This window comes from Methylobacterium sp. XJLW (assembly GCF_003254375.1).
Lineage (GTDB): Bacteria > Pseudomonadota > Alphaproteobacteria > Rhizobiales > Beijerinckiaceae > Methylobacterium > Methylobacterium fujisawaense.
Genome location: NZ_CP017427.1, coordinates 57,672 through 113,742 on the forward strand (window position 1 = coordinate 57,672; position 56,071 = coordinate 113,742).

The following is a 56,071-nucleotide window of genomic DNA, read 5'->3' on the forward strand; positions in this document are numbered from 1 at the left end:
CGCCGCCATCGCTCGGGTTGATCGTGCCGTAGCGGCCGATCAATCCTTCGGACACCGCACGCTCGGGGATCTGGTTGGTGGCCGTCCAGCGTGCTGCGTAGGCCATGCCGGTGATCGATAGGCCGTCCAGTGCCGTGCCCTGGCTATATCGGGCGACGGTGCTGATCTTGCGCAGGGCGTCCGGGACGACCCATGGTCCGTCATAGACCTGGGCGTCCGCGGCGACCAGAAGGTTGCCCTCGGCCAGGGGAGCCGATGCGATGCTGAGGGCCCGCTTGTAGCCGAAGCTCCCGATGGAGGTCAGCGCAAGGTTCTTCTGGACGGTATCGAGATAGTCGATCCGTACCGAGCCGGCCGCAGCGAAGTCACCGTCACGGACGAAGTATGGCCCCTTGTGAAACTCTACCGCGCCGACGAGTTCGGGGATCAGGAAGTTGATGTCCGCGTAGCCCTGTGCATGCGCGTTCGTCCGCATGTTGACTGGCATGCCGTCCACCGTGATGGCGATGTCGCTGCCATGGTCGAGGTTGAACCCGCGCAGGAAGAACTGGTTGGCTTTCCCCTCCCCGGAATGCTGGGTGACGATGAGACCGGGGACCTCCTCCAGCACCTCGCCGGGCCGGGTGACCGGCCGGCTATTGAGCTGAGCACCGGTGATGATGCCGGCGCTGGCCGAGTCGACGGTGAGGAGCGAGCCACCGATCCCGGTGACGCCACCGACGTAGCCGGCGCTCGCGGAAGGCCCGCCCTGCGGTGTCGCGGCCCTCTTTTCAGGGGTGACCGAGATTTCCTCCAGCAAGATATCGGAGCTCGAGGCCGCCCGCGAAGGGGGATCCTGGGCAGCGACGACGGTCGACAGCGCAGTCAGGCTGCAGCCGGATAGTGCGATCAGGGCGCGAAACGAAGAACGGGACACGGGGCCTCGAGGGCAGCGGTGGCACGTCACCGCGAACGAAGTCGCCGCGCTTGGCCATGGCCAAGCGCTCCGACACTCGTCAGGTACCCCCGCCCGACGCGTTTCGCGTGTGACCACGGCTGACGGCAGGTCTCCTGGCTTGCGGGTCATCGCCCCTGCACCGTCTTCCCGGATGACATGCATCCAGTGACGCGGTGGTGCTGGGCTCGCCGCTTACAGTTGCGGGGGCAGCCACGGCCTCGGGTTCCCCCTCACCGTGTTCCCTTTTGATCCCCGAGGGGAACCGTCGCGCAGAACCTTGCATCCGGCTTCCGCCGACCGTCAAGTCGCGATGCCGGGTTTACGTTTGGACTTTGGGTCTTATTCCCCCACATCCCTCCATGATTCTTCATGTGTGCCAGAGAGGTGACACGAGCCCGCCGTCACTTCGAGGCCCGGATCGCCGCCGCCGGTCAAAGAGGGGAGGATCGATGCAATTGAAATACGCTCGTGATCTGCGATCGTGGCGTGGAGAGGAAATATCGTCTTCAACGGTCATGGTCGTTCGCGGCCCTCGCCCGGGTGTGGACCTTCACGCGAAGAGTGTTGCCATCCTCGCCAACACGTCGTCCATGATCGCTGCGGGTAAGCTCTCGACTCTCCGGCCGTTGCGTGCATTCAGGTCGAGAACACGCGGTTGATCGCAGCGCACGACCCCTGTGGTCCTGGTCCCGGTCAGCGACACGGCAAAGCCGATCCGGCGGGCGAAGTCGCCGCCATTCGTGATCGGAGCAACGATCGGCAGGTTGGTCGCACGGTTGAACTCGTCGGGCGAGACGATGACGACCGGCCGGTGCCCGCGCTGTTCCCGACCTTGGGTCGGTTCAAGGTCGACCATGTAGACATCACCGCGCTTCATAGCGGCTCATCGCCGATGGCCGGGGCATCCACCCATTCGCGCTCCTCGGGTGGCTGTGGCTGAGAGTAGTCGGAGGCGGCCAGCAACTCAGCCATCGTGTAGCGAGGCCGGGCCTGCGGCTCGACCACCAGCCGGCCATTGTCGACGGTGAGGCCAACCTTGGCGCCAGCCGTCAGGTGCAGAACGTCGAGCAGCGCCGGCGGCACGGCCAACATGATCGATCCGCCGACCTTGCGGAGGTTGGTGGTATGCATGAAAGAGCCTCGGTTATTATATGAAGATATAACTTGGGCGCTGCCATGTTCAAGCCCGAAGGAGATCGACCACCGGAGTCAAGGGCTGGCGATCGGTCGCAAGGTGCGTCGGCTTTGGATGCCCCCGCTACACCACGACCCTGGTGCCGAGGCGACCGTCGGCTGATCCGGCCCGGCCTGGTCCCACGGAGCCCTTGCAGAGTCAGAGGGGGGCTTCGCCTTCGTGAGGGTTTCGAGGTCGGGAAGAGAGCCCGGCCGCCCGCACACAGGGACGATGCCACCATGACCAGCCCGAAGGCCACGCCGAAGAGCACCCCGAAGACCGCTGCCAGCACCGCCGCCAAGATCGTGCTGACTGAGGCGATTGCGATCCCGTTCGACAAGCTCAGCTTGAGCCAGGCGAACGTACGCCGGATTGCTCAGGGGATGAGCATCGAGGACCTGGCCGAGGATATCGCCCGGCGCGGCCTGCTCCAGTCCTTGAGCGTGCGCCCGATCCTCGACGGGGCGGGCCAGGAGACCGGGCGCTACGAGGTGCCCGCCGGCGGCCGGCGTTTCCGCGCCCTGGAACATCTCGTGAAGACCCGGCGCATTGCAAAGGGTGTCAAGGTGCCCTGCATCGTCCGCCCGGCCGACAGCGCGATTAGCGCGACCGAGGACTCGATCGCCGAGAACGCCATGCGCGAGGCCCTGCATCCGCTCGACCAGTTCCGGGCGTTCAAGGCGCTGGCGGATGCCGGCATGCCCCCGGCCGACATCGCCGCCCGGTTCTTCGTCACGGAGACGATCGTGCGCCAGCGCCTGCGGCTCGCCGGCATCAGCCCGGTGCTGCTCGACGCCTACGCGGCCGGGGAGCTGACCCTGGAATGCCTGATGGCCTTCTCGGTCACCGAGGATGCCGAGCGTCAGGTCAAGGTCTGGGAGGCCCTGTGCCGGCGGGGCGGGGTGAGCAACTGGTCGATCCGGCAGGCCCTGACCGAGCGCACGGTGAGCGTGGGTGACGCCCGCGCCGTCTTCGTCGGCGAGGAGGCCTACATCGCCGCCGGCGGCACCGTCCTGCGCGACCTGTTCGCCGAGCGCGGCGACGGCTGGTTCCAGGATGCGGCCCTGCTCGACCGACTGGCCGAGGCGAAGCTGGCGGAGTTCAGCCAGAGCGTGGCCGCGGAGGGCTGGAAGTGGATCGAGGTCCAGCTCAGCCTCGGTCACGGCCACACATACGGCCTGCGCACCCTGCGGACCCGCTCCGAGCTGAGCGAGGCCGAGGAGGTGGCCTTCGAGGCCGCTGTCGAGGAGTTCGACTCGCTCAATGACCAGTACGGCTACGGCGAGGAGATCCCCGCCGACATCGCCGAGCGGCTGGCCACCCTGGAGAGCGAGATCGCCGAGTACGAGGCGCGCGCCGCGATCCACGACCCGGCCGACATCGCGATTGCCGGGGCCTTCGTCAGCCTCGACTACGACGGCCGGCCGATGGTGCGGCGCGGCTACGTCCGGCCGGAGGACGAGCCCGTCGCAGCCCCGGAGGGTGAGGCTGCGACGGAGACCGGGGGCGCGAGCTCCGAGGCCGACGCCGTCGGTGTGGGTTCCCCGGAGGCGGATGGACGGACCGTCCGACCGGAGCCGAGCGTAATGCGTACGATCATCACCATCGGCGGCGGCTCGGCGGCGTCCGGCCCCACGGCCGAGCCCGAGGAGACCGACCGGCCGCTCTCCGAGCAGCATCGGACCGAGCTGACCAGCTACCGCACCATCGCCCTGCGCGAGGCTCTGGCCGACGATCCCGAGGCCGCCTTCATCGCGGTCCTGCACGCCATGGTGATCCGGGTGATCGTCAACGGCTACCGCACCGGCTCCTGCCTCGAGGTGTCGACCACGTCGAGCCGGGTCGACCACACCGTGCAGGGTCTCGACGCCTTCCGGCCGGCGACGTCCCTCGACGCGCGGCGCGAGGCGTGGGCGAAGCGGCTGCCGGAGGAGCACGGGGCGATCTGGGACTTCTTGGTCGATCTGGCTCCGGAGGCGCGCACCGAGCTGTTCGCGCTCTGCGCGGGCCTGAGCGTCAACGCGATGCAAGCACCCTACGACCGGCGCCCCGAGGCGTTGCCGCATGCCGACCGGCTGGCCCAGCTCGTCGGGCTCGACATGACCCGCGACTGGACGCCGACGGCGGCCAACTACTTCTCGCGGGTCACGAAGGGCAGGATCCTGGCGGCTTTGCGCGAGGCCAAGGGCGAGGACACCGCGCGCCTGCTTGAGGGCCTCAAGAAGGGCGACATGGCGCGTGAGGCCGAGCGGCTGATGGCCGGCAGCGGCTGGCTGCCCGAGCTGCTGCGCACGCCCGGCCTCGACGCCGAGGGTGCGGGCGTGGCGCCCGACGCGGCCATCGGGACCGAGGAACCGGCCGGCGACGGCGCGGCGGCGGATGCGGTGGATGAACCGGCCGAGGACCTCCCGGCCTTCCTCGCCGACGGCGGTGATGCGGCGGACGCGGACGGGTCCGAGCCGAACGCCTACGCCATCGCCGCCGAGTAGCGTTCCGCGCCGCCCGCGCCCTGACGTCGGCTCACCCCCGAGCCTCGCGGCTCGGGGATTTTCGTCGGGGCCTCGGGAGCGGCGTGGACAGCTCGCGGTCGCGAAGGCTCCGGCAAAAGCTTTCCCGTCTCCCGGTCGTAATGGCCGAGGCGCGTCTGTTTCGCGAGCCTGGCGCGCTTGCGCGTGTAGAACGGTGCCACCATCGGATAATCGTCCGGCAAGCCCCACTTGGCGCGATACGCCTCGGGGGTGAGCTTCAAACTGGTCAGGTGCCGCTTAAGCATGCGATAGGACTTGCCGTCCTCGAACGAAATCAGTTGCCTCTCGCGGATCGAGGCCTGGATTTCCTCCTGCGTCGGCAGCTCTTGTTCAGCCGCGTTATGCTGTCTCCCTCGCAGACGCGCCAAGGCTAGGCTGACTTTCTCGATCAGCGGGCCAACCTCGTCCGGGCTGAGCCTGTTCTTGGACAGATACGATGTCGCGATCCGAACGGTCATAGCCACGTTCGAGCGGTCGCGGTTCTTGTGCTGCCGTTCCAACCGACAGATCCTTCCCCGTGAATCGCCGGCCATCTGAAGCGTGGCCGTTGCAATAGTCAATAGTCCATTGTGAAGACATCAATTTGAAAGTGTACGGCGCTGGATCGTAACTCAACTGTGATGGCAATACATCAGGTCGTGCCATGAGAGGAAGAGGAGGCCAGGCGGAGTTGAGCCGACGGTGGGACAGAGAAAGTCCTGCGGGTCGGCCGATCGCCCGCCAGGAGGCCGTCCGTGAACGTCTCGATCCGCACCCAGCAGCTCCGCCATAGCACCGCCCTCACCTCGTCACCCGCGCCGGAGGCGCTGATCCGGGTCGGCACCTGCCTCGCCGACCAGCTCGCGCAGGGCCGTGCGGTCGACACCGCCGCCCTGCGCGCGGCGATGGAGGCGGCCTGTGGCGGCAGCGACGCCGACGGGCTCTGGCTGTGGAAGGATGCCTACGAGGCCGGCGAGATCGCCCAGGTGCTGTTCCTGCGCCGGTTCTGGCCGGCGATCCGAGCCAGGGCCGCGACCCCGGCGGCGCGGCTCGCCCTCATCGCCCGCATCACCGCGATGCTCCCGACCCAGACGCGCCGCTCCGAGGAGAGCGAGGTGTTCCAGCAATTCTCGACGCCGCTCGCCCTCGGCTTCGCCGCCGCCCTCGCGGCCGGGCTGCGCCCGGGCGAGCGGGTGCTGGAGCCCTCGGCCGGCACCGGCCTGCTCGCGGTCCACGCCGAGCTTGCCGGGGCGCGCCTGCATCTCAACGAGCTGGCCGCGACCCGCGCCGGCCTGCTCGCCCTGCTCTTCCCGGCCGTCGGTGTGACGCAGCTCGACGCGGCGCAGATCCACGACCGGCTCGACGCGGGCGTGATCCCGGACGTGGTGCTGATGAACCCGCCGTTCTCGGTCGCGGCGGGGGTCGAGGGCCGCTACCGCGACGCCACCGCCACGCATCTGCGCTCGGCCCTCGCCCGGCTCGCCCCCGGCGGGCGGCTGGTCGCCATCACGGGTGAGGGGTTCCGGCCGGATCGCCCGTCGAGCGCGGGCGCGTTCACCGGGCTGGCCGAGCGCGGCGGCCGGCTGGTGTTTTCCGCTGGCCTGTCCGGGCGCGCTTACGCCAAGCACGGCACCACCGTCGACGTGCGCCTGTCGGTGTTCGATCGGATGCCCGACGGCGAGAGCGGCGCCCAGGCGGCTCCGCTCGGGCTCTGTGCCGATCCCGCCGCCCTGCTCCAGGCCGTGCTGTCCAGCCTGCCGCCTCGCCTCCACGCGATCCCGGCGCCCGCGCCGGTCCCGCGCAGCGCCATCCCCGGCTTGACCCGCCGGCCCGCCGTCGCGCGCCCGCCGTCGCCGCGGCCGGCTCCCGCTCCCGCGGACGAGACCGTCGTGCCGATCGCCTACACGACGATCGAGGACCTGCCCGCAACGCTGGTGCCCGAGGCCGCCCTGTACGAGGCCTACACCCTGGAGACCCTGCGGATCGAGGGCGCGCAGCCCCATCCGACCCCGCTTGTCCAGTCGACCGCCATGGCCTCGGTGCGCCTGCCCCGGCCGAGCCACGCCCCGCGCCTGCCGGCGCCGGTCGTCACTGAGGGCCTGCTCTCGGACTGCCAGATCGAGACCGTGATCTATGCCGGCGCCGCCCATGCCCGCCACCTGCCGGGACACTGGACCGTCGACGAGACCGGCACGATCGTCTCGGCCGCCGCGGCGGACGCGGAAGGCGCGGTGCGCTTCCGGCAGGGCTTCTTCCTCGGCGACGGCACCGGCGCGGGCAAGGGCCGCCAGGTCGCCGGCATCATCCTCGACAACTGGATGCAGGGGCGGCGCCGGGCGCTCTGGATCTCGAAGAACGACGCCCTGTTGGAGGACGCCCGCCGCGATTGGCGCCATCTCGGCCAGGAGCCGCTCCAGATCGTGCCGCTCAGCCGGTTCGCGCCGGGCAAGCCGGTCACCCTGTCCGAGGGCATCCTGTTCACTACCTTCGCGACGCTGCGCGGCGGCAGCCGCAGCGGGGCGGGCTCACGCCTCGATCAGGTCTGCGACTGGCTCGGGCCGGACTTCGACGGCGTGATCGCCCTCGACGAGGCCCATGCGCTCGCCAACGCCGCCGCCGGCTCGGGCGATCGCGGCGTGGTCGAGGCCTCGCAGCAGGGGAAGGCCGGTCTCGGCCTCCAGTACCGCCTGCCCGAGGCCCGCGTGCTCTACGTCTCGGCCACCGGGGCGGTCACGGTCGAGAAGCTGGCCTACGCCCACCGGCTCGGCCTGTGGGGCGGCGGCAGCTTCCCGTTCCCGGCCCGGACGGATTTCGTCTCCGCGATGCAGCAGGGCGGCCTCGCCGCCATGGAGGTGCTGGCCCGCGACCTGAAGGCGCTCGGCCTCTACACCGCCCGCTCGCTCTCCTACGCCGGCGTCGAAGTCGAGATGCTCGACCACTTGCTCACCTCGGAACAGACGGCGATCTACGACGCCTATGCCGATGCGTTCCAGGTGATCCACACGCATCTCGACGCCGCACTCCAGGCCTCGGGTGTCACCGGCGCGTCAGGGACGCTGAACCGGGCGGCGAAGTCGGCGGCGCGCTCGGCCTTCGAGTCGAGCAAGCAGCGCTTCTTCAACCACCTGCTCACGGCGATGAAGTGCCCGTCTCTGATCGCCGACATCGCGGCGCAGATCGAGGCCGGGCACGCCGCGGTGATCCAGATCGTCTCGACCGGCGAGGCGCTGATGGAGCGGCGTCTGGCCGGAATCCCCTCCTCGGAATGGGGCGACCTTCAAGTCGACGTGACCCCGCGCGAGTACGTCATCGACTACCTCGCCCACGCCTTCCCGACCCAGCTCTACGAGCCCTACACCGACGCCGACGGCAACCTGCAATCCCGGCCGGTGACCGACGACGAGGGGCGGCCGGTCCAGTGCCGCGAGGCGGTCGAGGCCCGCGACGCGCTGATTGAGCGCCTGTGCGGGCTCGAGCCCGTGCAGTCGGCGCTCGACCAGATCCTGCACCATTTCGGTGCGGGCGCGGTCGCCGAGGTGACCGGCCGCTCGCGCCGGATCGTGCGCCAGACGGGGCGTGACGGCGTCGATCGCCTCGTGCTCCAGAACCGCCCGGCCGGCGCCAATCTGAGCGAGACCCAGGCGTTCCAGGGGGACGAGAAGCGGATCCTCGTCTTCTCCGAGGCCGGCGGCACCGGGCGCAGCTACCATGCAGACCGGGGTGCGAAGAACCGGCGCCTGCGCGTCCACTATCTGCTCGAGGCCGGATGGAAGGCCGACGCCGCGGTCCAGGGGTTGGGCCGCACCAACCGCACCAATCAGGCGCAACCGCCGCTGTTCCGGCCGGTCACGACCGACGTGAAGGGCGAGAAGCGGTTCCTCTCCACCATCGCCCGGCGCCTCGACACCCTCGGGGCGATCACCCGCGGCCAGCGCCAGACCGGCGGTCAGGGCCTGTTCCGGCCCGAGGACAATCTGGAGGGCCACTACGCCGCCACGGCCCTGCGCCAGCTCTACTGGGCGATCGTGCGCGGTGAGATCGAGGGCTGCCCGCGCGAGACCTTCGAGGCGATGACCGGGCTGTCCCTGGTCAATGACGCCGGTTGCCTGCTCGACGAGTTGCCGCCGATCGGCCGCTTCCTCAACCGCGTGCTGGCGCTGCGCATCGCCCTGCAGAACCGCCTGTTCGCGGCGTTCGAGGAGCGGCTGGCCCTGGTGATCGAGGGCGCGATCTCGGCCGGGGTCTACGATGTCGGCGTCGAGGTGCTGACCGCCGAGTCGTTCACGGTCACGGATCGCGAGGTGGCCTACACCCATCCCGAGAGCGGCGCGCGCACCCATCTGCTCACCCTTGCCGAGCGGCGCCGACTGCATCCGCTCGACCTCGACGACGCCCTAGCCCTGGTCGTCGACGGCTACCGGCCCATGGTCAACGCGAAGTCCGGGCGGCCGGCGCTGATGGGGAAGGCCGCGAGCGAGACCCGCGAGGACGGGTCCGTGGTGGCGCGGGTGCGGCTGGTGCGCCCGCTCCAGCGCCAGATCCTCGACCGCGACGCCTTCGACCGCTCGCGGTTCGAGGAGGTGACGCCGGAGGCGTTCCGGGCCGCGTGGAAGACCGAGCTTGCGGCCCTGCCCAAGTTCGAGGAGCACACCCTCACCGTGGTCACCGGCCTCCTGCTGCCGATCTGGGACCGGCTGCCCGGCATCGACATGCGGGTGTTCCGCCTCGTCACCGATGCGGGCGAGCGCATCGTCGGCCGGGTGGTCGAGCCCGAGGATCTGCACGTCACCCGCGAGCGGCTCAATCTCGGCGCCGGCGCCGCCATGGCCCCGGCCGAGGCCTTCGCCGCCGTGCTCGGCGGGCGCGCCAGCCTGCAGCTCGCCGGGGGGCTTCAGGTCAAGCGAGCCAGGGTGATGGGGGAGGACCGGGTGGAGCTGATCGGGGCGAGCGAGGGAGCCAGAGCCGGGCTCAAGGCGCTCGGGCTGTTCGCCGAGGTGATCGCCTATCGCACCCGCCTGTTCCTCCCGGCCGGTGAGCGCGGGGCGGCCATCCTGGCCGCGGTGTTCGAGCGCCATGCGCTGCTCCGTTGCGTCGCCGCTTCCGCTCACGCTTAATGCTCGAACCGGACGGAGGCCAACCATGCCGACCCATCCCGCCGCCGCGGACATTGCCCGCCAGCTCGCCGACCACGCCGAGGCGGTTTGCCGTCGCTATCTCTCGAACGGCTACCGCTCCGGCCGGTTCTGGTGCGTCGGCGACGTGTTCAACACGCAGGGCGCGTCGATGTACGTGCGCCTGACCGGCCCGGCCACCGGCAAGGGCCGCCGCGGCAAGTGGGCAGACGGCGCCACAGGCGAGCACGGCGACCTGCTCGACCTGATCCGGCTCCAGAGCGGCGGCACCGTGAAGGAGGCCCTGGCGGAGGCGCGGGCCTTCCTCAGCTTGCCTCAGCCGCCCGAGGCGGAGCGGTCGCGCCCGCTCCCGGAGGCGCGCGACACGACCGAGTCGGCCCGGCGGATGCTGCGCTATGGCCGGCCCGTGGTCGGCACCCCGGCGGCGGCCTACCTGCGTTCACGCGGGCTTGAGCACGCCGTTGGCTTGCCGGCGCTGCGGTTCCACCCGCGCTGCCTGTACCGGGCCTCGCGCAAGCATCCGGGGCCTGACACCTGGCACCCGGCCCTGCTCGCCTGCGTCACCGATCTGTCGGGCGCCGTCACGGCCGTCGGCCGGACCTGGCTCGCCGCCGACGGGCGCGGCAAAGCCGATTTGCCGAAGCCGCGGCGGGTGCTCGGCCACCTGCTCGGCTACGGCGTGCGCTTCCCCGGCACGGTCACGGATCTCCTGGTGGCCGGGGAGGGCGTCGAGACGGTGCTGTCGCTCCACCGCCTGATGCCCACGATGCCGCATGTGGCCGCGCTCTCGGCCGGGCACCTCGGCGCCCTGATCCTCCCTCCGGGCCTGCGCCACCTCTACATCGCCCGCGACGCCGACGCCGCCGGCGAGCGGGGGGCCGCAATCCTGCGCCGGCGCGCCGAGGCCGCCGGCATCCTGGTGACGGATCTCGATCCCCGCGAGGACGACTTCAACACCGACCTGCGCCATCTCGGTCCGCGCGATCTCGCCCTGCATCTGGCGCCGCAGCTCGACGAGAACGACACGGTGGCCCACCTCCGGTTCGAGGAGGCGGCAGCAGCCTGATCCGGTCAGTCCGATCGAGGCGTCCGGGTGAGGCCCTGGCGGCTGTCCTGGGCCGGAGGGAGAGCCGGCGTCCACGGCCTTCTCGAGAGGGCGACGGGTGCCGGGCCGGGGGCCTTGGGTGCAACGGTCCCGGCCGACGATTTTCCGCCGCCGCCTGACGGCGGCTTTGCATCGCGAGGCAAAATCGACGGCCGCGAGCCGTCCTCCGCTGCGCTTCGGCCCGCGCCTCCGCATCGCAGAAGGTGCGATGCGGAGGGGGCGCGGGTGCCCCAGGCTCCCGGGCCCGGCCTTGGGTCGCCACGAAGGCCGCGATGGACGCAGGTCTCGGACCCCAAGGAGCCCGCGATGCTCGACCACGCGATCCACGATCTCGATGCCGACCTGCCGACGGCCGACGCGACCCTGCTGGAGGAACTGGCGGTCACCGGCTACCGCCCGTTCGAGGAGCACGACGATCCCCGGCCGCTCCCGGCCAAGCGCGCGATGGACCAGGGCCTGCAGGTGGCGATGAGCGCCCTCGAGCAGGCCTTCGCCGACACCCGCCTGGAGGACGACCTCGAGGACGTGCTGTGGGGCTTCGTCAACGTGTTCCACCGCCGCGTCGAGCAGATCGAGCGCAAGCTCGACGAGAACGAGCAGGCGCAGCGTGCCAGCCAGCGCGATCAGGACGGCAGCGAGGTGCTGTCGGTCGAGCTGGAGCGCCTCACCGCCCTCGGGCTGACGCTCTCGGAGCGGCGCAACGCCTTCGAGTACGCCCGCGACACCGCGGCCCAGATGTTCACCCGCACCACCCGGTCGCTGTGGCGCCCGCATTCCGGGTCGCGGGTCAACCGCGCCACCATGACGGCGGCGATGATCGACTCGCGCGACTACATCAGCGCGCGGCGGCGGGCGGAAACCGAGATCCACCTGCCGCAGGGCACCCGCATCGCCTTCACCGGCGGCAAGGAGTACCAGGACGTCACGGTGATCTGGGACACCCTCGACAAGGTCCGGGCCAAGCATCCCGACATGGTGCTGTTGCACGGCGGCGGGGAGGGCGCCGAGCTGATCGCGGCGAAGTGGGCCGACAACCGCAAGGTCCCCCAGGTGGTGTTCAGGCCGGACTGGAAGCGCTACAACCGGGCCGCCCCTTTCCGGCGCAACGACACGATCCTGGAGCAGATGCCGATCGGCATCGTCCACTTCCCCGGCGGCGGCATCTCCGACAACCTCGCCGACAAGGCGCTGTCGAAGGGCATCCCAATCCGGCGCGGCGTGAAGGCCGGCGCATAGGCGCCGGGGCCCCGACGATGCCGGGCGAAGGTCTGCCTCTACGGCTTGCAGCCCAGTATGTCGCTGGATGGAGTCGGCTGCTGCTGCGATCGACCACGCGGCAGCCGGGTCTGTCAGACAGGGCGCTGGCTCGACATGGGAGGGCGGATTGGCGATCTATCATCTGTACGCGCAGATCATTCAATCCTCCGGAGGTCACAGCGCAGTGGCTGCGGCGGCGTCCCCGCCGTGCGGTTGCTCTGGTCAAGCTCCGACGACAGTCGCTGATCAAACGGCTCTTTCCCACACGGTGCGGATGGTCGTCGGGGGCAAGCGGAGCATCAGTAGGTGGGCGCGCCCTTAAGGGCTCGGGGCCGTATTCTCGTCGTCCAGTCGCAGCGACCAGACCAGGGTACCCTGGTCGTCGATGAGCCACACCAAGTTGATGTCGACGTCGAGCACGAAGTCTCCCTCGGCTAGGGCCACACCCATGGCATCGCAGGCGCTGGCAGCCTTGATGATCCGCTCCAGCGTGACGTGATTCGTCACGAGGCCGTTCGGCTCGCGCCAGCCGCGATGCAGACGGAACCCCTTCATCGGTGATCCTCCGTGTTCCTCATCCGTCCTCTCCGTTGCGCACGGTGCTTACTCGCCCTCCTTGCGGCGATCCTTCTTGCGCGATTTATTGGGTGGTGGGGCATCTTCCTCTTCGCCAGCCCGCTCGGTCAGCGCGAAGGCGTGCAGATGCTGGGCCTGCTCCGGATCGTTATCAACATCATGGGTCAGCGCGTAGAAGGCAGCGCGCACGATCTCTTTCTTCGTGGCGTCCGGGTGTTGTTTACGAACCTCCGCAATCAGTTCCTTCCGCTTCGTGTTGGGCTTCGCCAGCTTGCGTAGCGTGGCGGCGAGGGCCTGAATATCGGACATGAAACTCTACCTCGGCGTTTCCCGAGGCTCATAGGCGCTCGATCTCGCCCTGTCACAAGAGGGGCAGGCCAACGGCTCCGTCCCCCTCAACGGTCCTTCGTATGGTCAAGCTGACCGGCTTTTGATCCATAGGTCGACGCCCTAGCCCCCGAATCCCTTCGGGCCCGGATGCCAAGCCTCGCCGCGCAACGTCGCGGCGTGGCGGCTGTAGGCCCGTTCGACGGCGGCCTGGACGCTCGAGTCGGCCACAAGTTCCGACACGCTCCCGGCGATCCGGTCGTAGTCGGAGCGAGGGATCCGCACTTCGGTGTGCTTGTCGCGGTAGGTCACCAGGCGCACCCCGTCCTCGTGCTCCTCCTCGGTGAGAACGAAGCCGTAGCGGTCGCAGGCGACCCGCTCCTCGTCCCGGAGCTGGAACCCCTCGATCAGGTCACCGACCTGGTCGACACCGACCGCCTCGATCACCGAAAAACCGAGATCGATCGAGAGCCGGAGATCGACCGGCTCGGCAATGGCCAGTGACACGTGAGCGCCCGGAGCAACAACGGCCTTGAGCGGGGTCCAGATCTGGTCCGGAACCGAGGCGGGAGAAGCTTGCGATGAAATCATCCTACGCCCTCATTTGAATACCAGCATCGCTCATTGCTGAACCAGGGTAAACCGCTCGACCTCCTCGAGAAGATGACCGAGAACCCGCCGCCTGGCATCCGGACAGCCGAGCCGGGTCCAAAGATCCAGAAGCGCAATCGTATCCTGATGCGGAAGAAGAGGCCCACCCGGATCCAGGAAAGCGGACGGATCGACGCCGAGAAGAGCGGCGATCTCTTCGAGATGCTGCCGGGCGATGGTGGAGCCGGTCATGGTGGGCACGTCGGACGTCGAGAGGAGTGTTTTGCAATGAGGTTGTATCAGATCACTTGAAGTCGCGCGCCGCATCGGGCGCTCAGGTGCATCCCGCGTCAGGCTGGAATGGCCCTCCCCCCGGGCGCGGAGCCCCTGATGACGAGGGCGGTGGCAGCGTCGGCCCGCGCGGGCGCCATCACGAACGGCGGCGGTGCGGTGGGGCGGCCTCCCGAGCCACCCTGGAGGCCCCGTCGAGGGGCGGAGGCGGCCCGCGCGCCCCGTCCGGCAGCGCAGTGGCCGGCCGACTCTGCCCAAGCGGAACCGGCGGTGAACCGCGGCAGCGCAGTTCGCCACAGCGACGGACCGTCCCAACACGATGGCGACAAGGGAACAGGCGGCGTCACCGCCCGCAACCGTCCAGCCCGACGATTTTCCCCTGGCGCTGCGCGCCATTCCTCGCGGGACAAAATCGTCGGTCCGGCCGGTCCTCCGCTGCGCTGCGGCCCTTCGGGTGCGGTCGGCGCCGCCGCCTGTTTGGAGGTCGCATCGCGCCGGGACAGTCCCGAGCGCCTCAGGAAACCCGACCGATGCCGCGCCCCACCTCGACCCTCCCCGCCCACGCCCGCTTCGCCCTCGTCACCCACGTCGCGGAACTCCAGGCCGAGCTGGCCTCGGTCACCTGCCCGCGTGAGCGCCGCACCATCGCCGCCGAGCTCGAGGCCGCCAAGGCCGCGATCACCCAGCTCTCCACGGAGGGCTGAGGCCCTCCCCCGAGGCCGCCTTCGGGCGGCCTTCGATCCATCGAAAGGCGGCAGACACACCCCTGGTTCGTGCCTTGCGATGCGACCGATGGGAGCCAGGACCGACAGGCCCGCGCGCGTGGTCGCTGCCGGCCCTTCGGGGAGCCAGTGCGCCTGACCACAGAACAGGTTTTGCCGCGATCGGCACCATGCCGATCAGGCCGCCTCACGACTGCCGGTACCCTCCTCCTTCGCGCCGACGGCCGCGGCCTGATCGCTCGCCTCGCCGGCCGTCTCCTGCACGTCGCGGGTCTGGAAGCGGTTGGCCCCGACCAGCGCTCTCATCTCGGGGCGGCGGTAGTAGATCGGACGACCGCAGCGGATCGGCTCGACGCCGCCGACGAGCAGGATCTGCTCGTCACGCCGCATCGTGTTGATGATCTCGTCGGGCATGATCAGGGCTCGCTTCTGCAGGCTGGTCGAGGCCGACAGGCTGACCCCGCCCGAGCCCTTTCCACCGGAGCGGGCCTGCTGGCTGTAGGAGACGATCTCCTGGGTGTAGGAACCGCATCGCTCGGACAGCCACTTGGCGGTGTCGACGTCGGTAATCGCGGAAAAGCTCTGCCACGAGGTCGACTCGAACCACGCGCTGACGGCGTCCTTGTCGCCCCATTGCTGGCGGAGCTGACCGAGCGATTGGTACACCAGCACCATGGTGATGCCGTACTTGCGGCCGGCATCGCGGGCGACCTCGATCAGGCTCATGTTGCCCAGCCGCGCCGCCTCGTCGAGGATGAAGGCGACGCGACCCTCGATCTCGCCGTTGGCGTGATAGAGCGCGTTCATCAACCCGCCGATGATGACCCGCGCCAGCCCCGGATAATCCTGAAGCGTCTGGAGATCGAGGGAGACGAACACGTCGAGATCGTCGTCGATCAGGTCGAGGCTGGAGAAATCCCCGTCCGACACGATGGCGGCATATTCCTGGAACGAGAGCCAGTTGGTGAGGTCGGCCGCGGTGGCGTAGACGCCCGAGAAGGTCTGCTGCGCCATGCTCTTGAACGGGCCGAGCGCCAGCTTGGCGAACGAGCCGTCGTTCTCGAGCCGCAGGATCTCGATCAGCCGGTCGATGAAGTCGGTTTCGGGCTTCGAGATGATCTCGCGCAGGGCGCGCAGCGTGCGGGCGCCCGAGTACGAGCGGTTCAGGCAGATGTGAGCCAGGACGCCGCGAATGAGCTGAAGCGCGGAGTTGCGGAAGAAGTCCTTCGGGTCGTCGCGCTTGACCGGGCCGGTGGCGATCCAGCCGACCACGGCGGAGATGTCCTTCTCGGCGCTGTTCTCCCCCTGGCCGATCCAGTCGAGCACGTTGAAGCCGCTCCGTGGATCCTTCGGCGTGATGCAATGGACCGGGCGCCTGACGTCCTTTCCGCGGATGGCGCTGCGGTACTGCGCGAGCATCGGATGCAGCTCGGTCGAGGGATCGAGCACGACCGCGTTGCCCGGCCACGACAGCAGCATCGGCACGACGGCTCCGGTGGTCTTGAAGCCACCGGAGCCGGAGAACACCAGCCCGTGGGTCGAACCGAAATCGCAGTTGAACCCCATCAGCGGTTTCCGGCCGCCCGAGCCCCAGGTCTTGGGGTCGCCCGGCTTGAACACGCGCGCGGTGCTCTTCGGATCGAGATCGGGGCGGTACAGCTCGCCGAGGATCAGATCACCTTGCGGCGGGAACAGCTCGCCGGCGAGTTTCATCGTCGCCCATTCCGCGTCGCCGTGGGCTGCCGATTTGGAGCGGATCGGTCGGTTGTAGCCGCGCGTGGTCCGCTTGACCCGGACCAGCGAAACCAGCGGTGCGATGAAGGCGACGAAGCCCGCAAAGCCGACAGCGCAGAACAGCGGGATGTCGGTCCGGCGCAGCAGCACTCGCGGATCCGCCTCAGGGTCGAGAGCCGTCAGGCGGGTGATCTCCTTGCGGACCGTCCACGCGCACAGGCCGATCAGGAACAGGGAGACACCGACTGCCACGACCCGGCCGCTGTCACCCGGCCGGGTGAGGCCGGCGGCCGCGAACAGCACGAGCGCGGGGAACGCCACCGCAGCTACCTGCAGGGCCCGGAGCATCATCGAATGCCCCGGCTCGACCACGTAGAGCGCGCCAACCAGCGGCGGCAGGACCGTTCCGATCACGAGATGGAGCGCGAGCCCGATCGCGACAACGAGGGCGGCGGTGACCCACTTCATGTCTTGAACTCCTTGTCACCGCGCCGGGCGAATTGCTCGACGGCGTCGGGATCACGGAGGCGCTCGGCGCCCTCGATCAGGAGGCCGAGCAGGACGTTGCTCGGCAGGTCGGCAAGGCCGGCTTTGATGACGAGGCCACCGAGCTTGATCTTGCGGTAGGCGTCGGCGCGCCGCTCTTCATGCCGCTTGGTCATCAGCTCCCTCTGGAGCTTTTCCAGCGCTTCGAGATCCCTTTGCCTTTGGCTCTTCCACCGTCGATGCCCCCTCACGAAATCGGGCGACGATCGCCTGGAACTCGCGGGCCAGCTCGTCGTCCGAGATGTCGATCGCGCCGATGCCGGACTTGATCGCGAGGTTCCCGAGCCGTTCGGCCTCGGCCTTGTCATGGGCCCTCAGCTTGGCCTGAAGCGCCGTGATCTCGTTGACGATCGTCTCGCGCGATTTCGATCGAGCCATGGATAGTGTATTCCAGTTCCGGTTGCGTCGGGCGAAATTTACCATCGGCTTGACGCAGGGCAACCTTGACGTTTGGCGAGGATGATCGGCCTCCCGTTCCTGTGGTCGTCCGACCACAGCGGCGAGGACGACCGGGCAAGCGAGGCCCGTACTCTGCTCCCGGAAAGCCCTTCCTCCTTCAGGCTTGGCGCGCGTCCGTCGAGGGAACGGCGCTTCCGAAAAGGCCGAGCTTACCCGCCGCCGAGGCTTGGCTGATGGCAGCCTCATCCCTTCGCCCCGAAGCGCGAAAGCCCCTCGCGCTGGCCGGCTCTGCCGGGCGGATGGACGGCCCCGGTAGGGGCCTCTATCAAACGGAGCTACGGCGCGCAGCGCCTCCGCAAAGTCCCCGGAGTTCTACGAAGGGGCGCACTTAAGGGGATATTGCATATCCCTGTGCTCAAGGGTAATGGCCAAGCTCGGGGTTCCCTCGCATGGCGATCTACCACCTCTCGGCTCAGGTCATCAGCGCAGGCGTCGGCAAGAGTGCCGTCGCATCCGCGGCCTATCGCCGGGCCACCAACATGGTGCGTGAGGCCACCGGCAAGGTTCTGACCTACGAGGGCAAGCAGCACGTCGCGCACACCGAACTGGCCCTGCCGGAGCAGACGCCGGCCTGGTTCCGCACCGGCATCGACGGCCGCAGCGAGAACGCAGCCTCGGCCTATCTGTGGAATGCGGTCGAACGGAAGGAGGGGCTGAAAGGCACCGGCTACGCGATGGAGATGAACATCGCGCTCCCGGTCGAACTCACCCTCGAGCAGAACATCGATCTCGCGCGCGACTGGATCGAGAGCGCGATCACCGCGCAGGGAATGGTGGCGGACTGGGCTCTGCATGATGTGCCGGGCAACCCGCACATCCACGTCATGATCCCGCTTCGCAAATTCACCGAGAAGGGGTTTGCGACGAAGTTCGAGGTCGCTCGCGACCGGGACGGGAACGTCCTCTACCGGGATGACGGCAAGCCGCGCTACGAGAAGTTGGCCGGGCCGATGAAGCACCTGGTCCCGTGGCGCCGGTCCTGGGCCGAGACGACCAACCTGCACCTCTCCAAGGCCGGGCTCGACCTGCGCATCGACCACCGCTCGCACGTCGAGGCCGGCATCAGGATCGAGCCGACCGAACATATCGGCGTCCACGCGGTCAATATGGCCGGGCTCGGCAAGGTGTCCGATCGGGTCGAAGCGGAGAAGCAGAAGCGCCTCCGCAATGCGCAGGCGATCATCGACGATCCCGAGACGCTGCTGCCGATCCTGTCGCGCGAGAAGAGCGTGTTCGACGGGCGCGATATCGCCCGGGCGGTGTTCCGCTACATCGACGATCCGATGGCGTTCGAGGCGGTGCGCCTGAGGCTCGGACAATCGCCCGAATTGGTGGCGGTGGCCGAGGAGGTGTTCGACCCGGAGAGCGGCCGGGTGATCGCCCGGGCGCGGTGGACGACGCGGGCGTTGCTCGAAGCCGAGATCAGGATGCAGACCGCCACCGGGCGGTTGTTTGCCGACACCTCGCACCGGGTGCCGGATCGATCCCGCGACCGGGCCTTCGCCGCACGACCCGAGCTGTCCGAGGAGCAGCGCGAGGCAGTCCGTCACGTCACAGGCGCGGCGCGGATCGCGGCCGTGGTCGGCTTCGCCGGCGCCGGCAAATCGACCATGCTCGGGGTGGCGCGCGCCGCCTGGAGCGACAGCGGCCACCGCGTCGTGGGTGGAGCTCTCGCCGGCAAGGCGGCGGAGGGTCTGGAGCGCAGCGCCGGGATCGTCAGCCGCACCCTGGCCTCGTGGGAACTGGCCTGGAAGAACGACCGCGATCTGCTGAAATCCGGCGACGTGTTCGTGCTCGACGAGGCCGGCATGGTCGCCTCGGAGCAGCTCTCGCGGATCGTTCGGGAAGTGGAGCGGCGCGGGGCCAAGCTGGTGCTGGTCGGCGATGCGATGCAGCTCCAGCCGATCGAGGCCGGTGCCGGGTTCCGGGCGATCACCGAGATCATCGGATACGCCGAACTCGCCGAGATCTGGCGCCAGGCCGATCCGGCGATGCGGCGGGCGAGCGTGGCCTTCGCGCGCGGTGAGACGGCCGCGGCACTCGGGGTCTATCGCGAGCGCGGCATGGTCCGGTTCACGCCCGACCGGGCGGCGGCGCGGGCGGCGCTGATCGCCGCCTGGAAGCCGGATTACCTCGGCCATAAGCCCGACGGGCGGCCGAGCGAGACCCTGATCCTGGCCCAGACCAACGTCGACGTTCTGGCGCTGAACGCCATGGCCCGAGACACCTTGAAGGCGGATGGCCTGCTCTTGGGCGAGGCCCGGTTCGTGACCGAGCGCGGCGAGCGGATGTTCGCCCCCGGCGACCGGGTGCTGTTCCTCGAAAACGATCGCGCGCTCGGGGTGAAGAACGGCATGCTCGCCACGGTCGAGACGGCGGCGAGCGGGCGGCTCATGGTCCGGCTCGACCGGGACGGGACCGGCGACGGCGCGCGGATCGAGGTGCGGGCGGAGCTCTACCGCAACCTCGATCACGGCTACGCCGCGACCGTGCACAAGAGCCAGGGCGCGACGCTCGACCGGGTGCATGTGCTGGCCACGCCTGGCATGGATCGGCACCTCGCCTACGTGGCGATGACGCGCCATCGCCATGCGGTGGTGCTGCACGGCGCGCACGAGGATTTCATCTCGCCGGGGCGGCGGGCCAAGCTCGGGAAGGCCCCGGCGCACGAGGCCCTCGATACGGCCGCGCTGGCCGGCATGGCCTGGCGCCTCGGGCGGGATGGGGCCAAGGCTTCGACCCTCGACTTCGCTGGCGAGGCCGCCTTCCGCGAGGCGGCGGTGGACCTGTCTTCGCTCGACGCCAGGCGGATGGCCCGGGATCTTGGCGCCCTGGCCGGCCGGCTCGAGGCCGACGCGCCGACCCCGGCAATCCTGGTTCCAGCAGATCCGGATGCCGTCAGGATCGAGCCCGAGGGCATCACCGGATTGGCCGAGGATGTACCGTCGGTTGCCGGAACCGTGGCCGTGCCCACGGGGTCGCCGGCGCTGGCCGTGCTCGAAGCTGCGTTGACGCGGCTGGAGCATGCGGAGACGGAGATCGCCGATCGGGTTCGGCCGCAGGATCTGCGCGCCCTCGCCTCCGCCTTCGCCGAGCGCCGCAACCTCGACGGCCACGCCGCGCTTGCCCCGGCCCTGGTCCGCCGCGCGCGCGGGATGCTGCGCCAGGCCCAGGCGCACTGGCACCGGCTGCACGGTCTCGCCACCCGCCTGTCCGAGGCCTGGGGGGCGGTGGTCGCACGCCATGGGGGCGCGGCGATCGACAGGAGCCAGGTCGTCGAGCCGGAGGCCCGAACCGAGGCCGCGCGGGCCCCGGAGCCGGCGGCGTCTCAGGAGCAGAAGGCCCCGCTCGCGCCGTTCCTCGCCGCGGTCGATCTCGGCACCAAGGGCCTCAGGGCGGCCCTCTATGCGCGCATCGATCCCGCGCGCGATCTGAAGTCCGAGACGGACTCGCTTCAGCGCTGCCTGCGAACCGCACTCGACAAGCCGGGGCCGGTCTACGCCGCGATCCTCGCCGAGCTGCGGCAGCCGGACGAGGTCTACGAGGAGCGGATCGAAGCCCTCCTGTCCGATCCCGAACCCCATGGCGGCCTGCGCGGCCGCAAGGGCTGGTTCGTGCCCAGGCAGGACAAGGAGGACCGGGCCCGGGCCGAGACCGCGTTCGCGCAGGCCAAGGCCGAGGCCCTCGAGCTCAAGGACCATTTCGAGGGCGTGGCCGACGGCTTGCGCCCGGCCGAGGTCGCGTACCGCCAGCGGCTGACGATCGCGGTGCCGGGGCTGAGCCCGGCCGCGGCAGCGGCCCTCGCCGAGGTGGGGCGGTGGACCTCCGCTCGCCCCCTGGACGAGCTCGTGGCCGCCGCGGTGGCGACCCCCGAGCTGCGCGCCGAGGTGATCGCCTTCGCCGAGGCCGTGGGACGCCGCTTCGGCGCGAACGGATCGATCGGCCATCACGCGGGGCGCGGCCTCGGACCTGGGCAACGGCTCGACGAGGCGGAGCGCGAGATCCTGACCGGCGGCGGCCTCGTCGCTTCCTATATCGAGGACGGCTCGCTGTTCCGGGAGCGCTTCATGAGCAGGGCTCAGGAGCGCGATCTGGAGCAGGGCCCCGATCTCGGGCTGTCTCTGTGATGCGGACGCCACGGTGATCGTCAGGTGACCGGCCCCACGGCGCTGTGGGGTTTGCGCCGGACCAGGGGCTGACGCGACGACGATCCGCTCAAGGCATCGCCGTTGCCTATGCCCTAAATCATACATATCATACGTATGATGCCGAAGAGGTTTTCAGATGCAGATGTTCACGTCCGCCGACCTCCAGCGTCGTACGGGTGACGTGCAGGCGAGCGCCACAGAGGCCCCGGTGGCGATCACAGACTACGGCAAGCCACGGAACGTGATGCTGTCGGTCACCGAATTCGCCCGGCTCAAACGGGCGGCCGGGGAAGGTGTGCCGGAAGAACTCGCGGCGAGGCGGCGTGCTTTCGTCCGACACGTCCCCGATCCTCTCGGATATGACGTCCGAGACCTCGGCACCGCCGCGAGACAGATGGCCGACGATGCCCTGTCGGGCCGAACCGGCGAGGCCGTCTCCGCGGAACTCGCGGCGGTGCGTGCACGGTTCGGCGGTGTGAGGTCGTGAGCGGGGATACCGGCCGATCCAGGCCGCGCATCCTGGTCTCGGATGCGACGCCGCTTTCGCTTCTCGGGATGATCGACGCCCTCGACTGGCTGTTCGTGCCGGGCTGCGATGTCTGGCTCACGGACATGGTCATGGAGGAGGTTGTCCGGCCGCCCCCGGCGGGAGGCGACCTGCGCCGGGCCGCCCGTGGTGCGATCAAGGATTGGATGGAGCGAAACCGCGACCGGATCACGCGTGTGGAGACCGACGAGGGACGTCGCTACGCACGGGAGATGGAGTTGTGGCGCAGGGCCGGCGAGCCGCCGGACATGATGCCGAATTGGGCGGATCGAGGCGAGGCGAGCCTGTTGTCGATGGTGCGCTCGACCAAGGACTCCCTGAGACCGGACGAGGCGATCATCGCGCTCGTCGACGAACGCGACGCCCGTGACGTGATGCGCGGCATAAGGGGGAACATCGACATGATGGGAACCCAGACATTCGTCCGCTGGATGCTTGAAGATTTCGGCATCCTGGAAGCGGAGCATGCCTGGACGGCCATTATGATCGCCAGCGGTGGGAAGGCCGATCCCGGTGAGGAGGAGGATCCGGTCCACATCCGCAAGGGTCCATGACACCGAACCAATGTCGGTCTCGACCATCCTTCGGCCAGGCCGCGCTCGTTGCCAAGGATGACGCCACCTCGGGAACGATGCGCCGTCGAGACCGACCGAAGCTAGGCGCCGTGGCGACGATGGGTAAGGGTAGGAGACAGAGCGCAGCCGAGAGTTGGGCCGTCGAGGACGGATCGAGAGGGATCCCCGGTGGGCGGGAAGCCTGCGGGTTCAGCACAGGGACGACATCATGAGCTTTCGTGACCTGCCGACGCTGGTGACCCGGCGCGAGGAGGCCGTGACCCTGCTCGAGGCCATCGCCACGGGCGTCGACGAGGCCGAGTTGGCCCCGTTCCTCATGGCGCTGATGACCTACGAGGCCGAGCAGGCGGCGGCGATCATGCGCGGCTCGGGCAACGAGATGAGCGTGCGGGTGCAACTCGGTGCCCTGCTCGCCGAGGCAGGCCTCGTCACCCAGGACGAGGTGTTCGCGGCCCTCGAAGCCCGCCATGCCCTTGGCCGGGGAGAGGCGGCGTGAGCGCGGACCCCTACGTCTACGAGGGCACCGACGTCCTGCGGAACACCGCCGACCTCCGCGATCCGCAGATCCTGGCCCAGCGCGAGCAGATCGTCTCGTTCCGGGCGCTGCTCCAGATGCAGAAGGAGCCGGTGCTCGGGACCTTCGACCTGGCACACTACGCCGCCATCCATAAGCGGCTGTTCGGCGAGATCTATCCGTGGGCGGGCGAGACCCGCACGATCGAGACGTGGAAGCCGGAGATCGTGCTCCAGGGCAAGAGCGTCGCCTACAGCCCGCCGGCGGCGATCGAGGGCCACGCCCGGTCCGCCCTGGACCGGCTCCGCCAGCCGCCGGGCGACCTGAAGCAGGACCGGCCGACGATCGTCTACGCCCAGGCCTTCGCCGCCCTGTGGCAGGCCCACCCGTTCCGGGAGGGCAACACCCGCACCCTGCTCGCCTTCATGGAGCAGCATGCCCGCCACCACCGTCAGCCCCTCGACCAGGGCCTGATCAACCGGGTGCCGAGCGAGACCCGCGACGCCCTGGTGCTCGCCACCCGCGGCACGATCCGGCCGCTCGCCGAGATGATCCAGAATGCCCGCTACGCGGAGGAGATGCGGGCGCATCCGGTGCTCGGCCGCCTGTCGGCCGACGCGGTGGAGGCGCTACGCCTGATGGGCGCGCCGCGCATCGTCCTGCCTGAGCCCGGCACCCAGATCCGGGGTCAGGTGATCGCCACGAGCTATCACCACGCCCTGATCCGCGACTCCCGGCAGGTCTCGGCCGTGGCGCTGCAGGCCTTCCACACGCTCCCGCGCAACAACGACCGTGTCGACGTGCGGGTGCTGCCCGAGGGCCGACGCCCCGAGCCGGAGCCGCCCCGCGAGGAGGTGCGGGCGCAAGTGACCGGGCGCATCCTGATCCCGGCGAGCTTCTTGGTGCTGAACGGCCAGAGGCCGGAGGAGGCTGGGCGCAACGCCATCGAGATCCCGGGCCCGAGCGAAGCCCTGTCCGAGGCCCTGAAGACCCGCTCGCCGGGGGAGATCGCCGCGGATCCCCGGTTGGCCGCCGAGGTGCGCCTGATCGACCGGAGCCTGATCGCGCGCTTCGGCCACGAGGGCTCGGGCGTGCTGATCGAAGGGTTGTCCAGCGAGGCCAGGAAGCTGCTTCCCCAAGGGCAGAGCCTGGAGGAGATCCGCGCCGTCCTGAAGCCGCTGCTCAAGGCCGTGGTCGCCGACGACAAGCTGCAGACCAGCCTCGCCCAGCAGCAGACGCTCGGCCGGGACGAGCCGTCCCTGGGGCGCTCGGCATGACGCCGCTGTTCCGGGAGCCGGTCGCGGCCACGAGCCCCGGCCGGATCGTCGCCCTCGGCGCCGTCGGCCTCGCGGTCCTGGCCATGCTCGGCCTCGTCTGGTGGACCTTCTCGCCGATCCTCGGGCAGGTCTATGCCGGCCTTCGCCTCGCCGAGACCGCCACCCTGTGGCGCTTCACCGGCTGGGGCCACTACTTCATGACCATGCCGGCCGGGCAGCCCTTCGCCTTCGTTTCGATCTACAAGTCGTCGGTCGGCTTCGGCCTGGCGGCCACGCTCCTCACGGCGCTCCTCGGCACGCTCGCCTGGCACAAGCGCAGCAGCAAGCACATTGAGGTCCTCATCGCGGCTTCCGTGAACGCATTCTCGCAGCGGAGCATCCGCGCCGCCTACGCGCCGCCGCAATGCCTGGTGCGCTCGCCCTCGCCCGAGCCCGAGGCTGCCGGGCCCGTCGTCGACGTCGTCGTCAACCCGTTCCAGGGGCTGCGCGACCTGCGCGACGCGCGGGCGGTGGAGGGCGTGGCGGAATCCGTGCCCTGGCCCGTCGCCGCCGCCTTGTCCCTCACGATCGACGCGGCGGCCCCGCTCAAGGACCGGAAGGCGCACGCCGCCGTCCTGAAGGCCGCCTGGACGGCCGCCGACCGCTTCGCCGCCGATCCGGCCGCCGATCCGTCATCCGTGATCCTGGCGGACCTGCGGGGCCTCATGGTGATGGCGATCTCGGATCAGGCCGGGCGGGATATCGCGATGCTCGATCGGATCCACGACCTGATCCGAGGCAGCGACACGTTGAACGATGCCGTCACCCAACTGGCGAGCCTTGCCCTGCCGACAGAGCGGTTGTTCTTTCCGGATTACGCTTGGCTGCGCCACGTCGATCCGACCTTGCAGTCGGTCATCACGAGCTACTGAGACCCAAACCCGATGAGCTGGTGGCGATCCTGGCCACGTCGCGCCCTGCATCGGCGTGCCGGTCGCGCGACGGCACCGGAACCACGACAGACACGGCCGACAACGCGCCGGCCAATCTCGCGGCTTGGTGCCAGCACGGTGTTTCGGCGGAAGGCGGTCGACGACCTGTTTTGCGGGCCCCTACGGCTGATCCGCGTGCGCCGCTTCCTCGGCCTCTCTCATCTCAGCCGGCGAGGGCCAACGGGCCGCATCCATGGCGGCCAGCGCCGCAGTCACGGCCTTGGCTGCCCTGGCGAGATATGCGCGCTGCTGCGAGGGGTCGGAGAACAGCCCGAAGCCGTTGAACGTGCCGCCCGCGAAGGCGGCGAGATTGTCGGCCGCCTCGCTCGCGAGGGCGGACGCGGCATCGGTGGCCGCAGCGGCTTCCTCGATCATTCCGCCCATGGTCAGGCCGCCCCCAGCGCCCGCTTCACGGCCTCGGGCTCCCGGCTGATGACGAGGAGGTAGGCCCGCGTCGCAGCCTCCGGCCGGGCCCGGCCCTGCTCCAGGTCGCGCAACGTGCCGATCGGGAAGCCGAAGCGCTGCGCGAACTCGGCCTGCGTCAGGCCGGTCCCCTTGCGGATGGCCTTCACGTCGATGTCGGCCGGGACGCGGACGACGCAGGTGGACGGATCGAGTTCGCCACGCGCGAAGGCTTGCGCCTGGCGAGCGGCCTCGACGAGGCCCTTTCCGAAACTGGTCATTCGTTCATCCCCTCCTTGGGATTTCCGCCGTCCGCAGCCCCTCCTCGGGCGAGCGCGGATGGCGGCGCGTGTTAAGTGGTTCGGAGGGTCCGCACCTTGCGGCGCATGTCCTCGCGGTAGTCCTCGACGATGGTCGCCAGGGCGAGGCGCACGTCGTTGCGCTCCGCCTTGCTGATGTCCGCCCGCTGCCCCTTCGAGACGAGGCGCAGCAGGAATACGGGTACGTCCGCTGCGGCGTAGTAGGTGATGACCCGGTAGCCGCCGGACTTGCCCTTGCCCTTCCCGGCGATGCGGACCTTGCGGGCACCGCCGGTGCCGGGGATCAGGTCACCGGCCTCAGGGTCGGCGGCGATGACGGCCGCGATCATGTCGCGATCTTCGTCGGTGACGCCGGCCGACTTCGCGTCAGCGAGGTAGAGCGGCAATTCGACGATCCCGTGCATGTCGTTCTTATGCGGGCAAACCGTACCGGGCGACAAGCGAAAAGTGCGGGCAATCCGTAGGCGTCGGGCTTGGCCGATCGCTGTGGGACCACGCGCAGGTGAGCGGTCGGGAGCGTGGCAGGGCGTGAAGGTGGTGCTGGGCTTCGTGGTCATGATGATGCTCGTTCTGGTGGAGCCCCGGTTCCGCACATGCGCAGGATCGCCGCCGGACGCCCCAATGCCGGGACGACGGACGCGCGGTTTCGGCCTGCGGGTATCGCGGGCTGGTCTGCTCAGGGCTGTGGTGGGCGAACGCGCTGACGGCCCATCCAGGGCACTCGTCTCGCGACGTGTAGCGAAATGACGGGATTCGCCTGTCGGGTCAAGGAACCCGTGCGGAACGGCTCATCGGCTGAGATCGCTCATTCCAGGCTTCATCAGCAACCATGAGCGGGGCAAAGACGCCGAGCGGAGACAGAAACTCCGCTCGGCGTTGCTTTTTCTTACGTACCACTGCCGGTCATGTAGGTGGTCACTACGCCGATGAGGACGGCCAGGATGGTGATGCCGGAGCCGACGATGAATCCGACCAGGGACCGGCCGGCATCCTCGCGGGCGTTGTCGTCCTGCGACGACTTGTAGAGCTTCACGCCGGAGATGCCGGCGAGCGCGATACCCACGACACCGAACAGGATCGTGAACACGATGCCGAGGTTGTTGCCGCCGGTCGCGATGCTGGAGGCGTTGAGCGACGAACTGGCTGCCTTCTGCCGGGCCGTCTTGAGAATATCCAAGGGCGCCGATGGATCGCCGGTGGTGCTTTGAGCCCAGGCCGGCAGAATGCTCATGCCCATCATCGTCGCGCTCGCGAGCGCCCGGTAGTGAATATCCTTGACTTGCACAGGAGCCTCCATCGTCATGCTACGGTTCTGGATCGATCGATCGGAGGCCGAGCGTCGCTCATGATCTCCCCCAGGACTCCATCGACGATCGTCTTGGCGATCCGGTCCTCCCCGAACCGCGCCAGCGCGGCCACCCGGCCCCACGCCTCGATGGCGGTGCCATCGGGGAAGCGGGTCGCCAGGATGCGCAGCGCATCGTTGACCGCCATCCGGCGGTACAGCTCGTCGCGCACCAGGCGGTCTTCCTGCTTGGTGGTCAGGGCCCACAGCATCCGGGCCCCGAGCGCGTTGTTCAGGACGATCCAGCGCTCCTCGTCGCGGAGCTTGAACCGCGCCAGCAGGTTGGCTCCCCGCCGCCCCTGCGGGCCGTGGACCTGGCGCTCGAGGGCGCTCTTCACGGCCTGATCGAAGCCGAAGGTCCGGCGCGCCTCCTCGCGGATCTCGTTGGAGTCGGCGTTGAGCACCATGACCGTCGAGGCCATGTCGGCCAGCGTGTCGAAGTCGGCGAGCAGCTGCGAGACCAGGATCAGCTCGAGGCCCCACTTGCGGCCCTCGCGGGCATCCGATTTGACTTGGCTGGCGATGGTCTCGACGCCGCCGGTCAGGTGATACTCGTCCATGCACAAGCGCTTGGGCGTCTCGGCGATCTCGTGGTAGCGCGCCTCCCAGTAGCGGACGTATTCCCCCCGCAGCGCCGCGTCCGTCGGGAAATCCATCTTCGGGATCTCTTCCGAGAACCCCGAGATCTTCGACAGGTAGACGTGCCGCGCGATCATGAACATCAGCGCGTTGTTGCGTTCGGCTTCCGGGGACTTGTGGCGCAGGGCCACGTCCTGCACGTCGATCGACACCACCCGCGCCTCACCGAGGTCGAGCCGGGTCGGCCGGGCGAACATCGGGAACCGCTCGATCGCACTCTCGAGCGAGCGCTGGACCAGGCGCACCAGCTCGGGCGTGAAGTCGGCCGCCATGGTCGGCTCGCTGATGACGCGGGCGAGATCCTCCAGGATCGGCATGGCGTAGCGCTGCGCCCGCTGCGCGGCCGTGTAGAGCCGGCGCTCGACGAATGCGTCGACGATGCGCCACCACTGGATCTTGCCCGCGACCGGGATGCCGTGATCGGCGATCAGCTGGTCGAGTTCCCGATCGATGTTGGGCTGGTAGATCGACGGCGAGGACGAGAACTGCAGGTCGCTCTTGAGCTGGTAGACCCGCGTGATCAGGCGCGGGATCAGGAGCGCCACCTCCGGATGGGCGACGTTGAGCAGCGTCGTCAGGAAGTTCTCGATGAAGGTGCGCTCGCGCTCCAGGGGCGTCCGGCGGCCGAGCCCGAGCTCGAACGGGTTGACGGCGTAGTCCGGCGTGTTGAGCGGGCGCACGTAGTACGCCTCGTGGCGGCGCTCGGCCGGCAGGGCGTTCCTCACCAGCTCGATGAAGCCCGACGAGCTGACGCCGACATCGATCACGGCGAGGAACGGCAGGGCCGCCCCGGCGGAGAAGGCCGCGAACTCGACGTTGAGCCGGTTCATCAGCACCGACTTGCCCGAGCCGGGCGTGGCGTAGATGAGGGTGAGCCAGAACAGCTGCTCGGCCGACAGCGCCTCGTAGGGCATGGGCTTGCCGTCGGGCGTCAGCAGTAAGGTCTGGCCCTGCTTGAAGATCGGCGCGGTGCGGTGGAACGGCAGCAGGGCGGCAAGGTCGCCGAGCGGCGCGATCGAGCCCGGGGGTACCTCCGCCTGGACCGTCATGCCGGCGACCGTCTCGCACAGGGCGCGCAGCGGGTTGTGAGGCGCGTCGGTCATCACCGCCTCGCCCCAGGTCATCATCCCGCTCATCAGGTAGGAGCGCCGCCGCTCCAGCAGGCCCGGATCCTCCCCCGGCTCGGTCCAGGTCGTGGCGATCACCCTGCCTTTGACGATCGCCTCGCCGTCCTTGTCGACCACGTCCTCCAGTTCGCGCAGCGCCCGGAACAGGTTCTTGTTGCTCGGGCTCGCGAAGGCGAGGAGCCCGGCCAGGACCTTGCGCAGGCGGAAACCGACATCGTTGTCGCGCAGCGCCTCGAGGTGGAAACAAACCCGGAACGGCATGTCGGCGGTCTTGCTGGAAGCCTCCAGCAAGGTCTCGAGCAGCCGGTTGAACGGCAGGAGCGTCGCCGGGAACATCCGCATCACGGCAAGCGCGTAGCGGCGCCCGCCCATGTCGAGGGCACGCATGTTGCTCGCGGCTTGCGCGTTCGACGTCATGATCTGCCGGGCGACGGTCGGGGTGAAGAATTCGGAGACGTCGTCGTCGTGCCGCTCCTTGGCGCCGGGATAGCGCCGGGTGCCGGGCCCGTAGGGCGTCCAGCCGTCGGGCGTCTCGTGGTAGAGCACCGCCGCCCGGACCTGCTCCAGGTCGCGCCGCCGGCCCTGGTCGTTCGGCGAGAGTACCCGGCCCTGCAGGCGGGCCTCGCCGAGCGCCTCCATGATCCGGCGCACGAAGGCGCCGTGCGGGCCGGCGATCGATCCGAGATGCAGGAACGGGTTCTGCGCGTCGCGCGCCGGCGGCAGCTCCTGCCAGGCCTTGCGGTTCGCCTTCTGCTCCTTGCGGACCTCGTCGGCGGCGCCGGCCGACGGCCGGGTCCAGGCGGCGAGCAGGATCGTCTCCGCGCGCGCCCGGCCTTCCAGCACGGCACGGCCCTCCTCGATCAGCGCCTCGACCGCGAGACCCTTCTGGCGGGCGCGCCGGCCCTGTTGCCGCACGAACGGATCGAGGATCCGGGCGGTGTTGAGCGAGGACTCGTAGGAGATCGTGATCTGGTGGCCGGGCCGTTTCAGGATCTGCGCGATCCCGCCGGCGAAGCGCTCGACGACGTTGTGGAGGTAATCCTCGCCCGAGACGATCGTCCTGGCGCCGTCGATCTCGATCAGGGTGAGCTGCGAGCCGTCATGGGCGTAGACGACGGCCTCTCCGCGCGCGGGGTCGAAGCCGGCAAGATCGCAGAATTTATCGGCCGTCCTCATCGGTCGAGGCCCAGCAGGACGGCGAACTGGTAGATCGGCACGCTCAGCGCGAAGAGCCAGGCGCCGAGCAGGGCCGGGACGGCCGCCCGCAACAGGGGCGCGGGCCGGACGGTGAGCGCGCAGTAGATCTGGAACCCGGCGAACACGACCGCGGCGCACGACAGCATGATGCTGGCCGGGTAGTAGGCATACATCAGCGGCCGGGACGTGATCGCGCCATCCAGGCCACGGACGAGGCTGTCGTAGAAGAGACTCGTCAGGATGAGGCAACCGCCCACTCCCATCCCGCTCAGATGCAGGATCCGTTGCAAGCTCCGGTCGGAGCAGACGAGGCGGGCCCAGGTCGGTGCGGCGAACACCACGACGATGCCGGTGGCGAGCGTCGATGCGATCGCCATTTGGCTCACCACAGGGTGATCGACGAGGTAGAAGGCGGTGTTGGCGGTGAGGTGGTCGAGCGCTTGCATGAGCCGCGCTCCTAATCGGCGAAGTAGAAGGAGAGCTGGCCGATCAGCACCGTGACGCAGGTCATCGCGCTGCCGATGATGGCGGCTACGACCCAGGTCCCGGCGGTGCCGTCGCCGGAGGTGTTCGCCTGGTAGACCCGGATCAGGGCGTAGCCGGTCAGGACCATGCCGGCGACGGCCGCTCCGACGACGAGCAGCCAGGCGAAGACCGGCATGCCGTCGATCAGCCCGCGCAGCACGTCGGCGATCCCCTTCGACCCGGTCATGGCCGCCTCGCGTAGGAGACGGGCAGGGTCTCGGGGCGGTAGCCGGCGCCGTAGGCCGGATCCGGCCCGTAGCCGGTCCCGGCCCCCGCCGCGACCCGGGCCGCGTCGAGGGGCACCACGACCGGCTGCAGGAAGACGATGCCGATCGGGAAATTCACCGGGCTGCTCAGTGTCGGCGGCCGGCTGAACGAGCGCGCCGCCGCGGCGGTCATCGCCTGCCCCACCGGCATGGCCGCGCCCAGGCCGGCGGTCAGCCAGTCGATCTTGCGGCCGGACTGGACCGCGAAGCCGTCGCCGTAGGTGGTGTTGGTGTTGAGCTGCGTCAGCTGCTGGCCGACCTGGCCAATGCCCTGGAGCAGCCCGGCGACGACGAGGCCGCCGTAGCGCTCGAGCACGTGGTTGTCGACATCCTCGGCCACGCCGGTTCGGGCCTGATCGACGGTGATGGCGATCGCCTGCATCGGCCCCTGGCGGCCGTCCTGCAGGATCATGGTGGTGAATCGGATCGCCCCTTGCGTCTGGGAGTAGACGATCTGGCCCATCAGCCGGATGCCGTTGAGCGGGCCGGGCTGCCCGCGCTCGTCGAGGTCGACGATGGTGGCGAAGATCGGCGCCGCCGGATCGTCCGAGTTGAAGCCGCGGTCCAGCACCGCGTAGGCGACGTCGCCGGCGCGCGCCACGGTGGCGTGGCGGATGCCGGGCCCGAACGGCCCGGTCACGACCGGCGCCGCGGCGGCCCGCGCCTCGGGGGGCTTCGCCCGCTCACCCTTGGCGAACGAGCGCACGAGGAAGCCGCCGGGGCTCGGCTTGAGCAGGGCCTTGATCTGTTCGTTGATCGCCGCGATCTGCTCGGGGTCCGCCGTCGGCTGGACCGGCGCATCCCGGTAGACGGTCTGAACCACGGTGCGGTCGCGGTAGACGATCTTCTCCGGCACCGGGGCGGGGGCCGGCTCGGCCGGTTTTTCGGGGGCCGCGTCCGGCAACTCGCCCATCTGCGGGGGTCGGCTCTCGGCGATGACGGTCGGCGCCACGTAGGGCCTGCCGGCCTCGGCCTTCTCGTCGGCGGCCTGTCGGTTGACGCCCGCCCGGCGGTCGGCCTCGGCCCGGCCGACCGGCTTCATCATGTTGTTGGGTGGGTTCGGGGTCGGGCCCCGGATCTCGGACGCGGCCCCGACCCCCCGGTCGACGCCCGGCGCGTCGGAGAGGATGAAGGCCGCGGAGCCGATCGCCACCACCATGACGACGCCGCCGAGGGCGGCCGTTTGTTTGGTATCGAGCATGGCCGTCTCCCTCAGAACTCGATGGTGATGGCGGTCTCGGAGCCGTCGCCGCGCTCGGCGACGAGGCGCGAGGCCGGGCGCAGGAACTCGTAGATGCGGTAGCCCTCCTGTGCGTCGGCCGACGCCACCGGCTGCGGGCTCACCAGATTGCCCTGGACCCGCACGTACATCCGGTCGCGGTAGAGCCAGGCCTGCGCCCCGTTGGCCACGAGCCTCTGCGCCCCGGCCGGGGGCGTGCCGGCTCCGAACAGGTGCAGCAGGGTTGTGGTGTCGGGCGCCCCCGCGCCGCGGGCGGCGGGCCGCCCGCCGCCCTTGCGGACCGGGCCGGGGCTCGCCGCGGCGACCTTGACGGGGGTCAGCGGCGAAGTGCCGGCCACCCGCACCGTGACCGGGATGTCCACCGTCTCGCTTTGCCCGGACAGGACCATCAGGGGGATCGGATAGGGCACGGCCTCCAGCCGGATCAGGATGTTGCCCCAGGTGTCGTATCGGCAGGGCATGAGGTTGATCGAGGTCGGCCGGTCCGATCCCGCCGCGGCCGCGACCTGGGTCGCGCCCATCGCGGCATCGACGCCGCAGCCAGTGCCGTCCTGCGCGAACAGCCTCGGATCGTAGGCGACCGAGGCGATCGGCCAGGGATTGCCTTTGCCGTCGACGAAGGTGATTGGGCTCACCACCCCGTAGGCGAGGTTCAGCGTCTCGGGCGCCGCCCGGCTGACCTCCTGCGTCACGGTGAGCAGCCGCGGCTCCGGCCGGGGCATGCGCCCGTTGCGGCCGGGGAAGTTGCCGGCGCCTTGCGCGTCCTGCACCGCGCGGCGCATGCCCTGGATCTCGTCGGGCTTGAGGATCACGCCCTTCGCACCACCGAGCATGCGCTGGCGCAACTCCTCGAGCTCGCCCGCCGTCAGCGGGCGTGGAACGGGCGGCGGTGCTGCGGTGGCTGCCGCCCCGGTTGGCGGAAGACCGGTCGGCGGGACGCCGAACGGGCGACGGACCGCACCCCCAGGAGGCGGGGCGCCCGCGGCGGGCGGGCTCGGGCCGACGAAGGCGCTTCCTCCGCCGGGAGCCGCATCGGCATCGGTCGGCTGCCCGGCCTCATGCACGCCATGGGCGCGCGCCGCCACGGGCGCGCAGACGAGGGCCGTGAGCAGGCAGCCGAAGGCTCGGACGCGCCTCGGGGCGCCCCCTGCACGCATCATGGTTGCACCTGATGGGTCAGTTGCTGCGTCGAGATCACCGAGTCGATGGCGATGCCGTTCGGGTTGATCGGCGAGGGATCGATCCGCACGATCGTCATGGTCAGGAGCCGGCGCTCGACCTTGGTCTCGACGTTGGTGCGGTAGAAGATCTGCAGCGGCACCTCGACGATCCAGTAGTAGCGACCGCCCGACTTGCCCTCCTCGGAGATGTTGGCCGGGTCCGTGGTCACCGCCGAGACGGTCTGGTAGCCGATCACGACCTTCTGGATGATGCCGCTCTCCTGCAGGGCGGCGCGATAACGGTCGCGGCCCTTCGGGGTGAACGACGACGACAGCGCGTTGTTGATGAGGGCGCGCCAGTTGGCATAGTCGTAGGAGTTGAGTTCGACCGCCGCGCTGACCGCGAACTCCTTCAGCCGCGCCTGGGAGATGTTCGGCTCGGTCAGCGGAATCGCGTCGCAGACCGCCTGCGCATCCGACGTCCAGATGAACTGCTTGATCGGGAAGCGGTAGAACGCATTGTAGAACAACAGCCCGTTGACCACGAGCGAGATGGTCAGGAAGACCGACAGCATCAGGATCCAGTTCCACTGGTTCCGGAGCATCATCTGTCCCGCGTCGATCTCGCGCGCGATGCGGTCGGCAGACTTCATGGCTCGGTCTTTCCGGTCGGGGCGGGCGGTCGCGCCAGGGTCCGCACCTCGCAGCCGAACACGCCGCCGTCGGCGACGTAGGGGATTACCTCCGCCCGTTTGAGGCACAGGTAGGTCAGCCACATCGAGCCCATGAGCGACGTGAACAGCGCGGCTGCGAGGAAGGCGCTGGCGCGCGCGTAGCCGGCGAGCCGGTCGGCCAGGGCCGAGGGCGACAGGCAGCCCCGGGCCGAGGGCAGGCTGAACGCTCCGATGGTGGCGCGACGGGCCATCTCAGCTCCCGGTCAGGACGGAGCGGACCTTGGCGTCGTCGCCGGGCTCGTAGCCGACCATGATGGCGAGCCGCCCGTCGGGACGGGGCACGAACAGCGTCGGCACGCCCGGACGCAGCTGCGGGGCCGCTGCGAAGATCGCGGCGAACGCCTCTTTGTTCTCGGCGAGCTTGGCCGCGATCTCCGGGCTCGCAGACACGGTGGGGGTGAGCTTGGCGTCGAAGGCGTTCGTGAGCGCGGCGACTCGATCGGGAGCCGCGAGGATCGCCGCCGCCATGCGGGTGCCGGCCTCCGGATCGCCGAGGACCACCACCGGCACCCAGCGCGCCGCGACCTTGCCGTGGAGTGCCGTCCAGGCGGCGTGGCAATAGGGGCAGCGCGGATCGAAGAAGATCGTCGCGACCTGACCCGGTGCCGTCCCGGCCGGCAAGTCGGCGATGCCTTCCAACTTGGCCAGCAAATCCGTCACCTGCCGGGCGCGTGTCGGATCCTCGATGGTGGCGAAGCTCACTGACGGCGTCGGCGTGGCGGGCTGAGTCGGGGCCTGTGCAACCTGAGCGAGGGGCCGGAACGCCTGCGGTGCGGCAGGGGGCGACTGGAATCCTGTAGCCGGCGCAACACCTGCCGTAGAGGACTGAATTGGTGGCGCTGCCAAAGTCTGAATTGGTGCGCTCGCAACGATTTGGATCTGTACAGGAACCCAATGTCTGTCCGTGGCCAGATAGACACAGGCAACCACACAGGCTGCCCAAGCGAAGTGTTTTCCTGCGATCTCCATCGTGGCTTGCCCGCCTGCAGTCGTTAATTCCTAGGTTGCGCTCTTATTGCGAAGCCATTCCCGGTATGTCAATAAACATGCAAGCGTATCGCTCTGATTGACCCCGAATGGGGTATACCAAGGTCCATAAGCATGGAGTAAGACCGGGCTGTGTTTTGAATGCAATCGAGATGTGCTTTTCTCATAGGGTGTAGATCTTGGAATTTTCGTCCAGAAATCCAAATAAATCACTGGACGAGCATGTGTCCGGCCATACAGTCCAGCGTAGAATGTGCAATGCAACAAAGGATTAAATTCGCGTTAAAGCCCGCAACCATGGCGATACACATCGCCGTGATCTCGTCGATGGCCGCTGGAACTGCACTCGCCAACCCAGCAAATCATGAAGACGAGAGGCGAAATCGGTCGCGGTTTGAATATAACGATGGTCGACCAGAAGAAAAACGCCCCTATAGGCGGCCCAATCTGGACGTAGATCCGACTAACTTGAAGCTGGAAGAGATGCGAGAGCGCATCAACAGATTGGAGGAGCGGTTGGAATTGTTAGAGTATAACTCGATCCATTCTAAATAGGTGCGTGGATGGTCGTTCCGGATCTTGGCAATCTGCTCGTTTCGTTGAGTGAGGTATTTCCGCTCTTCGTCAACCTGATCTTTTTGGGCATTGCCGTGCTGGGGATCTGGTTCGGGACGTCGGGACTCTACGCGCTCTACAATGTTGCTGCCGGTGAGCATAAATTCTCCAACCGCCCGGTGACGATCGATACTGCCTTCGGTAAGCTCGTGCTCGCGGGCGCGATGATCGTTGCGCCAGTCCTGTTGTGGAAGTTCGCCAACAGTTTCGTCCTGGGAGGCGATATCACCTACAGCATGTTCAACTACGGCGGGTCTCAGCGCGGTTCGACCTGCGAACAGATCCGCATCGCGATCACATACTTCTTCATGGGCCTCGGTGCACTGGCGTGGCTGGTCGCGGGACTGAAGCTCTACAAGGCGACCTCGGGCCAGCACGACGGCGCCGGGTCGGCCTTCCTGTACCTGGTCGGTGGCACCCTGGCGTTCTTCATCAACGACGTGGCCCAGCTCGTCGGCAACACGATTCACATGGATGTGTCGCTGTCGAACGTCTGCACGATGATCGGGGGCTGAGATGCGGTCCCCTGCCCTATCGTTTCCGGCGCCGGAACAGCCCGTCGATCTCGTCGGCCGCGAAGGCGCGCAGCGGCGCCCGCGTCTCGAACAGCCGGCCGTGCTCGAGCTGCCAAGCGCGGTAGCGCGACACCATCGCGGTGGCACAGACCACCAGGCAGAGCATCAGGGCGCCGAGCAACGTGAGCCAGGAGCGCGCGTAGACCGCCCAGGCGGCGGCCAGCATGCCGATGATCTCGGCCGCCACGAACAGCGTCAGCGCCTGCTGCCGCTCATCGGCGGCCAGTGTCCGCGGATCGGCACCGTCGAGGGCGTAGGTGCGGCTGAGTTCGGCCAGGGAGAAGGTGGCGCCGCATTTCGGATCGTCGCAGCGGCGCAGGTCGAGCGCGTCGGGATCGCTCATCAGCCGGCCGCGCCGGCAGGAGGGGCAGAGGGCGTGCGTGCCGCCCAGCACCGTGCCGCTCATGGCGGCGAAGCCGCGGTGCTCCGGCCCGACCCGGTGCCCGAGCCGCTCTCTCACGAATGAGACGATCCCCATCTGAGCCACCCGTCGAAGATATCTCTGCAATGGCGCTTGTGTAACATCGCCAAAAATTGCTGCAAGATAAATATCGATCGAATGATGTTGGAGGAGAACATGAAAATAGTTCGGATGAATGCCATCGTTAGATTTGTCGTATTGCTGCTCGGTGTCGCCGTTCTGCTCCCCGGCTGCGTCAGCACTGGCGGCAGCACCTCGGGGCATGTCGATGCCAAGCTGCGCGAGCACGGGGTCTGAGCCATGCGCCTGAAGGCATGGATCCTCTCCACCGCACTCGGCGCGACCGCCCTGTGTGTTGTCGGCCAGCCGGCCAAGGCTCAAGTCGCCAACACCTACTGCGCCCAGAACCCGGCGGCCTGTGCCCCGGTGGCAGCCGGCGTGGGAGGCTACGGCTACGGGGCTCCCACCAGCGGCTACGGTTACGGCGCGCCAGGCTATGGCGCCGGCTACGGCGCCCCCGGCTACGGTGCGGGTTACGGTGCCGGCTACGCCTACGGCGCGCCCGGCTATGGCGGCTATCCGCCACCCGGCTATTACGGTCCTGGCGGGATCGCCCAGGCGAATGCCCTCAACGCCATCGCCAACGGCCCCCGCACCCTGCCGGGCCAGGACGGGCAGCCGTTCCCTCAGAACTCCGCCGACCAGTCCCCGGCGCCGGCCCCGCCGCATCCGGCCAACGCCGACTTCTCGCGCTACTCGGCCGGAGTGTTCGGCGACGCCAACAGGCCGACCAAGGTGGTGCAGCGCGCCGCCAGGACCGCCGGCATCCAGGACGGCTACCGCGAGGAATCCCGGCGGATCGCCGTCTACCTCGACACGCCCGACATCAGCGCCCGGCTCGATGCGAAGTACCCGTTCGCCAGCGTCATGATCGGTCCGGACATCGTGCCGCCGGTGGTGTCCGAGCTGCGCGAGGTGCGCCAGACCCCGACCCGCACCCTTCTGGTCACCACCCTCGGCTCGTTCGAGATCCTGCGCGATGCCCGCGTGACCGTGCAGCCGCCGAACTGGCGCGACTACCTCACCGTCACGCCCCCGCCCGAGGCCAAGACCACCTGGACCCCGCCCAAGGGGCAGGTCGAGCAGGACAACTGGGACGTCGGCTACAAGGGCGGCCTGGAGGTGGGCGTGCAGCAGGCCCGCGCTGCGTTCGACGACGGGCTGGCCCGGCTCGACCGCGATTTCTCCGGCATGCGCCGCTACGGGGACCTCGCCGCGGCGGGCGCGATCAGCCTTCCGATCGTGAGGGTGCGCGCCACCGCGCTCAAGGTCGGCAAGGACGGCCGCTCGGCCGCCATCGACCAGCGCCTCCTCAAGATCGTCGTCACCCCGAAATTCCAGCGCACCGCCTCGGCGGCAGCGACCGCGGAGTGAGCCATGCTGTGGACCGGCAAGACCCGATACCCCGATCAGGAGATCGTCGTGCATGGCCGCGATGAGGTGGCCCGGCTGTTCATCCACGCCGTGTCGATCGGCGCGAGTGACGTGATCTTCCAGTCCGGCCGCCGGGTCATGGCCGCCATCCACGGCGAACTCACCGCGCTGACCGGCATCTGGCTGCAGCCGAGCACCATGGCGCGCATCGCCACCGAGCTGACCTCGACCGACTCGATCATGTCGAAGCTCTACGCGGCCCAGGACTTCGACCGCGCCATCACGATCGAGGACCGGGCCGGGGCTAAGCGCGACGCCGAGCCGGTCCGGCACCGGTTCCGCATCAACGTCACGGCCGGCTACTTCGAGGGCGATACCGGTGTGCAGATCGTCTGCCGCCACATCCCGGCCGATCCGCCGACCGTGGCCGCCCTCGGGGTCGACGACGCTGTCGTCGCCGAGTCGACCCCGGCCCAGGGCGCCGTGATCGTCGCCGGCGAGACCGGTTCGGGCAAGACCACGACGCTCGCCGCCCTAATCCGCCGGATCCTGGAGGAGGACACGCCGATCCACGGCAACGTGCTGACCTATGAGGCCCCGATCGAGTTCGTGTTCGAGACCGTGCCGTCGGGGCGCTGCACCATCATGCAGCACGAGATCGGCTTGCACCTGCCCTCGTTCGCGGCCGGCGTGCGCAACTCGCTGCGCCGCAAGCCGGGCCTCGTCATGGTGGGCGAGCTGCGCGACATGCACACGGTCATGGCCTGCGTCGAGGCGGCCCAGACCGGCCACCCGATCTACACCACCACCCACGCCAACGACGTCGCCCACATCCTGCGGCGCCTGACCCTGATGTTCCCGGCCGACCTGCAGACCCAAGCGTTCCACGACGTTCTGGGCAGCAGCCACCTCCTCGTCTCGCAGCTCCTGGTGCCGCGGGTCGGCGGCGGGCTAGTCTGCCTGCGCGAGTGGCAGGTGTTGACCGCCTCCGTCCGCCGGGAGGTGGCGCGGGCGGGCATGGCCGAGTCCGCCGAGACCATGCGGGCGATCATCGGCCGGGGCGAGGATGGCCGTTCGATGAAGGCCACGGTCGCGCTGGCCCTCGAGCAGGGCCTGATCGACGTCGCCACCGCCCGCCGCGTCCTCGAGCGCTATGGATATCGTGATGCCCGTCTCGCGGCGTAGCCTCGTCACCGGGCTTGCCGGCACCCTGGCGGGTTCTGTGGTCGGCCTTGCGGGCGCCGACCGGACCTATGCGGCAGCCTTGGCCGGCACGGTGGCCCTGCCGCCGCCGGTGCGGCTGTGGCTGCGCCGCGACCGCACCGGCGAGGAGGTGAGCGCGATCGTCCGGACTCCGGACGGCTACAACACCCGCGACCTGCTCCTCCTCTCCTGGCTGCTGCGCGATGTCGGCGATGCCAGCGCGGCGGTCTGGATCGATCCGCGCCTGTTCGACCTCCTCGCCTCGGTCCAGGGCGCGATGAGCGCGGTCCACGGCGCGGTGGTGCCGCTGATCGTCACCTCCGGCTATCGCACGCCGCAGCACAATGCCGGGATCGAGGGCGCGGCCCGGGCCTCGCTCCACCTTGCCGGGCGCGCCGCCGACCTGCGCGCGGCCGGCTACGGCGCGGACGCCGTGGCGGTCGCAGGCGCGCTGTGCGGCCGCGGCGGCGTCGGGATCTATCCTGGCTTCTGCCACCTCGACATCGGCAAGGCCCGGGTCTGGGCCGGGGGGCGCAAGGCGCCGCCGGCCGGCCAACCCGCGCCGGGCACCCCGATCACCAAGCCCGGGGATCCCGCATGAGCGACCGCCACCTCCCCTGGCGCTGGTCGGCCGTGCCCATTCGGTTCTTCGGCCTGCACGGCAGTCTTGCCGCGTTTTTCCCGGCGATCATTGTCACGGGACTGAGCCGATACACGTTCATGGCTCTGTTCGGCTACGCGGTATATCTGGCCTATTGCAATCACCGCAAGATGACGCCTCTGCGATACGTGAAATTCCTTTGGGCCAAATACATCGAGGGTGGACAATGGCCGGCGTTCTGATCCCGCCTCCGCACCGGATCCGCACGGTGCTGTCCGGCGCCGTCCTCGTGGCCGGCCTTGCCGTCGCTGGCACCCTGCCGGCCGGGGCCCAGACGGGTTCGACCGGTTCGAACTGCCTCGTCCGCCAGGCGGCCGACGCGGCGGTGCAGCGCCAGATCGCGCTGATCGACGCGGCCAAGGTCAACCCGTCCGCGTTCTTCAACGGCCCGAACTCCTGCATCGCCGGCGACCTGCTGAAGCGCTTCGACCTGTCGAACCTGATCCCGGACCTGTCGGGGTTCCTCACCAGCGGCGCGCAGAACCTGATCGGGTCGGTGATCGACGCGGCCAAGCGGCAGGTCTGCCAGATCCTCGACGATCAGCTGCGCGACACGATCCGCAGCATCAACCAGCAGATGGGGAGCTTCCAGAACTCGGTCTCGGGCGACCTGTTCCGGCAGCTCAACGGCTCGATCTCGCCGATCAGCCTGCCGAACATCTCCGGCCTCGGTTCGTACAACCACGTCCAGAACACCGCCTTCGGCTCGGCGCTCACCACCAGCCAGGCGCCGCAGAGCGCGAGCCCGGTCGTCGTCCAGCAGGACTCGGCCCAGCCGAGCGCGTCCACGGCGATCTCGACGCCCTCCCCGTCCGGCAGCAGCTACGGAGGACTGTACCAATGATCTGCCGCTCGATCGTGCTCTCTGCGGGCCTGCTCCTCGCGGCCTTTGGCTCGGCTCAGGCCGAGCCGCTCGCCTTGCCGATCGGCGACTGGGCATACTCACCGGTCTCAGCATCGGGCTGCAAGAGGCCGCCGCTGACCATTGAAAAAGATCGGCTGATTCAACGAATTGACCAAGAGGGAGTTCGCGGCGAGGCACGTTGCAAAATTCTCAAAGCGAAAAAGCAGCCTAAGGGAATAATTTTTATCAATACGAAATGTGATTGGGACGCTCACGTCCCGCAGGGGATGCGCGAAAGTCCTGACGAAGCGGATTATGATTCTTTTTCTTTGAAGCCCTTGGGCCAATCAGAAATCTTGTTCAACAACATGGAATATGTGCTTTGCCCACCAAAGGCGGAGGGGAGCAAGTGAAAAGATTTAAATTATCTGCGACGACACTGATCTTGCACTTGGTATCGTCTGCTTCTGCGCTGTCCGGTACGTGCCTTACGTCTGACATCATGAACCCCGCCGGTGAGCGGGTATCGTCGCCCTACGGTGTCAACCGAACCGGTCGCGCAGGTGCGTCGGCCGGCTATCACCAGGGCATGGATATCGTGAACAGCGAAGGGGCTGGAACAAAGATATTTTCTGGCTCATCGGGTGCGATCACGTATCACAATTTTACGGGCGGCGGAATCATCGCTGATATTATCTCTGGAGATACCAGGTTTTTATATCTTCACATGAATACTGCCGTTTTCAATCAACGGCAAAGCCCTCAAATTACTGCCGGTGAGCAGGTCGGTACGATGGGGTGCGCGGGCATGAAGCGTTGCGCTCCGCATCTCCATCTCGGCACGCTCCTGAAGGGCAACATCCTCGCCTCGAGCGGCACCAACGGCCGGGTCTGGAAGATGTATGCCGGCAAGGGCGCGAGCCCGATGACCGCCGACGCGATCAAGGCGGCCCTCCCGCAGGCCTGGTACTACGTCAATCCCGAGCCGTTCCTGCCGCGCCAGATCCCGATCTCCAACCCGTACCCCGACATGGCCGGCGGGCCGCGCAAGACGACCCTGCCGAAGACCTGCGCGCCGGGCGCCAACGAGGGCGCAACCAGCGAGCCCGTCTCGCAATCCGACAGCCAGTCGCAGCAGACCGCCATCGCCAGCGCGGCCGAGCGAGCCACGGGCTCCGAGGACCACGCGGTGAAGGTCGCCAACCAGCCCAACCGCAGCCTCTACATCGAGATCGCGCGCACCAACTCCGCGGAGCTGGCCACCAACGCCTTCGACTACGACGCGCAGATCGATGCCGCGCTCGCCCAGCTCGTCGCCCTCTACGCTCTCGACGCCCGCCCGATGGAGGGTCAGCCGTGACGCGGCTCTTCCCCATCCTTCCGGCGAGTGCCGTCCTGGCCGTTGTCCTGGCGTCTCCGGCCCAGGCGCAGGGCCTGTTCCCGCAATGGGAGATCTCCCTGCAGCGGCTGTTGTCGGGCATGCGCGTGTCCGGTGCGCAGTCGAGCGGCACCGCGCTCCAGATCACCAACGGCGACAAGGCCAGTGCCGAGGCGACGGCCTCGACCCTGGTTAGCCAGGACAATGCCCTGGGCCTCGCCCGCGTCCAGCACCTTTACGGCTACGATACCGGCACCGGCTACGCCGCCTGCACCATTGCGTTGGGATTGTCGCAGGCGAGCGACAGCGAGACCTCCGCGTCGAAGGCCCGCCAGGCCTTCCGTTCGGCCGACCGAAGCTGGCTCACCGGCGGCGGCGATGCCGCCGCGCGCATGGGCGCCTCCCTCGACCAGCGGCGCAGCTTCTACTGCTCGCCCTCCGAGCAGCAGACCGGCTGGTGCAAGGGCGCCCAGCCCGGCGGTTACGGCGCCGGCGACTCCGACGCCGCCCCCTGGCTGTTCAACCGCAACTACTCCGCCGAGGAGGTGATGACCGCCGCCGACTACCTCGACGTCGTCGCGCCCCTGCCCACGGTGAAGCCCAGCCCGCGGACGGCTGAGGAGGATGTCGCCCTGGTCCAGGCCCGTCGCCAGGGCGCGATCATGAGCGGCGCCCGCGCCGGCCTCGTCGGTGTCCTCGTCGGCGGCATGGGTGGCGACAGCCGCCAGGGAGCCACGCCATGACGGGCCGGACCATCACCGCCCTCGCCGGGCTCGGCGCCCTCATCGTGGCGATCGGCGTCTCGGCGACGGCGCAGGCCCAGAGCTGCTTCGGGGTCGAGACTCGGGTGAACGTCGCGACCGAAGCCCTCACGGCGGCGATCACTGGCGCGATCACCACCACCGAGGCCGGCCTGGTCGCCCAGGAGGTCGCCGAGCGAGCCCGGCTGCTCTCCGCCGTGAAGGTGCTCACCGCGCAATCGGCCGCCGGCTCGGATCAGGTCTCGAACGGCTTTCGCGCGTCGAGCCAGGCGCTCGCCACCACCGTCGTCACCCAGGACCAGCGCCAGGCCGTGGCGCTCGCCACCCACCGCTACGGCTCGATCGGCTACGACCCGTGCGGCGCGAACACCAAGGCGCAAGGTCTCTACACCGCCCTATCGGGGTCCGCGGCCGTCCGCCAGCAGATGGTCACCCAGGTCCACGCCCAGCCCGGCCGCTACGCCGATCCCAAGGACTGGGTCGCCGACGTGAAGTCCGGAGACGCCCCCGACGGCGCCGCGCTCTACAGCGGCGACGCGCAAGCCGCGACGAAGTTCATCACCACCATCATCGGGCCGCCCGACCTGCAGCCGCGCAATACGGGCAACTCCGCGACCAACGACCTCAACAAGCTCGAGAAGACCGGCCGGGATACCTACCGCTCGATGACCGCCGTCGTGCTCGCCGACATCGCGGCCGACTACCAGCCGGACGGCCCGATCGCCAAGACACGGGCGCTGTCGGGCCACTGGCAGGGCAGCGACGGCGGCGCGGCGTGGGCCGCCGGCATCGCCGGCCAGCACGACCGCGGCGTCATTCAGGACGCCGTGCGGATGGAGGCGGCCAACCTCGCCCTCCTCGCCCACCAGATCAAACGCGGCATGCGGACCGAGGCCACCGCCGCGGCCCTGCTGCTGTCCATGGTCAACGCCCGCATCTCGAACAGCGTCCCCTCCCCCGGTCGCGGCGCGCCGACCCCAGCGAGCTTCCAGACGCCATGAAGACGCCGATCCTCCTCGCCGCGGCCCTGGCCGCCCTCGCCTCGCCGGCGGCAGCGCAGTTCTGTGGCGTCGCCGATCCGATTTGGATCGCCGGCCACACCAGGGCGACCGGCGCCCTGGAAACGCGGGTCGCCACCATGGGCACCACCGTCGCCACGCAGCGCAGCCTCACCCTGGAGATGCTGCTCTCGGCCATGAAGGTGCAGACCGCCCAGGTCTCGACCAACGGCGAGCGCGAGGTGAACCTCGTCAGCAACACCCAGCAGGCCGTGGCCGCCACCCTGTCCCAGGTCGCCCAGCGCCAGGCCCTGGTCGATGCCCGCGAGCAGTATTCCATCGAGACCGGCCAGGGCGTGAACGCCTGCGGCGCGATCGACCTGATGAACTCCACCAACCGCGCCATGGGCAACGTCGCCATGACCGGCCGGGAGACCTATCGCGCGCTCGACGTCTCCCCGGGCAAGAACGTCCCGATCTCCGAGGCGACCCGCGCGCGCCTCGCCGACCCCACCAAGGCGGATGCCGCGATCCTGTTCGATCCCACCGCCAGCGACGACGACCGCAGGGTCGTCATCCAGGACATGGCCGGCCTGCCGATGCCCAAGCCGACGGCCGCCATGCCGGGGGCGGAGGCCGACCTGATGATGCTGCGGGCCCGCCGCGTCGAGGCCCTGCGCTCGCCCGCCCTCGTCTCGCTCAGCGCCGTCCGGGCGATGTCGATCGCCGAGGGCCACGAGGTCGGCAGCGCTGCCCCCTCCCCGCTGGCACAGCTCGAGGCGCTGATCGCCCAGTACGGCGGCGGCCCGCACTACGAGGCGTGGTCGGCCGGCCTCGCCGGCCAATCCGAGCACGGCCTGCTGATCGAACTCACCCGCATGCGCTCGATGTCGCTGGCTTTGCGCCAGCAGCTCATCGAGCAGCAGGCCCGCACCGCGGCCGTCCTCGGCACCATGCTGGCCACCCAGGCCGGCGGCAATCTGTAGAGGCCCGCATGCTCCGCAGGATCACGGCCGGGGCCGGCAGCCTCGGGTTCCTCGCCGCCGCCACGGCGGCCCGGGCCCAGACCACCGGTCGCGAGATCTTCACACCGGTCCAGAACGACCTGGCGCTGATCAACCTGCGCAAATTGCTCGGCTGCGTGGTCGATGGTGTCTGGACCGCCGCCTCGTGCACCGACGACCGGCCGCTCACGGTCGCGCTCGGCTACTTCAACGTCGGCTGCCTGATCGTCGCGACGATCCTGGCCTGCTACCTGCTCTATTCCCTCGTCGCCGACACCGCCAACGACGGCGAGGCCTTCGGCCGCCAGTCGAGCGCCAAATACACCCTCCTGCGGGTCATCACCGGCGCGATCCTCAGCCTGCCGATCAAGTCCGGCCTCTCGCTGGTGCAGATCCTCGTCGTCCAGCTCGCGGTCTGGGGCTCGGGCTTCGGCGACACCCTCTGGACCCGCGTCGCCGGCACGGGCCTCACCGGCCTATACGGTACACTCACCAGCCCGACCCAGGCGCTCGGCGACTTCGTGCTGCGCGGCAAGCTCGCCAAGGTGCTGGAAGGCCGCCTCTACGGCTACGTCTGCGCCCAGGCCTTGCAGACCTACGCCAGGAACGTCTCCGGCCGGGACGACGCCGCTGCGATCAGCCCGAAGACGACGGTCGACGACGGGTATTTCGGGTCGTGGAGTGCGCGCTCGACGAGTTACCATTTCGTCGACACCAACGGCTATTTCCGCAAGTCGGACAACCTCTGTGGCGCCGTCGTCTACGAGCACCAGAAGATCAGCGCGACCATCGCCGACACGAACGACGCCAGCACCACCCGGACGCTGATCGATCTCGCCGAACGGCAGAGCCAGCAGAGCTTCCAGGCCGCGATCGACAGTCTCGACGGAGCCGCCGCCGGCATCGCCCGCACCATCAATTCCGGCAGCCGCGACGATGGGGCGATCAAGAGGCAGATCAAACAGGCGATCGACGCCGCCTATACCTCCGTCAGTCAGAGCCTGACCCAGAGCAACAGCGAACAGCTCAACCAAGCCCTGCGCAACTACCTCGCCAACGCCACCGACAACGGCTGGCTCGCCGCCGCCCTGTGGCAGCGTTCGATGAGCCTCGTCCAGGCCAAGCTCCTGGCGGCCTCCGCAGGGCCGAGCGGCGCGATCCGGGTCGAGCCCCCGGCCAACATCACCGCCTACATCCCCTACTTCGGCCACAGCGCCTACGCGCCCCTCGCCGAGGAGGCGCAGCGCAACCTCACCTACGTCGCCACCTTCGGTGGCTATATCGCCGCGCAAGGGTCGGCCAGCGTCGCCAGCGTGGCGAGCGATCACCCGACCGCGCAGATGGATCCGCCCAACCAGTTCGCTCGCGGCCTGTCGATGATCTACGCCGGCGTCCTCGACAGGATCAGCCGGCCCGAGAGCAGCGCCTGGAAGGATCCCATCCTCGAAATCCAGGAGATCGGTCAGGTCATCGCCTATTGGGGCATGGGGGCGACTGGAGGCGCTATCGGCGGCGACATCCTGGATTGGGGGTTGGGAAAGCTCAAACTGAGCGAAGATGGAGCTTTTCGATCCGGCCTCAGGGAGATGACGGGATTTCTCTACTGCCTCGCGATCGTGCTGTTCGTCGCCGCCTTCCTGCTGATCGGCCTCGTGCCGTTCGTCGTCATCGTCCATTTCCTGATGGCGACCTTCAACTGGTTCTTAGTGGTGGCCGAGGCGATGATCGCCGTGCCGATCTGGCTGCTCACCAAGTTCATGCCCGCCCGCTCCGACAGCTTCGTCGGCAACAGCGGCCAGGGCTACCTGTTCTTCCTCGGCATCCTACTGCGCCCTCCCCTCATCGTCATCGGCATGCTGGTCTCTATCCTGCTCATGCGGGTCGGGATCGACATTAGCAGTATTTTCTTCCGCGGCGCGTTGGCGATGATCTCGCCCGACGGCACCATCGCCTATGCGATGGTCGGAACCGCCGGGCTGTTCGTCTACGCCGTCATCCTGTTCTCGATCGTCGCGCTGGCCGCCGGCCAGATCAGCGCCCTGCCCGAGACCGTGCTGTCCTGGATCGGCGGGCAGATCGAGCGCCGGACCGGCAACACCGCCGCCGTTGCCGCGGCCGGCATCGTCATGCCGCGCTCGCCCGGGCAGATCTCCGGCAGTGCCACGCACCGCACCGTCGGCCGCATGATCGACGGCTCCCGCGCCGGCGCCAGGACCATGCTGTCGAAGCTGCGCAAGGACTCCTGAGCGATGGACGACGCTCCACCTAAGGCCGTCGCCCTGCACTTCGGGATTATGGCCGCCCTCTCCTTCTCGGCCCTGGCGCTCCCCTTCGTCCCGGAGGCGATCCTGGCCTACGCCGGCTACCGCTACCTGCGCCACTTCACCTACGGCTGGCGCACCTGGCGCGCGCCGGCGCGCGTGCCGCTGCATCTCGGCCAGCGTGGCTATCGCGACGCGACCACCCGTTGCCGCGGCGACGCCTCCTGGCCGGTCGGGCTTGCTGCCACCGGACAGGTCTGGCTGCGGCGCGAGGACCTCGTGCAGGGCGTGAGCTTCCACAGCGACGGCGCCGATTGGCAGATTGAGGCGGCGGCCAACCTCGTGTTCGGCGCCTGCCTCAACCGCATGGGCGCCATCGTCGTCCAGAGCGCCGACGCGGCCATGCTGACCGACCGGCTGGCCGAGGTGGCCCGGCCGTTCGGGCGGGACGGCGAGATCAGGGCGATCGACCTCAAGCAGGCACCCCGGCCGCCCTTGCTGATCACCACCACGACCCTGGCTGCCGCGATCGACGACCTGCGGCTCGGGCCCGAGGCCAGTGCCGTGAATCGGGCGCTGCTGCCGATCATCGAGATGCTGGCCACCCGGTATCGCAAGAGCGCCCTCGATCTCTACCAGGCCTTCACCGACGAGGTCGCCTTCAAGCGCCTCGTCGACGGGCACTACGAGATCGACCGCACGACCGTCAGCGCCGACACGGCCTCCTCGGCCGACGGCGCGGCCTTCCGTGCCGTGCTCAAGCCACTCAAGGAGATCCCGGAGGACCGGCGCGAGGCCGGGCGCGAGGCCCTTGTCGCCTATGCCAGCGAGCTCGCCGCCTTGACCAGCATGTCGCTGACGGGCGGCCTCGATCTCAAGAAGGCCCTGTCCGCGGGCGGCTTGGTGTGCATTCGGCCGTCCTCCCCGCTCACCACCGCGCTGGTGATTGCGCGATGCACCGAGGCTCTCGCCTCCATGGCGCCCGGCCAGGCCGGTCGTTCTCTCGTGCACATCGTCTATCCCGATGCGCTCTCGGGCGTCTCCGCGCAGCGTTTCCGCGACGCTGCCGCAAGGGCTGGTGCGATCGGCTCACTCGCCCACCCGGCGAGACCCGCGAATCACATCCAGATGGCGACGCGGAAGGGCGGAGCGCTGCGGGTCCAGAGCCGGAAGGCTAAAGGCCGAATCGCTTCTCGCAAGGGCAAGATCGCGTCCACCATCAAGGACTGCCCGTTCAACTTGGACCTTGGTCTGCCGAAAGTTCCAGAGTCAAACAACTCGGGGGCAGGCGCCGATGCTGCGGATCGCTAAAAAGACGCTTGGGTCCCTAAATGTAAGCTTTCAGGAGGTTGTCCGCCCGGCCCGAAGCAAGAACGCTGGAGTTGAGAAGATTCAACGATCCCGGAGCGACCGAATGAACATCCATCAGAATGCGCGTTTGACGCCGTCGGGTCGAGGGCGGTTGGTCCGGCTCGTCAAGAGCGGGCTCAGCCCGAAGGCTGTGGCCGAGACGATGGGCATGTGTCCCATTACGTTGGGCATGTGGGTGGCTCGCTTCGACGCCGGAGGCGTCGGCGGACTGCAGGATCTCTCCCCGCGGCCTCACCGCCTGCACCGTCCGATCCCGGCCAAGACGCAAGACGCCATTCTGGCCTTGCGTCGGCAGCGTCTGAGCGGCCAGCAGATCGCCTGTGATCTGGCCGTCTCGCCGGCCACTGTCAGCAGAGTGCTGCGTCGGCACGGCCTGAACCACATCCGCGATCTCGAACCGCCCCCGCCAGTGCAGCGCTACGAACGCGCGCAGACCGGCGAGTTGATCCACATCGACATCAAGAAGCTCGGCCGCTTCGCGCACCGGCCATCCGCGAAGCCGACCCGGAAATGTACGGCGGCTCAAACGCCTAAGCGACTGCCTGGTTCCTCCACATCGGAGTCGCGCGTCCCGGTTGCGCCGTCCATGGCCGGGACTCGACTCTGCTTTCCGAATCGGTCCTCTATGCCCATTGGCGGTGATATAGCGATATTTGTCGTTAAACCGTGAACGAGACGGAACCGTGAATCAGTACGTTCCATCCACAGTTTTGCCACCGGCCCCCAACACCACGGCGGGCGATGACGCGCGCCTGCTCGATCGCCGGCTGCGCGAGATAGCGGCCGTCGTGTTCTCGCCGTCAGAGACCAAAACGCTCCGCCGGTTCACGTCCGGTGAGGTGGCGCGCATCCTCGGGGTGACAGATAGCCGAATCCGCAAGCTGTCGCCGGACCTGCTTGTGTCGGAGGCCGAGATTTTGCCCGGTGGGCGCCGCCTTTACACCCTTGCGGACATCCATGCCCTTCGCGCCCACCTAGATGAGATCGATCGGACCGGGCGGCGCTATCTCCCCCATCGCAACCCGGCCGCCGGCGAACATCTGCAAGTCGTCGCGTGCGTTAATTTCAAAGGCGGCTCCGGAAAGACCACCACCGCGGCCCACCTCGCCCAGTCGCTTGTGCTGCGTGGCTACCGGGTCCTGGCGATCGATCTCGATCCGCAGGCGAGCTTGTCGATGTTGCTCGGCGTTCGGCCGGAAAACGAGCGCGAGCCCTACCCTACCATCTACGACACGATCCGGTACGGCGACGAACGGCGGTCCATGTCCGACGTGATTCGCCGGACCTATTTCACCGGCCTGGATCTCGTGCCCGCCGACTTGGAACTCGAGGTGTTCGAGTTTGAGGCGCCGATGCAATCGTCCCGGCGCCAGGCGAACGACACCGAGCCCCCGTTTTTCGCGCGGATCGGCTTGGCCCTCGGTGAGGTCGCTGACGATTACGACGTCGTAGTCATCGATTGCCCGCCACGGCTCGGCTACCTGACGATCTCCGCGCTCGCCGCCGCGACGTCCCTGCTGATCACGATCCATCCGCAGATGCTCGACGTGTCGAGCATGCGCCAGTTTCTGACCATGATGGACGAGTTGATGGAGCCGGTCCGGGCACGGGGTGGGGCGCCGGCCCACGACTGGTTCCGCTACCTCGTCACGCGGTTCGAACCGAACGACACACCGCAAACGGAGGTCGTCGCGATGCTCCGCGGTCTGTTCGGCGAGCGGGTGTTGCCCAAGGCCATGCTCGATTCCGCCGCCGTCGCGAATTCCGGGCTACGGGGCCAGACGGTCTACGAGACGCCGTTGCGTCGCGACGAGGTGACGGGGTCCACCTACCGCCGCGCGCTCGATGCCCTCGATGCCGTGAACGGGGAGATCGAGAGCTTGATCAGCCGGTCGTGGGGACGGGCATGAGCCAGAGGAAACGCCTTAGCGCCATCATGGGCGCGCCGGTGGACGCGGATGCCGGACAAGGGAATGTTGAAAAATCAACGGGTTCCACCCCTGTAGCAGGTGCTACGGACAGTCCCCCTGCCCCGGAGAAGCGGTCCGCCGCCGGCCGGTCCATGGCCTCCCTTTGGCTGTCCACGACCGCGGGCAACCCGGACGGGGCCGTGATCGAGATCGACCCGAACCTGTGCGACCCATCGGCGGTGGCGGACCGGGTGCCGGATACCACGGACGCTGCGTTCGATTCGTTCGTTGAACAGATCCGCGAGGAGGGGCAACACACCCCTATCTTGGTACGGCGGCACCCCGGCGCGTCCGGACGATACGAGATCGCCTATGGTCGCCGCCGGTGGCGGGCCGCCCAGGCGATAGGCGTGCCGGTGCGCGCGGTCGTGCGCGAGTTGACTGACCGTGAACTCGTCGTTGCCCAGGGGTCGGAAAACCTCGCGCGCGAGGACTTGAGCTACATCGAGCGCGCCCATTTCGCCCGTAACATGGAACGGGCGGGGATCGATCGGGAAACGATCCTCCGGGCGATGGGGGTTCATCGGCCGGACTTGGTCAACTACCTCGCCATCGCGGAGTCGATCCCGGAAACGGTCCTGGCCACCATCGGCCCCGCGCCGAAAGTTGGCCGCCCCCGGTGGCTCACCCTCGCCGACCGGATCAAGTCCGCGTCGCCCGAGCGCATCGAAAGCGCCCTCGCCTCCCCCGACCTTGCCGGCAAGTCTTCGGACGACCGGTTCGGGGTACTGCTGACGGCGCTCGCCGCGCCGCGCAAGGCCGCAAAGCGGCCGCGTGCGGAGGCGCTCAAGAATTCCAAGGGCGTGAAATACGCGGACGTCGAGCGCAATGCGACAGGCCTTCGCGTGACGGTGGACGAAACCGTCGAGCCCGGCTTTGGCGACTATCTCGCTGAGCGCATCCCCGAGATCCTTGCTGCCTACAAGGCGAGCAAGGCGTAACCCGAACCGCAACCGCCAACCGAAAGGAGACGAGGCCGCCGCAAAAAGAAAGGGCCCCCCGAACCGACGTCCGGAAGACCCCTTCTCTGTAGTCCTGGCAGACTCAGAGAATCACATCTCCCGGCACATCGCAAGGCTGAACAACGCGGATCGCTCACATGGCGCTCCGCGAACGCCCAATCTTGTCCCGGTGCTCGACCCACCATGAACATCCACATCACGACGCCCTTCGGGCGGCGATCGCTGACGCCTGCGCAAATCCATGCGCAGACGATCGCTGCCGCATGCCCGCGCGACGCCACGGTCAACAAATGGGCCGTGTTCCGCCACATCGCCCAAGCCCGGGAAACAATCGGCATCTCCGATCGCGCTCTTGCCGTGCTGAACGCCCTGATGACGTTCCATCCCGAGACAGCCCTGATGCCGGGCGAGGGCACGGGCCTGATCGTGTTCCCGTCGAACGCCCAGCTTGCTTTGCGCGCTCATGGGATGGCGGAACCGACCCTGCGCCGTCATCTTGCCGCTCTGGTCGAGGCCGGCTTGGTGATCCGCCGCGATAGCCCGAACGGAAAACGTTATGTCCGGAAAGGGCAGGGCGGGGCAGTCGCCCAAGCCTACGGGTTCGACCTCACTCCGATCGTCGCGCGCGCGGCCGAATTCGAGGCGTACGCGGATCGTGTCACGGCCGATCGCCGGGCGTTCAACATGGCCCGCGAGGCCATCACAATCCTACGGCGGGATGCCACTAAGATGATCCAGGCAGGCATCGATGGCGAGCACCCCGGGGACTGGACGGCCTATCGCGCGCGATACGGGGCTATCCTAGGCGGGTTGCCCCGCAAGCCTAGCCTCGTCGACCTTGAGGCTGTGCGTGCCGCCCTGACGGCCCTGATTGCGGATGTCGGTAAGTCCCTCGTTTCGACGTCAGAATCACAAGATTCGAACGGCAATGCCGATCATTCTGATCGTCACAATCACAATTCAAAATCAGATGCCTTTGATTCTAGAACCGGCCTTCGGAATGGTGATGAAGGAACGGGTGGCGGCACGGCGCCCAACGATAGCGGCACGGCGGCGACCTACCCGCTGAGTATGGTGCTTAACGCTTGTCCCGACATCATCGACTATGCCCGGAACGGGATTCGGACGTGGCGGGACCTTGGGGACGTGGCGGACCTGGTGCGGGGGATGATGGGGATCAGCCCGAGTGCTTGGCGCGAAGCTCGGGACGTGATGGGGCCTGATGCAGCCGCGGCTACAATGGCGGCGATCCTGCAGCGGGCCGAGCATATCAAGAGCCCTGGGGGCTACCTGCGCACGTTGGTCGAGCGAAAGAGGGCAGGGCGGTACAGCCTCGGCCCAGTCTTGCTCGCCCTTACCCGCGCACGGGCGGCGTCGATGCTGCCCGGATCATGAGCAGCGGATTGACGTGGTGAACAGCGCGATATTGGTCGGCCACTGCCCGCGCGTGTCGGTTGTTGCCGTCGTTTCGCACGGCTGCGAATCGTGTGTCCGGATCGCCCCACTCCACAGAGCCGCGACCATGTCCGGCCTTGTCACCCGCCTCATCGACGATGGGGCGATCGACGCGCGACGCGCATACCGTGACCACGTCATCAAGCCCGCCGAGATACGGTTTTTACGGTTCGCCCGTCCGAATGGGGCATCGACTTACTGGTTCGGCCCCATCAGGACTCCCAGGCACCTCACCCTGGTCGGCGATGTCAGGGAAATGACTTGCCAGGTTGGACCAGCGACCGGCCGGGGGGCACAGGTCCGGATAGCGCCTCGAAAACAAGTTCGCCGATACTCGACGTTTGAGGATCGTGATCAGCGCGGGCCGGTCGTGGTTCCGGGGGGCGATGGTCAAGATCACTCGGATAATGCGGGCGGCCGCAAGCAGGTCGGCTACCACGTTACGCCCGGCCGTCGCCGAGGTGCACCACAAGGCGCTTGTGCGAACGACCGGACTCCTCACACCGCCCGCCGGCGCGGCGAAACCGGATCTCGGCCGAGAGTTGCGGCCAGTCGATGGGGTAAAAGAATCGGTTCTTGAGCCGGATCGGCATCGGGGTGCCTCGCGGGGATCGCGCCCAGCTTACGGCGTCATTCCGTCACTGGAACCCGCGAATGGTCGCCGAAACGCAAAAAGGCCCGGCCGCGTGTGGGCGACCGGGCCGGTTGGCGCAGGATTGAGGGGAGGGGGGCATGTCCCAGGCGGTGGTGTAGCTGAGGGGTGGTCATCGGCGATTGCCGGGTAGGGTCGGGTTGCGACGACCAACCCCGCACCAGAGAGATCCCCGATGACCGACGAGATGATCGGCTTTGCCGCCGACCGGCTGATGGAACTGGAGGTAACCGTCGAGCGTCCGGTACTGGCCACCTCGGCATGGCGCGAGAGCCGGGCGCGCTCGGCCCGCATCCTAGTCTCCTATCCGGCCACGAGCGGGGTAAGGCGCTCGCGTCGGGTCGCGAGGCGGGCGGCAATGTCGAGGCCGTTAATCTCCCGCTCGATCGCGAAGATCGCGTCGATGATCATGGTCGCCCACAGGCTCCAAATCGTCGCGCAGGCCGACTACATCGCGGTGATGGACGCCGGCCGCGTCGTCGACAGCGGCACGCCGGCCGACTTGGAGGCGCGCTGCGCCCTATACCGCTCTCTCTAGGATGCCTATCGTGACACCGGGCGCTGGCGCTTGACCGGGCCTAAGCGGCCTCGCTGATGATCGGTCAACCTTCGCCCGATGCCCTACGGTCTGTCGACAAGCGCTGAAGTTTGACCCTATTAGAAATTTCCTCTAAGCCCTTGCTATTGTTATGGAAAATGAAACCGAGGTGGGGTCGCGATCGGCGCCGATCGTGACCCCACCTCTCGTCCGAAATTCTATATAACCGCAATGACTTAGCCCTGCTCTGGGGGTGGGGTCATTCTTCGAAGCTTTTTCACAGTCTGCGCTCGCTGATGGACGAGGCCAGTCGGTCGGCTCCGGCGCCGGAGCCTGGCAAGGCGGATGACATCATGCGACAGACCCAGGAGCGGGATCGAGAGCAACGCGAGCGCGATCGGGCACGCGATAAGGATGGACCACGGCGATGACCACGGAAGGCAACGACGTCATCATGGCGGCTGTGCTGGACGCCCTTACGATGGTGCAGGGCCAGCTCGACACGATCGCGAAGAGCAACGCGCGGATTGAGGCGACGCACAAGGACATTCTCCATCGGCTCGACACGATCGACGCCGGTCAGGCGGGCGTTACGGACTTGGTGCCGGTGTTGGAGACGATCCTTGGGCGGTTGATCGAGGACCGCGACGTGAACCGCGCGGGCTTTGCGAAGACGGCCGAGGTTGCCGCGTTCGCCTATGCCGCAGCTATGGGCAACCGGATGCCTCTGCCCGTCGAGGTGGCGGATGATCCGTTGCTCGAACGCTTCATGCTCCTTCAACCCCCCGATCATGTCGCAGAGGGCCGCGCCCTGGTGGAATGGCGGCGCACGATCAAGAGCGCCGGCACGGCCGAGCTGGTCGATGTCTTGAGCCGCCAATATGAACCATCGCCCACCGACACGCCCGAGGCGCGGGTGCTGCGCTATCAGCTCGCGGCACTCACCCGCGCGGAGATCGATGGCCGCGGCGATGCGTTGCCGGCGTTGCCGCACGGCACGGTAGCGCAAGATCGGTCCTCGCAAGCGCGCAAGGCGCGTTCGGAGGATCTAGCGCGGGTGTGGCGCGCTGGCCCAAGCGTCGCACTGTTCGCGGAGGCCGAGCTTGCCCCGACGCTGGACCTTTTCGCCAAGGCAGAGCGCGAGCGCGAAGGGACGATCGGCGAGGCGCAGCTTTCGGCCGAGCTGGCGGCGCTGCATGGCGAGTTGGGCGATCGGATCGAGGCGGGCGAGCGCCCGTCGCTTCCAAGAGGGCGGGAGACGAACGCCGGCGAGCGGTCGAGCGCGATCGAGGCCGATAACAGCAGGCGGCGCTAGGGGCCTCCTCGCGGTTGTCAGCTTGAGTGGTCGAGCTTCGGCTACGGCACACGATCTTCGCACGAGCCTGGCTCAAGACCTGATCCTACACGTACCATGTTGGTCAGAAATTCGGCAAAATGCCGGCCTTCGTCCAAGTCGATCCACAGGGGTTGGAAGGGGCCTTCAATCCTATCTAGCCACTCTCGCAGCTTTGCTCGGTTGTCGGCAGCGTTCTCACGTTCGACAAGCGCGCTCGCTATCGCGGCTGCCTGCATGGAATAGCCGACATTGGGCAGGCCGGCAGGAAAACTCGTAACACCCATTATTGTCCCTTTCTGG

Annotated in this window: 54 protein-coding genes, 1 pseudogene and 1 riboswitch (1 of these 56 running past the window's edge); of the genes and pseudogenes, 31 read left to right on the top strand and 24 right to left on the bottom strand. The window is 68.5% G+C overall.

The genetic code is table 11. The features are described 5' to 3' along the window. The 3 genes from A3862_RS30400 to A3862_RS30410 all read right to left on the bottom strand — a co-directional run. On the bottom strand, positions 1-1,066 hold the beginning of the coding sequence (locus A3862_RS30400) for a TonB-dependent receptor (RefSeq protein ID WP_236962207.1). The gene continues 1,241 nt to the left of window position 1, outside the view; 1,066 of the gene's 2,307 nt are visible here — the first part of the coding sequence; the start codon lies at positions 1,064-1,066; its stop codon lies off the left edge, out of view. Beyond that, positions 1,024-1,219: riboswitch (cobalamin riboswitch) on the bottom strand. Its footprint overlaps the gene before it by 43 nt. Before the next feature lie 268 nt (positions 1,220-1,487). Next, the gene (locus A3862_RS30405) at positions 1,488-1,814 is read right to left on the bottom strand and encodes a type II toxin-antitoxin system PemK/MazF family toxin (RefSeq protein WP_111474441.1); all 327 of its coding nucleotides are present in this window, start codon (positions 1,812-1,814) and stop codon (positions 1,488-1,490) included. Continuing rightward, a complete protein-coding gene (locus A3862_RS30410) occupies positions 1,811-2,068 on the bottom strand; it encodes an AbrB/MazE/SpoVT family DNA-binding domain-containing protein (protein ID WP_111474442.1) in 258 nt (85 codons plus the stop codon). The genes A3862_RS30405 and A3862_RS30410 overlap by 4 nt, the downstream gene beginning before the upstream one ends. Before the next feature lie 282 nt (positions 2,069-2,350). On the opposite strand from A3862_RS30410, the gene A3862_RS30415 reads away from it, so the two are divergent. Continuing rightward, the gene (locus A3862_RS30415; protein WP_111474443.1) at positions 2,351-4,600 is read left to right on the top strand and encodes a ParB/RepB/Spo0J family partition protein; all 2,250 of its coding nucleotides are present in this window, start codon (positions 2,351-2,353) and stop codon (positions 4,598-4,600) included. Here the strand turns inward: A3862_RS30415 and A3862_RS30420 are convergent. Continuing rightward, entirely contained in the window at positions 4,579-5,139 is a 561-nt protein-coding gene (locus tag A3862_RS30420) for a MucR family transcriptional regulator (protein WP_111474444.1), read from the bottom strand. The two genes, A3862_RS30415 and A3862_RS30420, sit on opposite strands and share 22 nt — an antisense overlap. 234 nt (positions 5,140-5,373) lie before the next feature. Here A3862_RS30420 and A3862_RS30425 point away from each other — a divergent pair, with 234 nt between their 5' ends. The 3 genes from A3862_RS30425 (at position 5,374) to A3862_RS30435 (ending at position 12,091) form a co-directional block, all read left to right on the top strand. After that, positions 5,374-9,732: a strawberry notch family protein gene (locus A3862_RS30425; protein ID WP_111474445.1), complete on the top strand. Its 4,359-nt coding sequence runs from the start codon at positions 5,374-5,376 to the stop codon at positions 9,730-9,732. Positions 9,733-9,757: 25 nt separating this feature from the next. Then, on the top strand, positions 9,758-10,816 hold the full coding sequence (locus tag A3862_RS30430; protein ID WP_111474446.1) for a DUF7146 domain-containing protein: 1,059 nt from the start codon (positions 9,758-9,760) through the stop codon (positions 10,814-10,816). 345 nt (positions 10,817-11,161) lie between these two features. Then, positions 11,162-12,091 carry a DUF2493 domain-containing protein gene (locus A3862_RS30435; RefSeq protein WP_111474447.1) on the top strand — a complete coding sequence of 310 codons (930 nt, stop codon included), beginning with the start codon at positions 11,162-11,164 and terminating at the stop codon, positions 12,089-12,091. Between the two features lie 339 nt (positions 12,092-12,430). Here the strand turns inward: A3862_RS30435 and A3862_RS30440 are convergent, their stop codons facing one another. The 4 genes from A3862_RS30440 to A3862_RS30455 all read right to left on the bottom strand — a co-directional run bounded on the left by A3862_RS30440 (position 12,431) and on the right by A3862_RS30455 (position 13,858). Further along, on the bottom strand, positions 12,431-12,667 hold the full coding sequence (locus A3862_RS30440) for a hypothetical protein (RefSeq protein ID WP_111474448.1): 237 nt from the start codon (positions 12,665-12,667) through the stop codon (positions 12,431-12,433). Positions 12,668-12,715: 48 nt separating this feature from the next. Further along, complete coding sequence (locus A3862_RS30445) at positions 12,716-12,997, bottom strand: hypothetical protein (RefSeq protein ID WP_111474449.1); 282 nt, start codon at positions 12,995-12,997, stop codon at positions 12,716-12,718. A 141-nt stretch (positions 12,998-13,138) separates the two neighbouring features. Further along, on the bottom strand, positions 13,139-13,522 hold the full coding sequence (locus A3862_RS30450; protein ID WP_236962209.1) for a hypothetical protein: 384 nt from the start codon (positions 13,520-13,522) through the stop codon (positions 13,139-13,141). A gap of 114 nt (positions 13,523-13,636) precedes the next feature. Next, positions 13,637-13,858 carry a hypothetical protein gene (locus A3862_RS30455; RefSeq protein WP_111474451.1) on the bottom strand — a complete coding sequence of 74 codons (222 nt, stop codon included), beginning with the start codon at positions 13,856-13,858 and terminating at the stop codon, positions 13,637-13,639. Positions 13,859-14,427: 569 nt separating this feature from the next. On the opposite strand from A3862_RS30455, the gene A3862_RS31770 reads away from it, so the two are divergent. Further along, positions 14,428-14,601, top strand: coding sequence for a hypothetical protein (locus A3862_RS31770; protein WP_164706448.1), 174 nt, complete (start codon positions 14,428-14,430; stop codon positions 14,599-14,601). 195 nt (positions 14,602-14,796) lie between these two features. Here the strand turns inward: A3862_RS31770 and A3862_RS30460 are convergent, their stop codons facing one another. From A3862_RS30460 to A3862_RS30470, 3 genes are read right to left on the bottom strand one after another with little or no spacing between them, the layout of a single operon-like run. Continuing rightward, positions 14,797-16,821: a conjugal transfer protein TraG gene (locus tag A3862_RS30460; RefSeq protein ID WP_236962211.1), complete on the bottom strand. Its 2,025-nt coding sequence runs from the start codon at positions 16,819-16,821 to the stop codon at positions 14,797-14,799. Beyond that, on the bottom strand, positions 16,818-17,015 hold the full coding sequence (locus A3862_RS30465) for a conjugal transfer protein TraD (RefSeq protein WP_111474452.1): 198 nt from the start codon (positions 17,013-17,015) through the stop codon (positions 16,818-16,820). Before A3862_RS30465 ends, A3862_RS30460 begins: the two co-directional genes overlap by 4 nt. Then, positions 16,999-17,277, bottom strand: coding sequence for a TraC family protein (locus tag A3862_RS30470; RefSeq protein ID WP_111474453.1), 279 nt, complete (start codon positions 17,275-17,277; stop codon positions 16,999-17,001). Before A3862_RS30470 ends, A3862_RS30465 begins: the two co-directional genes overlap by 17 nt. Before the next feature lie 470 nt (positions 17,278-17,747). Between A3862_RS30470 and traA the strand changes: the two genes are divergently transcribed. The 6 genes from traA to A3862_RS30500 all read left to right on the top strand — a co-directional run bounded on the left by traA (position 17,748) and on the right by A3862_RS30500 (position 25,330). Beyond that, positions 17,748-21,485, top strand: a complete 3,738-nt coding sequence (traA, locus tag A3862_RS30475; RefSeq protein WP_111474454.1) for a Ti-type conjugative transfer relaxase TraA — start codon at positions 17,748-17,750, stop codon at positions 21,483-21,485. 157 nt (positions 21,486-21,642) lie between these two features. Beyond that, positions 21,643-21,993 (top strand): type II toxin-antitoxin system Phd/YefM family antitoxin, encoded by a 351-nt coding sequence (locus A3862_RS30480; RefSeq protein ID WP_111474455.1) that lies wholly within the window; start codon positions 21,643-21,645, stop codon positions 21,991-21,993. Positions 21,994-22,061: 68 nt separating this feature from the next. Continuing rightward, positions 22,062-22,607 (top strand): hypothetical protein, encoded by a 546-nt coding sequence (locus A3862_RS30485; protein ID WP_236962213.1) that lies wholly within the window; start codon positions 22,062-22,064, stop codon positions 22,605-22,607. 229 nt (positions 22,608-22,836) lie between these two features. After that, a complete protein-coding gene (locus A3862_RS30490; RefSeq protein ID WP_111474457.1) occupies positions 22,837-23,124 on the top strand; it encodes a hypothetical protein in 288 nt (95 codons plus the stop codon). Next, positions 23,121-24,419, top strand: a complete 1,299-nt coding sequence (locus A3862_RS30495) for a Fic/DOC family protein (RefSeq protein WP_111474458.1) — start codon at positions 23,121-23,123, stop codon at positions 24,417-24,419. The genes A3862_RS30490 and A3862_RS30495 overlap by 4 nt, the downstream gene beginning before the upstream one ends. Then, positions 24,416-25,330: a hypothetical protein gene (locus A3862_RS30500; RefSeq protein ID WP_111474459.1), complete on the top strand. Its 915-nt coding sequence runs from the start codon at positions 24,416-24,418 to the stop codon at positions 25,328-25,330. The genes A3862_RS30495 and A3862_RS30500 overlap by 4 nt, the downstream gene beginning before the upstream one ends. Before the next feature lie 180 nt (positions 25,331-25,510). On the opposite strand, the gene A3862_RS30505 is transcribed toward A3862_RS30500, so the two are convergent. The 12 genes from A3862_RS30505 to A3862_RS30560 form a co-directional block, all read right to left on the bottom strand. Continuing rightward, positions 25,511-25,765, bottom strand: coding sequence for a hypothetical protein (locus tag A3862_RS30505; protein WP_124263052.1), 255 nt, complete (start codon positions 25,763-25,765; stop codon positions 25,511-25,513). 11 nt (positions 25,766-25,776) lie between these two features. Further along, a complete protein-coding gene (locus A3862_RS30510) occupies positions 25,777-26,073 on the bottom strand; it encodes a helix-turn-helix domain-containing protein (RefSeq protein WP_111474461.1) in 297 nt (98 codons plus the stop codon). 71 nt (positions 26,074-26,144) lie between these two features. Beyond that, complete coding sequence (locus tag A3862_RS30515) at positions 26,145-26,516, bottom strand: type II toxin-antitoxin system RelE/ParE family toxin (RefSeq protein WP_111474462.1); 372 nt, start codon at positions 26,514-26,516, stop codon at positions 26,145-26,147. A 482-nt stretch (positions 26,517-26,998) separates the two neighbouring features. Beyond that, the gene (locus A3862_RS30520) at positions 26,999-27,415 is read right to left on the bottom strand and encodes a hypothetical protein (protein WP_111474463.1); all 417 of its coding nucleotides are present in this window, start codon (positions 27,413-27,415) and stop codon (positions 26,999-27,001) included. Then, entirely contained in the window at positions 27,412-30,399 is a 2,988-nt protein-coding gene (locus A3862_RS30525; protein WP_111474464.1) for a hypothetical protein, read from the bottom strand. Before A3862_RS30525 ends, A3862_RS30520 begins: the two co-directional genes overlap by 4 nt. Continuing rightward, complete coding sequence (locus tag A3862_RS30530) at positions 30,396-30,866, bottom strand: hypothetical protein (protein ID WP_111474465.1); 471 nt, start codon at positions 30,864-30,866, stop codon at positions 30,396-30,398. Before A3862_RS30530 ends, A3862_RS30525 begins: the two co-directional genes overlap by 4 nt. A gap of 11 nt (positions 30,867-30,877) precedes the next feature. Continuing rightward, positions 30,878-31,132, bottom strand: coding sequence for a hypothetical protein (locus A3862_RS30535; RefSeq protein WP_012606221.1), 255 nt, complete (start codon positions 31,130-31,132; stop codon positions 30,878-30,880). Continuing rightward, positions 31,129-32,412: a DotG/IcmE/VirB10 family protein gene (locus tag A3862_RS30540; protein WP_111474466.1), complete on the bottom strand. Its 1,284-nt coding sequence runs from the start codon at positions 32,410-32,412 to the stop codon at positions 31,129-31,131. Before A3862_RS30540 ends, A3862_RS30535 begins: the two co-directional genes overlap by 4 nt. A gap of 11 nt (positions 32,413-32,423) precedes the next feature. Next, entirely contained in the window at positions 32,424-33,284 is an 861-nt protein-coding gene (locus tag A3862_RS30545) for a DotH/IcmK family type IV secretion protein (protein WP_236962185.1), read from the bottom strand. 323 nt (positions 33,285-33,607) lie between these two features. Beyond that, complete coding sequence (locus A3862_RS30550) at positions 33,608-34,264, bottom strand: DotI/IcmL family type IV secretion protein (protein WP_111474468.1); 657 nt, start codon at positions 34,262-34,264, stop codon at positions 33,608-33,610. Beyond that, positions 34,261-34,536 carry a hypothetical protein gene (locus A3862_RS30555; RefSeq protein ID WP_111474469.1) on the bottom strand — a complete coding sequence of 92 codons (276 nt, stop codon included), beginning with the start codon at positions 34,534-34,536 and terminating at the stop codon, positions 34,261-34,263. The genes A3862_RS30550 and A3862_RS30555 overlap by 4 nt, the downstream gene beginning before the upstream one ends. 1 nt (position 34,537) lies before the next feature. Continuing rightward, positions 34,538-35,047, bottom strand: a complete 510-nt coding sequence (locus A3862_RS30560; protein WP_236962187.1) for a hypothetical protein — start codon at positions 35,045-35,047, stop codon at positions 34,538-34,540. A gap of 848 nt (positions 35,048-35,895) precedes the next feature. Here A3862_RS30560 and A3862_RS30565 point away from each other — a divergent pair. Next, on the top strand, positions 35,896-36,462 hold the full coding sequence (locus tag A3862_RS30565; protein WP_111474471.1) for a hypothetical protein: 567 nt from the start codon (positions 35,896-35,898) through the stop codon (positions 36,460-36,462). A 16-nt stretch (positions 36,463-36,478) separates the two neighbouring features. On the opposite strand, the gene A3862_RS30570 is transcribed toward A3862_RS30565, so the two are convergent. Then, positions 36,479-36,982 carry a hypothetical protein gene (locus A3862_RS30570; protein ID WP_236962189.1) on the bottom strand — a complete coding sequence of 168 codons (504 nt, stop codon included), beginning with the start codon at positions 36,980-36,982 and terminating at the stop codon, positions 36,479-36,481. Between the two features lie 117 nt (positions 36,983-37,099). Between A3862_RS30570 and A3862_RS31775 the strand changes: the two genes are divergently transcribed. The 19 genes and pseudogenes from A3862_RS31775 to A3862_RS30655 all read left to right on the top strand — a co-directional run bounded on the left by A3862_RS31775 (position 37,100) and on the right by A3862_RS30655 (position 55,750). Beyond that, positions 37,100-37,240, top strand: coding sequence for a hypothetical protein (locus tag A3862_RS31775; RefSeq protein WP_164706449.1), 141 nt, complete (start codon positions 37,100-37,102; stop codon positions 37,238-37,240). 3 nt (positions 37,241-37,243) lie between these two features. Then, positions 37,244-38,377 (top strand): type IV secretory system conjugative DNA transfer family protein, encoded by a 1,134-nt coding sequence (locus A3862_RS30575; protein WP_111474473.1) that lies wholly within the window; start codon positions 37,244-37,246, stop codon positions 38,375-38,377. Between the two features lie 3 nt (positions 38,378-38,380). Continuing rightward, the gene (locus A3862_RS30580) at positions 38,381-39,562 is read left to right on the top strand and encodes a type IV pilus twitching motility protein PilT (RefSeq protein ID WP_111474474.1); all 1,182 of its coding nucleotides are present in this window, start codon (positions 38,381-38,383) and stop codon (positions 39,560-39,562) included. Next, positions 39,543-40,181 carry a YcbK family protein gene (locus A3862_RS30585; RefSeq protein WP_236962191.1) on the top strand — a complete coding sequence of 213 codons (639 nt, stop codon included), beginning with the start codon at positions 39,543-39,545 and terminating at the stop codon, positions 40,179-40,181. The genes A3862_RS30580 and A3862_RS30585 overlap by 20 nt, the downstream gene beginning before the upstream one ends. Then, complete coding sequence (locus A3862_RS30590) at positions 40,178-40,423, top strand: hypothetical protein (protein ID WP_111474475.1); 246 nt, start codon at positions 40,178-40,180, stop codon at positions 40,421-40,423. The genes A3862_RS30585 and A3862_RS30590 overlap by 4 nt, the downstream gene beginning before the upstream one ends. Continuing rightward, positions 40,408-41,085, top strand: a complete 678-nt coding sequence (locus A3862_RS30595; protein ID WP_111474476.1) for a hypothetical protein — start codon at positions 40,408-40,410, stop codon at positions 41,083-41,085. Before A3862_RS30590 ends, A3862_RS30595 begins: the two co-directional genes overlap by 16 nt. Further along, positions 41,082-41,498, top strand: coding sequence for a hypothetical protein (locus A3862_RS31295; protein ID WP_124263053.1), 417 nt, complete (start codon positions 41,082-41,084; stop codon positions 41,496-41,498). Before A3862_RS30595 ends, A3862_RS31295 begins: the two co-directional genes overlap by 4 nt. A 176-nt stretch (positions 41,499-41,674) precedes the next feature. Further along, positions 41,675-42,445 (top strand): M23 family metallopeptidase, encoded by a 771-nt coding sequence (locus A3862_RS32295; protein WP_257791616.1) that lies wholly within the window; start codon positions 41,675-41,677, stop codon positions 42,443-42,445. Continuing rightward, on the top strand, positions 42,442-43,206 hold the full coding sequence (locus A3862_RS30605) for a hypothetical protein (RefSeq protein WP_111474478.1): 765 nt from the start codon (positions 42,442-42,444) through the stop codon (positions 43,204-43,206). The genes A3862_RS32295 and A3862_RS30605 overlap by 4 nt, the downstream gene beginning before the upstream one ends. Continuing rightward, on the top strand, positions 43,203-44,225 hold the full coding sequence (locus A3862_RS30610; RefSeq protein WP_111474479.1) for a hypothetical protein: 1,023 nt from the start codon (positions 43,203-43,205) through the stop codon (positions 44,223-44,225). The genes A3862_RS30605 and A3862_RS30610 overlap by 4 nt, the downstream gene beginning before the upstream one ends. Continuing rightward, on the top strand, positions 44,222-45,208 hold the full coding sequence (locus A3862_RS30615) for a hypothetical protein (RefSeq protein WP_111474480.1): 987 nt from the start codon (positions 44,222-44,224) through the stop codon (positions 45,206-45,208). Before A3862_RS30610 ends, A3862_RS30615 begins: the two co-directional genes overlap by 4 nt. An 8-nt stretch (positions 45,209-45,216) precedes the next feature. Further along, positions 45,217-47,472: a DotA/TraY family protein gene (locus A3862_RS30620; protein WP_012778764.1), complete on the top strand. Its 2,256-nt coding sequence runs from the start codon at positions 45,217-45,219 to the stop codon at positions 47,470-47,472. A 3-nt stretch (positions 47,473-47,475) separates the two neighbouring features. Then, complete coding sequence (locus tag A3862_RS30625) at positions 47,476-48,798, top strand: hypothetical protein (RefSeq protein WP_012778765.1); 1,323 nt, start codon at positions 47,476-47,478, stop codon at positions 48,796-48,798. A gap of 103 nt (positions 48,799-48,901) precedes the next feature. Beyond that, positions 48,902-49,369, top strand: a pseudogene (locus tag A3862_RS30630) (helix-turn-helix domain-containing protein); the annotation flags it as partial. 172 nt (positions 49,370-49,541) lie between these two features. Beyond that, positions 49,542-50,768 carry a plasmid partitioning protein RepA gene (gene repA / locus A3862_RS30635; protein ID WP_041359064.1) on the top strand — a complete coding sequence of 409 codons (1,227 nt, stop codon included), beginning with the start codon at positions 49,542-49,544 and terminating at the stop codon, positions 50,766-50,768. Positions 50,769-50,968: 200 nt separating this feature from the next. After that, complete coding sequence (repB, locus tag A3862_RS30640; protein WP_236962193.1) at positions 50,969-51,769, top strand: plasmid partitioning protein RepB; 801 nt, start codon at positions 50,969-50,971, stop codon at positions 51,767-51,769. A gap of 204 nt (positions 51,770-51,973) precedes the next feature. Next, the gene (repC, locus tag A3862_RS30645) at positions 51,974-53,185 is read left to right on the top strand and encodes a plasmid replication protein RepC (protein WP_012778768.1); all 1,212 of its coding nucleotides are present in this window, start codon (positions 51,974-51,976) and stop codon (positions 53,183-53,185) included. Between the two features lie 887 nt (positions 53,186-54,072). Further along, positions 54,073-54,435 carry a hypothetical protein gene (locus A3862_RS30650; RefSeq protein ID WP_012778769.1) on the top strand — a complete coding sequence of 121 codons (363 nt, stop codon included), beginning with the start codon at positions 54,073-54,075 and terminating at the stop codon, positions 54,433-54,435. 427 nt (positions 54,436-54,862) lie between these two features. Continuing rightward, the gene (locus tag A3862_RS30655; RefSeq protein WP_017980906.1) at positions 54,863-55,750 is read left to right on the top strand and encodes a hypothetical protein; all 888 of its coding nucleotides are present in this window, start codon (positions 54,863-54,865) and stop codon (positions 55,748-55,750) included. Positions 55,751-56,071 lie beyond the last annotated feature (321 nt).

What these genes read in the sequence shown, in the direction of transcription:
- A3862_RS30565 (WP_111474471.1), top strand. Translation starts at nt 35,896, where the DNA reads ATGGTCGTTCCGGATCTTGGCAATCTGCTCGTTTCGTTGAGTGAGGTA.
- A3862_RS30620 (WP_012778764.1), top strand. Translation starts at nt 45,217, where the DNA reads ATGCTCCGCAGGATCACGGCCGGGGCCGGCAGCCTCGGGTTCCTCGCC.
- A3862_RS31775 (WP_164706449.1), top strand. Translation starts at nt 37,100, where the DNA reads ATGAAAATAGTTCGGATGAATGCCATCGTTAGATTTGTCGTATTGCTG.
- traA (WP_111474454.1), top strand. Translation starts at nt 17,748, where the DNA reads ATGGCGATCTACCACCTCTCGGCTCAGGTCATCAGCGCAGGCGTCGGC.
- A3862_RS30655 (WP_017980906.1), top strand. Translation starts at nt 54,863, where the DNA reads ATGACCACGGAAGGCAACGACGTCATCATGGCGGCTGTGCTGGACGCC.
- A3862_RS32295 (WP_257791616.1), top strand. Translation starts at nt 41,675, where the DNA reads ATGGATATCGTGAACAGCGAAGGGGCTGGAACAAAGATATTTTCTGGC.
- A3862_RS30525 (WP_111474464.1), bottom strand. Translation starts at nt 30,399, where the DNA reads ATGAGGACGGCCGATAAATTCTGCGATCTTGCCGGCTTCGACCCCGCG.
- A3862_RS30590 (WP_111474475.1), top strand. Translation starts at nt 40,178, where the DNA reads ATGAGCGACCGCCACCTCCCCTGGCGCTGGTCGGCCGTGCCCATTCGG.
- A3862_RS30555 (WP_111474469.1), bottom strand. Translation starts at nt 34,536, where the DNA reads ATGGCCCGTCGCGCCACCATCGGAGCGTTCAGCCTGCCCTCGGCCCGG.
- A3862_RS30470 (WP_111474453.1), bottom strand. Translation starts at nt 17,277, where the DNA reads ATGGCTCGATCGAAATCGCGCGAGACGATCGTCAACGAGATCACGGCG.
- A3862_RS30580 (WP_111474474.1), top strand. Translation starts at nt 38,381, where the DNA reads ATGCTGTGGACCGGCAAGACCCGATACCCCGATCAGGAGATCGTCGTG.
- A3862_RS30545 (WP_236962185.1), bottom strand. Translation starts at nt 33,284, where the DNA reads ATGCTCGGTGGTGCGAAGGGCGTGATCCTCAAGCCCGACGAGATCCAG.
- A3862_RS30535 (WP_012606221.1), bottom strand. Translation starts at nt 31,132, where the DNA reads ATGACCGGGTCGAAGGGGATCGCCGACGTGCTGCGCGGGCTGATCGAC.
- A3862_RS30610 (WP_111474479.1), top strand. Translation starts at nt 43,203, where the DNA reads ATGACGGGCCGGACCATCACCGCCCTCGCCGGGCTCGGCGCCCTCATC.
- A3862_RS30430 (WP_111474446.1), top strand. Translation starts at nt 9,758, where the DNA reads ATGCCGACCCATCCCGCCGCCGCGGACATTGCCCGCCAGCTCGCCGAC.
- A3862_RS30520 (WP_111474463.1), bottom strand. Translation starts at nt 27,415, where the DNA reads ATGACGATGGAGGCTCCTGTGCAAGTCAAGGATATTCACTACCGGGCG.
- A3862_RS30480 (WP_111474455.1), top strand. Translation starts at nt 21,643, where the DNA reads ATGCAGATGTTCACGTCCGCCGACCTCCAGCGTCGTACGGGTGACGTG.
- A3862_RS30585 (WP_236962191.1), top strand. Translation starts at nt 39,543, where the DNA reads ATGCCCGTCTCGCGGCGTAGCCTCGTCACCGGGCTTGCCGGCACCCTG.
- A3862_RS30455 (WP_111474451.1), bottom strand. Translation starts at nt 13,858, where the DNA reads ATGACCGGCTCCACCATCGCCCGGCAGCATCTCGAAGAGATCGCCGCT.
- A3862_RS30440 (WP_111474448.1), bottom strand. Translation starts at nt 12,667, where the DNA reads ATGAAGGGGTTCCGTCTGCATCGCGGCTGGCGCGAGCCGAACGGCCTC.
- A3862_RS30405 (WP_111474441.1), bottom strand. Translation starts at nt 1,814, where the DNA reads ATGAAGCGCGGTGATGTCTACATGGTCGACCTTGAACCGACCCAAGGT.
- A3862_RS30415 (WP_111474443.1), top strand. Translation starts at nt 2,351, where the DNA reads ATGACCAGCCCGAAGGCCACGCCGAAGAGCACCCCGAAGACCGCTGCC.
- repC (WP_012778768.1), top strand. Translation starts at nt 51,974, where the DNA reads ATGAACATCCACATCACGACGCCCTTCGGGCGGCGATCGCTGACGCCT.
- A3862_RS30515 (WP_111474462.1), bottom strand. Translation starts at nt 26,516, where the DNA reads ATGCACGGGATCGTCGAATTGCCGCTCTACCTCGCTGACGCGAAGTCG.
- A3862_RS30445 (WP_111474449.1), bottom strand. Translation starts at nt 12,997, where the DNA reads ATGTCCGATATTCAGGCCCTCGCCGCCACGCTACGCAAGCTGGCGAAG.
- A3862_RS31295 (WP_124263053.1), top strand. Translation starts at nt 41,082, where the DNA reads ATGATCTGCCGCTCGATCGTGCTCTCTGCGGGCCTGCTCCTCGCGGCC.
- A3862_RS30490 (WP_111474457.1), top strand. Translation starts at nt 22,837, where the DNA reads ATGAGCTTTCGTGACCTGCCGACGCTGGTGACCCGGCGCGAGGAGGCC.
- A3862_RS30540 (WP_111474466.1), bottom strand. Translation starts at nt 32,412, where the DNA reads ATGCTCGATACCAAACAAACGGCCGCCCTCGGCGGCGTCGTCATGGTG.
- A3862_RS30625 (WP_012778765.1), top strand. Translation starts at nt 47,476, where the DNA reads ATGGACGACGCTCCACCTAAGGCCGTCGCCCTGCACTTCGGGATTATG.
- A3862_RS30650 (WP_012778769.1), top strand. Translation starts at nt 54,073, where the DNA reads ATGACCGACGAGATGATCGGCTTTGCCGCCGACCGGCTGATGGAACTG.
- A3862_RS30435 (WP_111474447.1), top strand. Translation starts at nt 11,162, where the DNA reads ATGCTCGACCACGCGATCCACGATCTCGATGCCGACCTGCCGACGGCC.
- A3862_RS30595 (WP_111474476.1), top strand. Translation starts at nt 40,408, where the DNA reads ATGGCCGGCGTTCTGATCCCGCCTCCGCACCGGATCCGCACGGTGCTG.
- A3862_RS30500 (WP_111474459.1), top strand. Translation starts at nt 24,416, where the DNA reads ATGACGCCGCTGTTCCGGGAGCCGGTCGCGGCCACGAGCCCCGGCCGG.
- A3862_RS30410 (WP_111474442.1), bottom strand. Translation starts at nt 2,068, where the DNA reads ATGCATACCACCAACCTCCGCAAGGTCGGCGGATCGATCATGTTGGCC.
- A3862_RS30485 (WP_236962213.1), top strand. Translation starts at nt 22,062, where the DNA reads ATGATCGACGCCCTCGACTGGCTGTTCGTGCCGGGCTGCGATGTCTGG.
- A3862_RS30465 (WP_111474452.1), bottom strand. Translation starts at nt 17,015, where the DNA reads ATGACCAAGCGGCATGAAGAGCGGCGCGCCGACGCCTACCGCAAGATC.
- A3862_RS30510 (WP_111474461.1), bottom strand. Translation starts at nt 26,073, where the DNA reads ATGACCAGTTTCGGAAAGGGCCTCGTCGAGGCCGCTCGCCAGGCGCAA.
- A3862_RS30615 (WP_111474480.1), top strand. Translation starts at nt 44,222, where the DNA reads ATGAAGACGCCGATCCTCCTCGCCGCGGCCCTGGCCGCCCTCGCCTCG.
- A3862_RS30530 (WP_111474465.1), bottom strand. Translation starts at nt 30,866, where the DNA reads ATGCAAGCGCTCGACCACCTCACCGCCAACACCGCCTTCTACCTCGTC.
- A3862_RS31770 (WP_164706448.1), top strand. Translation starts at nt 14,428, where the DNA reads ATGCCGCGCCCCACCTCGACCCTCCCCGCCCACGCCCGCTTCGCCCTC.
- A3862_RS30505 (WP_124263052.1), bottom strand. Translation starts at nt 25,765, where the DNA reads ATGATCGAGGAAGCCGCTGCGGCCACCGATGCCGCGTCCGCCCTCGCG.
- A3862_RS30550 (WP_111474468.1), bottom strand. Translation starts at nt 34,264, where the DNA reads ATGAAGTCTGCCGACCGCATCGCGCGCGAGATCGACGCGGGACAGATG.
- A3862_RS30575 (WP_111474473.1), top strand. Translation starts at nt 37,244, where the DNA reads ATGCGCCTGAAGGCATGGATCCTCTCCACCGCACTCGGCGCGACCGCC.
- A3862_RS30460 (WP_236962211.1), bottom strand. Translation starts at nt 16,821, where the DNA reads ATGAAGTGGGTCACCGCCGCCCTCGTTGTCGCGATCGGGCTCGCGCTC.